This window comes from Actinopolyspora biskrensis (assembly GCF_013408175.1).
GTDB classification, from domain to species: Bacteria; Actinomycetota; Actinomycetes; order Mycobacteriales; family Pseudonocardiaceae; genus Actinopolyspora; species Actinopolyspora biskrensis.
The window spans coordinates 1-57,671 of the sequence record NZ_JACBYW010000009.1 but is presented as its reverse complement, the minus strand read 5'-3'; the positions used below and the strand labels follow the sequence as shown (position 1 = coordinate 57,671).

Here is a 57,671-nt window from a genome sequence, read left to right as displayed (position 1 = left end):
CGGTTGATCTGTACCCGGCCCTGGTCGTCCTGCCACGGAACGCGGAAGATGACCTGCCGTTCCGGTTCGCAGATACGCTCGATGATCTTTGCCTGCGCGTACTCCGGGTGCTTGCCCATCACCACGCCGATGCTTTCGAGCACTTCCCGCACCGCCTGGTGGAACTCGACCTCACCGGGGTTGCGCGCGACCACCTGGTCGTAGATGGGGTCCAATGACTCGTGCAATGCCATCCTCATTCCTCTTCCCGTTTCGAACCAAAGTACGAGGCACCGGTCTCCGCGCTGAAGGCTTCACGACGATCGGATCGATGAGATATCTCGCCTTGCGTGGAATCATGATTCCAATATTTGGAATTGTCTTCCGCTCCTCCCGAGGCGCGCGGGGAGGCCGCTCCGAGGTGCGCGGCAGCTCGTGCTCCCGGCGTCGTCACAGCCCCGCGGGGCGATCACCGCGTCTCCGGGGAGCGGCATCGCCGCACCCGGAAAGCGCCGGTCAGATCCCCAGGAAGGCCCTGGCCATCATGAAGTAGATGATGAGCCCGGTGGCGTCGACGAGGGTGGTCACCAGGGGGGTGGAGATCACGGCCGGGTCGATGTTGGCCCGCTTGGCCAGCAGCGGCATGGTCGCTCCGATCATGGCCGCCCACCCGCACACGGCGATCAGCGAAACGGCCAGCGTCGCCGCCACCCCCACGCCCACGAAAACGGTGCCGATGCCGAGACCGAGAACGGCCAGTGTGACACCGAGGGTGAGGCCCACCCGGCACTCCCGCCAAGCGACGCGGAGCACGTCGCCGGTGCGCACCTCGCCGACGGCCAGGGCGCGCACGGAGGCTGTGGCCGCCTGCGCGCCCGCGTTGCCCCCGGTTCCGATGAGCAGCGGGACGAACAGCGCCAGCGTGGTCACCTCCTCGAGGGTGGACTCGAAGAACTGCAGGACGTTGACGGTCAGCGTGGCGGCGACGATGAGCAGCAGCAGCCAGACTATGCGGGAGCGCGCCAGCTGAAGTACCGAGGCGGACATGTAGTGCCCGCTCCACGGGCTCGCCGCGGCCTGCCGCGCGATGTCCTCGCTGTCGGCGGCCTCGATGAGTTCCACGGCGTCGTCGATGGTGAGCAACCCGAGCACCCGGTCCTCGCTGTCGACGACGGGAAGGTCCAGCAGGTTGGCGTCCTGCATGAGCCGGGCGGAGTCCTCGGCGTTCTCGTCGGCCCGCACCCGCAGCGTCTCGGGGTCGGTCAGTTCGGAGACCGGCTGCTCCGTGGAGGCCAGCACCAGATCCCGGAGGGAGACGGTCCCGATGAAGTGCCGTCGATCGTCGACGACCAGCAGGGTGTAGACGGTCTCGGCGTCGGTCCCCCTGTCGTGGATCCTGGAAAGGGCCTCGGACGCGGTCAGGTCCTGGCGCAGGGTCACCGTCTCCGGTGTCATGTAGCGCCCGACCGAACCCTCCGGGTAGCCGAGCAGCGCCGCCGTGGTGGCGCGTTCCTGCGGGCTGAGCCCGATCAGCACCCTGTGCACGAACTTGGCCGGGGACTCCCCGAGCAGGCGGACGCGGTCGTCGGGGTCCATGGCCTCGACCAGGTCCCGGAACGACTGGTCGCGCAGCCCGGACAGCACCTTCTGCTGCTCGGGCGGGTCGAGTTCCTCGAACACCGTCAGCGCTTCGTCCTTGCCGAGCAGGCGGAACAGGAGCACGGCGCGCAGCTCGTCGGTTCGGCCGAGCTCGTCGGCGATCTCGTGCGGTTGGTGTTCGGCGAGCCACTGCTGCAGAGCGGCGATCTCGTTGCGATCCAGCAGGTCATGCACGGTGGCCCGTGACATGTTCTCCCTTTCCGCTCGCGGAACGACTGCGCGGCGTTCACGGGGCTCTTCGGTTCGCGGTTGCCGGGCGTGGCGCGGCGGGGAGCGGTGGTCCGCCCGGGTGGGGCGCTCTCCGCCCTCCCCCGGGGCTGCCGCCGGTGGAGTACCGCCGACCACGGTACGGGTGGCGAGGTGTTCGGCGCGCGCTGTGCGGGGGCTCCCGCGTGTGGGCTCGCTACCCGCACGAACCGCTTCGACGGCGGCGCCTCCGGAACGACCCGCAGCACGACCCCGCCTCGGCGGCACCCCGTGTTCCCCTCGACCTCCACGCGGAAAGCGCGGTCCGGCAGCGCGGGGAAGCGCGCAGGCTGCTCGGCCCCGGAGCGTTGCGGGCGGAGTGGGACCCCTCTGCCCCGAGGACGCCGATTTCGCCGTGCAGACAGGCACGGGGGCGACCGCTTCTGAGCGGCCGACGAGTCCCACCACCCCTCCGGGGGAGGGTGCGGGGAGCGGCGGTGATCGTGCCCGCCCGAAGTCGGGCACCCGCTCCCGGGAGCCGACGGGAGGACCCGCCGAGTGACCACCCGCGCGAACCGAGTCGGTGAGGACCTACTGGCCCGACCCCGGTTGCGCGTGCCGCCCCGAACCGTCGTCGGAGTCCTGATCCGTGCCCTCGGTGGGCTCGTCCGGGACCGGGGACAGGGGGGTGACCCCGTCCTCGTTGTCGCGGTGCCTGCCGCTGAGCGCCTCGTTCACGAGCAGCTCGGCGAATTCCGGCGGGGGGGACACGCGCAGATCGGACTCGCTCGGGTCCGCCAGCTCGCGGGTGAGTTCGGCGAAGATCGGGTTGTTCGTCTCGTCCGTGGCGTTGTTGGTCATCTTCTCCTCCCATCTCGGTCGAGAACCTCGACACCGTCGATTCTGACCCGCTGCCCGGCCGGTCCCGGGCAGGTGGCCTCGGCGTGTGCGCCGAACCCCTTCGGGGCCGGCGCTCCCTCGGCGGTTCCCCTCGTGCTCCCTCTGTCGCGGGGCGCGGGGAGGAGCCCGTCTCCCCGTGCGCGGACTCCTCCCACGCCCGCCCCGGTCGCCCTCCCACACATGCCGGCGAACCCGGGGCCCCGAATGCGGCATTCGGGGCGGGTGATCCCCCCGGAGTCACCCGCTGTGGACGGGACGGAGGCGGTGCTCGGGCATGACGCGGTTTCACGAAACGAGTTGATTTCTTTCGAAGGGGAATTTTCCGACGCAAGGGAAGGGTGGGCAAGCTACCGCTGCTCGACCGGCCGGCGGGACCCGGGGAGAGGGCACGTCGGGGGAACTCGCGGGACCTGGCGGCGTCCGCACCGTGCTCGCGCGACACCCGCGACCGCGGGCGCGCGGAGGCGGGACATCGGCGGACGGCGCGCTGTGCGCGCACCGGTGGTGAGGCTGCCCGTGCTCAACACGGGAGCGGGGACGGCCGCCCGGAGCGCCACGTGCGCTCGTCTCGGCCGTTGTGCCCGGCGCGTGGGCGAGCGGAAGCCCACCGACCCGCCCACGCGCCTTTCCGGCGGGGTGGCGCTACCCGGTGCCGGGGCGCCCGCTCACGAGACCGCGGGAGCTTCCGCAGGGCGAGCACCTGCGACAAGAGGATGCGACAAGGGGAGCGGAAACCTCGATCAGTGGTTCCGCGAACCCTGCTGGGACTGCACCCCGGAGACCTGTCCGTTCTCGGTGGAGGAGGACTGTTCACCCGCCCCGCTCGGTTTGAACTGGCCACCGTCGTCGATCGGGAGTTCCTCCGGCCTGCGCGACAACGCCGCCGCGGCGGCACCGGCGAGCCCGGCCAGCAGCAGCACGATCCAGGGCCACTTGCGCCGCTTGGGCTTGGCCGGGTCGATACGCCCGGCGAGCTCCTTGCGGGCGGCCTTCGTGCCCTTCGCGAGCTGTTTGCGCTGCTTCGCCGTGCGCTTGTCCCACTCCTTGCGGGCCTTCTTGCCGCGCTTGGCGAGCTCCTTGCGCGACATCCCGGTGGCTCGCTGAGCGATCCGCTCCTGCAGGTCGTCGGTGGAGATTCCGCGCGCGGCCAGCTCCTGCTCGGCCAGTGCCACCGCCTGCCTGGTCACGTCCGAACCGACGCGGCTGGCCTTGGCCGCGCCCGTCCGGGCGGTGCGGACTCCGGTGCCCATGGCCTTGCCCACGTTCTCGCCCGCGCGGGACATAGCCTTGACCTCGTCCATGCTCTCGCCTCCTAATGCTGGGCTCTTCCCGAGCCTGTAGTTCGGTGGCACCTGATCGTTCGTCCCGCCACGGTGACCGCGGCGGTCGACGGACGGTGTGGCGCGGAAACTCGTGGCGTTTCCATCTCGGGTACCGCGATGTCGATGACGATCAAACCCCATACTGCACCCTGCGGTGGTGGGTGCGCTCGCCGATGGGAGGATGTGATGGTGGCAGAAGACAATGGATCGCTTGTGGGGAAGTCGGTCACCGCGACCTTGCACACGACGCAGGGTGCTATCAGGGTGGTTCTCTTCCCGAACCAGGCTCCCAAGACGGTGTCCAATTTCGTGGGACTCGCCGAGGGCACCGCGGAGTACACGGAGCCGAACGCCCGCGGGGAACGGTCCGGTCCTTTCTACGACGGTGTGATCTTCCACCGGGTCATCGACGGCTTCATGATCCAGACCGGTGATCCGACCGGGACGGGTCGTGGTGGTCCGGGTTACGAGTTCGCCGACGAGTTCCATCCGGAGTTGCAGTTCAACCGTCCGTATCTGCTGGCGATGGCCAACGCGGGGCCGAACACCAACGGTTCGCAGTTCTTCATCTCGGTGGCGCCGACGACGTGGTTGAACTACAAGCACACCATCTTCGGTGAGGTGGCCGACCAGGAGTCGCGTGACGTGGTCGACGCGATCGCGCACACCGCGACCGGGCAGGGCGATCGCCCGGTCAACGACATCGTCATCGAGAAGGTCACCGTCGAACGTGGTGAATCCGCCTAGGCCCTTTTCGAGCAGACGCGTGAGCGTCGAGCCGACGGGCCGCGTGTGTAGTGGGGCCTGACGTGAACGTTCCGCCCGGACAGCCCGATGAGCAGCACGGAGCGCAGGCCATGCCCGGCTGCTTCCGTCACCCGGACCGACCCACCGGCCTGCGCTGCACTCGCTGCGAGCGTCCGGCTTGCCCGGACTGCCTGCGCGAGGCCAGCGTCGGCTACCACTGCGTGGACTGCGTCCGGCAGGGCCGGCGAAACACCCGTGAGCCGGTGACGATCGCCGGAGCCAGGGTGGGCGGCAAGCCGATCGTGGTTCCGGCGCTGATCGCGGTGAACGTGCTGCTGTTCGTGCTCAGCGCCGTTCAGGCCGGATCCGCCGCGGAGAACTTCCGCTCGGAGCTGTTCCTCCAGTGGCGGATGGCTCCCGCGCAGGTGGCGGCGGGCGAGTGGTGGCGCGTGGTCACCTCCGGCTTCCTGCACCAGGGGATGATCCACATGGTGGTCAACATGGTCGCCCTGTGGGTCGTCGGCCGTGACATGGAGGTGCTGCTCGGCCGGATCCGCTTCTGCGCGGTGTACCTGCTCGGGCTGCTCGGCGGAAGCATGTTCGTGTTCCTGTTCGGATCGGTGTTCCAACCCGTGGTGGGCGCTTCCGCCGCGCTGTACGGCCTGTTCGGCGGGATCGCGGTCGCGGCGTGGCGGCTGAAGCTGAACATGAGGCCGATCCTGCTGGTGATCGGCCTCAACGTGGTGCTGACCCTGACCATCCCCGGGATATCGCTGTTCGGTCACCTGGGTGGCCTGGTGCTGGGCACGGCCGCCACGGCCGCGCTGATCTACGCACCGGCGAACCGGCGCCTCGTGTGGCAGTCCGGCGCGCTGCTGGCGCTGCTCGTGGTGCTGCTCGCGGCGATGTTCACGCGGGACGCGGCGCTGGGCGACACGGTCTGCGGGATGAGTCGCGGTGAGTACAGGTGCGTCCTGCTTACTTAGGATGTCTTGCGGTATGACTTGCTCGGGTGGGTCGGCTTCCGGCACGTGAGGCCGCGCCTCGGGAAGTGTTGGAGGAGCGACCCACGCCACGTGCCCTCCCGCCTCGCGATGCATCCGACTCACGCACCGGAGCTTCTCGTCCTGCGTGGGCTCAGAGCACCTGCGCTTCGGCGTGGGCCTTCTGCCGGGAGTTCCCCCTGACGCGAGGACGGCGGGTCTTTTTGCGGGGAAGTCGTGGAAGCTTTCCGGGAGCTCTACCGGCGTCGCAGCCGTTCGAGCTGTTCGGCGACCTCGGCCGGTTCCGTCCCCAGGTCGAACCGGCCGAGCACGAGAAGTCCGCCGAGCACGTCGGCTTCGGGGACGTCCAGCTCGAGCACGGGCGTCTCGCGCCCGAGACGTCTGCTCCTGCTGATCCGGACGGAAACCCGTTCCCAGGGCCAGCTGTGCGCGCCGCCCAGCGTGCGCACCGCGATCCCCGCCGAGTCGGCCCGCAGCCGCGGACGCAGGTAGGTCAGGCAGCCGGAGGCGGCCGCGAGCAGCAGGGCCCCCGCGGTGACGAAAGCCGTGTCCACCGCGTTCCCGGTCAGCAGCGGGCTCAGGCCGAGCGCGCAGGCCAGCACCCACCCGATCCCGATGAGGGCCGGTGAGGTGCTCCAGCGGAGACTCCCGCCGGGTTCCGCGCCTCCTCCGTCGTCAGCCTGCCGCACAACAGCCCCGAGCGGAGTTGTCCACAAGGGTTGTCCACATGGGGATAGGTTACATCCGTGTGATTCGCCGGAACCCGCTTCGCATCTCGCTCACCGCCATTTCATGGTCATCAACAGCCCGATGATCATGAAACCGAACCCGACGGCGAAGTTCCACGGCCCCAGCTCGGCCATGAAGGGAATCTTCGGGCCCGCCAGGTAGTTGACGACCAGCCACAGCAGACCCAGCAGCATCATGCCGAGCATCACGCCGACATAGATCGGGTGCGAGGGCCCTGCCGACTTCGCCTTCACCGGTGTGCGGCGATCGACCGGCGGGGGTGTGGAGGTCTTCTTGCGGACCTTTGACTTGGGCATGGTGTCCTCGCCAGGTGGTTCGGCCGATCCCCGCCGCCCTGCGGCCGAGCTCGGCCTCCTCGACACGTTCCGTGCGCCGCGCGGCGAGGTGACCCGGGAGAGCCCGGAAGGGCCGACGTCGTACCGCCTCGACCGGACTCGCACCGAATCGCCCCACGGCGACCCATCTACACTCACACGTTAACGCAATCTCGGGATTTTCCGAACAACCCGTATGCTTCCCGCGAGATCCCTCGAACGAATTCGGGGAGGAGCTACACGGTGACAACCACGCGGGCCTCTCCACAGGCCCCGCCCCCGGAGCCGGGGCCGCGGCGTTCGCGTTCCGTGCTGCGCGGACTCGGAGAGCTGCTGATCACGCTCGGTCTGATCGTTCTGCTGTTCGTCTTCTACGAGATCCAGGTGACCAGCTGGTTCTCCGCGCGCGAGCAGGAAGCGGCCACCGCAGAACTGCGCCAGCGCTGGGACCGGCCTTCGGGGGACGAAGGGGAGCAGCGACTCGATCCCATACCCGGCAGCGGTTTCGCCAGGCTCCACGTACCGGCGCTGGGACCGGATTTCCCGTTCACCGTGCTGGAGGGGACCGGCCGGGAAAGCCTGGCCGCCGGGCCGGGGCACTACGCCGGTACCGCGCTGCCGGGGCAACGCGGCAATTTCGCCGTGGCAGGCCACCGCTCGGGGCGCATGGCCCCTTTCGGGGAGCTCGACGGGTTGAGCTCCTGCGATGCGCTGGTGGTCGAGACCAGGGCCGAGTGGTTCGTCTACCGGGTACTGCCGATGAGCGAGGAGGCCGAGGGGTGGAACCGCGGCGAGCAGGACCCGGACTGCTCGGGTGTGGCACCGATCGGGGGTCCTTACCAGGGGGTTCACGGCAGGACCGTGGTCGGGCCCGCACGACGCGAGGTGATCAACCCGGTTCCGGGGCGGCCGCCCGGCACGGTGCCGGAGGAGTGGCGGAGCAGGCTGATCACGCTGACCACCTGCCACCCCAAGTACTCGGCGGAGAAGCGCATGATCGTGCACGGTGTGCTGACCAAGCGCTACCCGAAGGTCGCCGAGCGGCCCGAGCTGCGGCCTCCCGAGCTGGAGGAGGGGTGATACCCGTGGAAACGGGGGCGACCGCGAGCGGCCGGGCAGCGGAGGTGACGTGAGTGTACGCGTGGATCTGGCGGCACCTGCCCGGGCCGCTGCCGATCAGGGTGCTCCAGGCGCTGTTGCTGATCGCGGCGGTCGTGGCGCTGCTGCTGTTCGTGGTCTTCCCGTGGGTCGAGCCGAGGTTGCCCTTCGGGGACCCGACGCTGGAGTGACCACCGTCTCCGGGAGCGGTTCACGAGCCGCACCGGCCCGGCGTTCCCGACAGGTCTCTCAAGCGGCGCAGGCCGCTGCTGGGGAGGGGCCCGACGCGGCAGGGCGCCGACTCACGTGCGGGCCGAGGAACCACCCGGGCAACTCGCACGGCCCTCCCCGTCAAGTCAGGTCGGCGAATCGCTCGACGTCCCGGGACCTGCCGGACACGATGAGGATGTCCCCGTGGTGCAGCACGGTCTCCTGGGTGGCGTAGGTGAACCCTTCGCCGAGGCGTTTGATGCCGACGACGGTCACCCCGTACTTGCTGCGCACCCTGGTCTCGGACAGGGGACGTTCCACCGCTGCGGCGGGGGCCCTTGTCTTGACGATCGCGTAGTCGTCCTCGAACTGGATGTAGTCGAGCATCCTGCCGGTGACCAGGTGGGCCACCCGTTCGCCCATGTCGTGCTCGGGGAGCACGACACGGTGCGCGCCGACCCGTTCCAGGATGCGGCCGTGCTGACGACTGACCGCTTTCGCCCAGATGTGGGGGATCTCGAAGTCGGCGAGCAGCGAGGTGGTCAGGATGCTGGCCTCCAGGTCGTCGCCGATGGCCACGACCGCCCTGCGGAAGTCGGGCACGTCGAGCTGGCGCAGCACCTCCGGGTCGGTGGTGTCGGCGACGGCCGCGTGGGTGACCGCGTCGGAGAACTGCTGAACCAGGTGCGGTCGGTTGTCCAGGGCGAGGACTTCGGAACCGCGTTCGACCAGTTCCACGGCGAGTGATCCGCCGAAGCGGCCCAGCCCGATCACGACCACGCGTGACGGGCGTGCTTTCTGGGTGTCCTTAGCCAACGATCGGTCGCTCCTCCGGCAAATCGTAGCGGCGTCCGCGTTCCCGCAGCGCGAGCGCCGAGGCCATGGTGATCGGCCCCAGCCTGCCCGTGAACATCAGGGCCGTGAGCACCAGCTCCCCCAGCCGGGGAAGCTGGTCCGTGATCCCGGTGGAGAGGCCGACGGTACCGAAGGCCGAGACGGACTCGAACAGCACGGCGTCCAGCCCGAAGGGCGTGAGCATCAGCAGCAGCAGGGTAGCTGTGAATACCATGCCCACGGCCACGAGAACCACGGTCAGCGCCTGCCGCTGCACGCTCGTGGGGAGTTTGCGGTGCAGCACGTGCACCTGGTACTCGCCGCGCACCTCGGTGAGGATGACGAAGGCCAGCAGCGCGAAGGTGGTGACCTTGATTCCGCCCGACGTGCCCGCGCTGCCGCCGCCGATGAACATCAGCACGTCGTTCACCAGCATCGTGGTCGAGTTGATCTCCCCGACGTCCACTGTCGTGAACCCGGCTGTCCGCGGGGTGACCCCGTGGAACACCCCGGCCATCAGTTTGCCGCCGGTTCCGAACGAGCCGAGGGTCTCCGGATTGTTCCACTCGAAGCCCAGGAACACGCACACGCCTATGAGCAGCAGTGCCGCGTAGGTGTTGAGGGTGACTTTCGCGTGGAGCGTCCAGCGCCGCCGTTTCCCGCGCAGCCTCCTGCCGATCTCGAACAGCACGGGGAACCCCAGCCCGCCGATGATCACCGCGAACAGCACCGGAAGGCAGACCAGCGGGTCGGCGGCGTAGCGCTGGAGGCTGTCCGGGTACAGCGAGAACCCGGCGTTGTTGAACGCGGAGACGGCGTGGAAGATCCCGAAGTAGGCGGCGTGCCCCAGCGGCTGCCCGTACCCGTACGCGAATCGGGCGGTGAGCGCGCAGGAGATGAGCAGTTCGATGGTGAGGCTGAGGGCGATGACCCCGGCGACCACCGAGCGGATGTCGCCGAGCCCGAGGCTTTTGGTCTCGGTCTGCGCGTTGCGGCGCATCCGCAGCCCGAGCCTGCGGACCACGAGCATCCCCAGCAGTGAGGCCAGGGTCATGATGCCGAGTCCGCCCACCTGGATGAGCCCGAGGATGACCAGCTCGCCGAAGGTGGACCAGTGCCCGGCGGTGTCGACCACGACCAGACCGGTCACGCACACCGCCGAGGTGGAGGTGAACAAGGCGGTCACCCAGCTGGTGGTGCCGTGCTGGGTCGAGATCGGAAGCATCAGCAGCACCGTCCCGACCAGCACGGCGAGCGCGAAGCCGATGACGACCATCCTGGCGGGGTGGCTGGCACGGGACAGCTTGCGCAGCGGTTGCACGACGCGATGCGGGAGGGTGAGAACGCGCCGTTCGCTGCCCGCGGGGCTCACGGCGCTACCACCGCGTTCGGAGCTGGCGACCGACTTGTGTCCACGAGATGCGCAGGCTATCGCATTTCGGGCCGTTCGGCCGCGCGACCCGGGGTGTCGTCGCAGCACAACGGGTGAATCGGATGTTTCGGCCCGCTGGTGGGGGCGGTGTTGGCCCCGACACGGGAGCGTCCGGGGTCGCTCCGCGAGGCGAGCTACCCGTAGGCTGGTGCCGTGCGGGTTCTGGTGGTCGACAACTACGACAGCTTCGTCTACAACCTGGTGCAGTACCTGGCGCAGCTCGGGGCGGAGTGCGTGGTCCGCCGCAACGACGCGGTCACGGACGCCGACGTCGAGCGGGCGGACGGTGTGCTGCTCAGCCCGGGACCGGGCACGCCGCAGCGCGCCGGGCGCTCGATGGAGCTGGTCTCGGAGTGCGCCGGAACGGGCAAGGCGCTGCTGGGGGTGTGCCTGGGACACCAGGCCGTCGGCGCGGCTCGGGGCGGAACCGTCGAGCGGGCGCCGGAGCTGCTGCACGGCAAGACCAGCGAGATAGAGCACGAGGGCGTCGGCGTCTTCACCGGCCTTCCGCGGCCGGTGGTCGCGACGCGCTACCACTCGTTGACCGTCCGTCCGGACAGCGTCCCGGAGGAGTTCGACGTCACGGCCCGCACGGCCGGCGGTGTGGTCATGGGCATGCGGCACCGCGAGCTGCCACTGGAAGGTGTCCAGTTCCACCCCGAGTCGGTGCTGACCGAGGGCGGGCATCGGATGCTGGCCAACTGGATGGAGGCCGCCGGGCACCCCGCCGACGAGGCGACGGTGGAGCAGCTGGAGCGAGGTATGCGCGAGGTGGCCGCGAACGCGCTGCGCTGACCCCGCGCGGGGTCCTCGCGGCTGCCCGGCTGCTCGCGACGAACTTCTCGAACGCGGTCAGCGCAACCTGTCCAGCGCGTTCTGCCAGGCCACCCGAAGCGGGTGGGTGTCGTAGACGAACCTGAGTTCCGAGATCAACCCGTCCGCGTCGAGAGTGATCACGTCGATGCAGTCGAAGTTCGGAGGGTTGTCGGCCGCCGCGGTCCAGTCGTAGCGGAAGCGTACGGCGGCGCGGTGCGGATCGGTGGTGGAGACGAAGACCTCCTGGGCGGTTATCTCCGCACGCTGCAGCGTCGCCGCGAGTTCGGGGTAGAACTCCCGCGCCGGGATCTTGCCCTGCATCGGGGAGGAGACCACACCCTCCTCGGCGAAGAGCCGCAGTACGCCGGGTACGTCACCGGCGTCGAGTAGCCGCACGTAGTGCTCGACGGTCTCCGAAACCTGAGTCACTTCCCCCGAAGTCATACCGCGACTCTAATAGGACTTCGTCGTCCCGGTTCGCGTGGCGGTGCGGGTGGCGGAACCTCCCGCGGGCTCTCGCCCCGCCGAGCCCCGATACCGAGCAGCCGTCCATCACGTGCCCCGCTGCTTCGCGACGCATCCGGGCCGGTGCTCCGAGCCGCTCGCTCCGCGGGCGCGCCCCGCCGGGCCGCTGACGCGACCCGGCGGGGCGGCCTGCCGGTTACGGGAACAGCCCGTCGCTGGTCTCCGTGGAACTGCTGGAGCTCGGGGTTTCCTGCTCCGTGCCGATGTAGAGGGTCACGCTCTGGCTCTTGTCGATCTCGGAGCCCGCCGACGGTGAGGTGGACACCACGGTGTCCTCCTTGGAGGAGTCCGAAACCGGCTTCTTCTCCGTGGAGACGTTGCCCTCGAAGCCGTTGTCGCGTAGCGCCTTCTTGGCCTCGGAGGCTTCCAGTCCGCTCAGGTCGGGCATCTGCATCTGCGAACCGTTCGACACCGACAGCGTGATCGTGTCACCGGGTTCGGCCTTCGCTCCTCCGGGGGGGCTCTGCTTCACCACGGTGTCGGCCTTCTCGCTCGAGTCCACCCGCTTGGTGGAGACCTCGAAATCGGAGGAGGTCAGCGTCTGCTTGGCCTGGGCGAGTTGGAAGCTGGTGACGTCCGGAACCGGCTGCTTCTGGACGGCCTCGCCGATGGTGACCCTGACGACCGTGTTCTTCGGGACCTTGCCCTCCTCGCTCTGGCCCACGATCTTGTCGACCTTGCTCGGGTCCTCGACCTGCTTCGTATCGCGCTGAACGCCCAGCTTCAGCCCCTTGTCCTCGAGCGCTCGCTGGGCCTGGGAGATGTTCATCCCGCTCAGGTCGGGCACCTGCACCTGTTCGGGACCGGTTCCCTTGACCAGGACTATCTCCCTGTCCGGCGAATAGTTGCCCTCAGCAGGCTTCTGGTCGATCACGGTGCCCTCCTCGCCGGTGGTGGAGGGCTGCGTCTGGATCCGCACGTTCTGGAACCCGGCCTCGCGAACCGAGTTCCGCGCCACGTTTATGCGCTGTCCCTCGTAAGAGCCGAGCTGGATCTTCTCGGATTGCTGGGGACCACCGCCGACCATCATCGCGGCCAGTCCGGCGACCACGGCGAAGGCGGCCACGCACGCGAAGGTGACCAGCCCGATCGTCCAGCGCTTGCGTCGCTTGCGGTCCTGCTCCTCGTAACCGTCGTCGTCGGGGGGAACCGCCGCCGCCGTCTCCGTCGGCGGAGGCTGCTCGGGGTTGACCCGCGTGGGCTCCGGCTCGCCCATCTTCTCGGTGTCCTCGTCCGCGGCCGCCGTCAGCAGCGGTGCCTTCGGCCGCTGTCCCGACAGCACCCGGACCAGGTCCGTGCGCATCTCCGCCGCCGACTGGTAGCGGTTCTCCGGGCTCTTGCTGAGCGCCTTCAGCACCACGGCGTCCAGCGCGTCCGGAACCTGGCCGTTGGAGTCGGAGGGTTTGCTCGGCTGCTCCCTGACGTGCTGGTAGGCCACGGCCACCGGGGAGTCGCCCGTGAACGGCGGCTGCCCGCAGAGCAGTTCGAACAGCACGCAGCCGGAGGCGTAGACGTCGCTGCGCGCGTCGACGGTCTCCCCCCTGGCCTGCTCGGGGGAGAGGTACTGGGCCGTTCCGATGACCGCGGCGGTCTGGGTCACCGCCGCCTGGCCGTCCGCCACGGCCCGCGCGATGCCGAAGTCCATCACCTTCACCGCGCCGGAGTCGGTGATCATGATGTTGGCCGGTTTCACGTCCCGGTGAACGATGCCGTTCCGGTGGCTGAAGTCGAGCGCGGCGGAAGCGTCCGCCATGACTTCCATCGCGCGGCGCGGGGCCAGCGGTCCCTCGCTCTTGACCACGTCACGCAGTGTCCTGCCGCTGACGTACTCCATGACGATGTACGGCAGCGGACCGTTCTCCGAGTCGGTTTCGCCCGTGTCGTACACGGCCACGATCGCAGGGTGGTTCAGCGCGGCGGCGTTCTGGGCCTCTCGGCGGAAGCGCAGCTGGAAGGTGGGGTCCCTGGCGAGGTCCGCACGCAGCACCTTCACGGCGACATCCCGGCCGAGCCGAACGTCCCGGCCACGGTGCACCTCGGACATGCCGCCGTAACCGAGGGGATCCTCGATCTCGTAACGGTTGGAGAGAAGTCGCGGTGAGCTCATCGCTGCGTCGTCCCGATCTGTGTCCACGAGCGTCCCATCAAATTGCCCCAAGAGCCTGTGACAGCCGATATGGTCCAGGTCTGGGCGCTGTGCGCGGTTCCCCCGACTTCATACGTACCGGCTTCCCGTTCCTCACCCCGTACGGCTGTGCCCGTCGCGGCGTGCGTGGTGGTCGACGAGATCGGCTGCTTCCGGTGCGGAGCGGAGCCCCGCGAGCTGATCGCCGAGGTGGGAGCGTGCGAGAGCCACCCCTCAGGATGCCGCAACGAGCTCGTGTTGAACTCCCCCGGCGAAGCGAAATCGGCCAATCTCACACGACCCGTCGTGTCCTGTCGAACACTTTCCGAAAGCGCCACTGTTCTCGTGACCTCGTCGTCGACTCCGTGGTCGGGCGGTGAGGCGTAGTGGTTGTAGGCCAACGTGGCCGCCGCGCCGCAGGCGAGCACCAGCAGCACCACTACGACGATCACCACCCAGAGAGTCGTTCCGCGCCCCGGTCCGTGTTTCTTCATCGGCGGTACGTATTGGTTTCCCCCCGCCGGAGGGTTGCCCGGCCCCGTCTGCGGCGGGATGACTCCGGGTGGGAACGTGCCCGAGGGCTGTGCCCCCGCGGGGTGCGGATGCCCGGACGGCGCACCCCCCGGTGGCGGTGCGCTTCCCGGAGCGTTCGGGAACACGTGCCTGCCCGTCTGCTGGTACCCCACACCCTGCTGCTGGTTGATGGCCGGGTGCTGCGTTCCCGTCTGGGGCTGGCCGCCGTGCTGCGGGGGCGGCGCTGCCATGGGCTGCTGTTGCTGCGGCTGGCCGTGCTGCTGCGGTGCGATCTGCTGCGGCGTGACCTGCTGGGGTCGCGCGGCTTGCGCCGGTCCGGCAGGCCCCGGGGCGGGGGGCTGCGGCGAGTTCAACGCGAGTGGCGCGGGCAGTGGTCTGCCCGCGCGCACACTGGCCACGGCGTTGGCGAACTCCCCGCCCTCGCCGTAGCGCACGCGCGGATCCTTGACCAGGGTGGCCTCGATCAGCGCACGCGTGCCGGGAGGCACGTCGGGTGGCAGCGGTGGCGCCATGTCGCGGATGTGCATCATCGCCACGGTCACGGCGTTGTCGGACAGGAACGGGCGGTGGCCCCGCAGGCATTCGTATCCGACCACGGCCAGCGAGTAAACGTCGCTGGAGGGGGTGGCCTCGCTGCCCAGCGCCTGCTCGGGGGAGATGTAGTGCGCGGTCCCCATGACCATCCCCGAGCGGGTGACGGGTGCCGCGTCGGCGGCCTTGGCGATCCCGAAGTCCGTCAGCTTGACGGTCCCGTCGGGGGTGACCAGGATGTTTCCCGGCTTCACATCGCGATGCACCAGGCCGCGCCGATGCGCGGCGTGCAGGGCGTTGCCCGCCTGCTCCAGCATCTCCAGGGTGTGCTCGGCGGCGATGCGCCCCTCCTTCGCCAGGATCGCCGCGAGCGGCTCGCCCTCGACGTGCTCCATGACCAGGTAGGCGGTGTCCTCGGGACCGTCCGGGACGGCCGCGGTCTCGCCGTAGTCGTGCACCGCCGCGATACCGGGGTGGTTCAGCGAGGCAGTGGTGCGGGCCTCGGTGCGGAACCGGTGCAGGAACTCCGCGTCCCCGCACAGTTCCGGCTTGAGTATCTTGACGGCCACCGTCCGGTCCAGCCGCACATCGACGGCCTGCCAGACTTCACCCATGCCACCGACCGCGATGCGCTGGGCGAGCCGATAGCGCTCGGCGAGCGTTTGACCGGAATTCGGCACCCGTCAGCCACCCCCCTGGAGACCGGCGCGGATCACGGCGCGCGCCACCGGAGCGGCGATCTTGCTCCCGGTCGCGTTCGCCCCGACGTTCCCGCCGTCCTCCACGACGGCGGCCACCGCGATCTTCGGGTTCTCCGCGGGAGCGAAGGCCACGTACCACCCGTGGGGGTCCTTGCCCGAGCCGTGCTGGGCGGTCCCCGTCTTGGACGCGATCTGCACCCCGCTGATCTTCCCCTCGTCGCCGGCGCGCTGTTCGGCCTTGACCATCATGTCCCGGAGGGTGTGCGCGGTGTCGCCGGGCACAGCCTGGCTCAGCTGCTCGGGCTCGGTGCGGTTGAGCACGGACATGTCGGGGGCCAGCGTCTTGTCCACCAGGTGCGGTTTCATCAGCTTGCCGTCGTTGGCGATCGCCGAGGCCACCATCGCGTTCTGCATCGGTGTCATGCGCACGTCGCGCTGACCGATCCCGGTCTGGTAGAGCGGTGCGGGACCGTTGATCTCACCGAGCGAGGAGTTGGCCACGCTCATCGGAACGTTCAGGTCCTCCCCGAAGCCGAAGCTCTGGGCGGCTTCGCGCAGCTTCTGCTCACCGACGTCACCGGCCACCTCGGCGAAGGCCGTGTTGCAGGAACGCGCCATGGCCTCCCACAGCGGTGCGGTCGGCATCGTCCCGCAGGTGTTGTTGCCGTAGTTGGGCAGCGTCGCGTTGCTCTTGGGCAAGTCGATCGAGGGGGCCGCCGTCACCTGGGTGTCGTAGTCGTACTTGCCGGACTCCAGCGCGGCGGCCGCCGTGATCAGCTTGAAGGTGGACCCCGGCGGGTACAGCGTCGAGGTGGCCCGGTTGACCATCGGGTCCCCGGGGGCGTCCTTGAGCTCGTTCCAGGCCTCCGCCTGCTTGTTGCGCGACTGGCCCGCGAACTCGTTCGGGTCGTAGGACGGGGCGTTGGCCATCGCCAGTATCGACCCGTCCTGCGGGTTCAGGGCCACCACCGAGCCGCGCACACCGTCTCCCGCGAGCTGCTGGTAGGCGGTGCGCTGCATCTCGGGGTTCAGGGTCAGCTCGACGTTGCCGCCCTTCTTCTCCTCGCCGGTGAGCATGCCCTGCAGCCTGTTGAACGCCAGCGAGTCGGCGTTGCCGTTGAGCACCTCGTTCTCGGCCCGCTCGACCCCCTTGGACCCGTAGACGAACGAGTAGAAGCCGGTTGCGGGGGCGAAGGCCGGGCCGTTCGCGTACTTGCGCTCGTACTTGAACCGTTCCTCACCGGTGGGTTCGGAGCTGGCCAGCAGCTTGCCGTCCGCGATCAGCTGTCCGCGCGGCGTGGAGTACTCCTTGTACAGCGTCCGCTGGTTCCCGGACTGCGAACGAAGTTCGTCGGCGCGGATGACCTGCACATAGGTGGCGTTGGCCAGCAGCAGCACGATCATCGCCATCATGGCCATCGCCACCCGACGCAGTGGCTTGTTCATCGTGGACGCTCCACCAACTCGGTATGTGCCTCGGCGATCGGGGGTTGCTTCGGTTGCGGTCTGCTCGGCTGCTGGGGGCGCCTCGAGGAATCGGAGATCCGCAGCAGCAGGGCCACCAGCACGTAGTTGCCGACGAGCGAGGAACCGCCCGCGGCGAGGAACGGTGTGGTCAACCCGGTCAGCGGGATCAGCCCGGTGACGCCACCGGCGACCACGAAGACCTGGAAGGAGATCGCGAAGGACAGCCCTCCGGCCAGCAGCTTGCCGAACGAGTCCCGCGCCGCCAGCGCCACCCGCAGGCCGCGCGCGGTCAGCAGCAGGTACACCATCAGGAAGACCGCCAGCCCCAGCAGTCCGAGCTCCTCGGCGGCGGTGGAGAGGATGAAGTCGCTCTTGGCGTACGGGACGATGGCCGGTCTCCCACCACCGAGCCCGGAGCCGCCGATCCCGCCTTCGGCCATGCCGAACAGCGCCTTGCGCAGCTGGTAGCCGCTGTCACTGGTCAACGGGTTCAGCCAGGCGTCCACGCGCTCCTGCAGGTGCCCGAACAGCGGGTAGGCGACCGCGCAGCCCAGGGCGAACAGCGAAAGACCGATCGCTATCCACACCGCGCGCTCGGTGGCGATGTAGATCATCACCAGCACGATGCCGAAGAACAGCAGCGAGGTCCCCAGGTCGCGTTCCAGGACCACGATCCCGATCGAGGCGGCCCAGGCGACCAGCACCGGGGCGAGGTCCCGCGCCCTGGGGAAGTCGATGCCGAGGAACCGTCGGCCCGCCGTGGTGAACAGCTCCCGCTTGGAGACGAGGAACGCGGCGAAGAAGACGAGCAGCAGTATCTTGGCGAACTCGGCGGGCTGGAAGGACAGCGAGCCGATGCTGATCCACAGCTTCGCGCCGTTCTTGGTGGGCGCGATGAAACCGGGCAGTACCGCGGGCAGCGCCAGCGCGACCAGCCCGGCCAGCCCGCAGGTGTAGGCGTACTTGGCCAGGGTGCGGTGGTCCGAGACGATCTTGATTAGCAGTACGAACAGCACCAGTCCGATGGCCGTGTAGAGCACCTGCGACGGGGCCGCGGCGTTGGCCGTTTCGCCGGCTCGTTCCGCCGCGGCGGCGTCGCCGATGTCGACGCGGTGGATCAGCACCAGCCCGAACCCGTTGAGGAAGGCCACCAGTGGCAGGATCAGCGGGTCCCCGTACGGGGCCCAGCGCCGAACGGCCAGGTGTGTCAGGCCGAACAGGGCGAGGAAGGCGAGGCCGTAGTAGAGGACCTGGGTGCCGGGCTGGGACTCCTGGTTGATGCTGATCAGGGCCAGCGCGGAGGTCACGATCACGGCGACGAAGCCGAGCATGACGAGCTCGATGCCGCGCCGGTTCGGTGTTCTGGGCGGGTTCGTCGCCTCCTGGGCGCCCGAACCCGAGGTGCTCGGGTTGTCGGGATCGGTCTCGGTGCGCGCCATCAACTCACCGTCCGGCAGTTGACGCCCGGATCCTGCTCCTCGGATTGCAGCGGTGTGCCGTCGGTTTGCGAGTCGTTCGACGTTTCCGAGGTCTCGCTCGGCCCCCGCTGGGGGTTGTTCGGACCCTCCGACTGCTCGGACTGCTCGGAGGTAGACGGGGCGTCCGACGCGTCGGGGTCGCCGCCGTTGCTTCCGTCACCGCCGGAGTTGTTGTCGTTCCCCGTGCGGTCGCCGCTGCCACCGCCGTTCTGCTCGCCGCCGTTCTGCTCGCAGGGCGGCAGCAGGGCGGTGAGCCGCAGCCGGTGGATCGTCTCGCGGGCGTCCTCCAGGCTGTTGAGCTGGGTGATCCCGTCGACGACGTTGGTGCGCTGGGCTTCCTTGAGGTCCTTCACCCCGATGGAGCTGCACCCCTCGGCGGCGCCGGGCGGGCAGGAGCCCTCGACCCGGCGGTGCAGGCTCACCCCGAGCACGCTGCCCTGCACGCCCTGAAAGATCGACACGTTCTCGGACTCGTCGGTACTGACGTAGAACTGGTTGAACACCCACCACCTCCCGGCGAAGACCATGCCTGCCAGCAGCGCGAGCACACCGCAGCTGACCAGCAGTCCGCGTAACCAACGTCTGCGCCGCGGAGGGTCCGGTGGTGATTCGGGGGCGTCCGAGACGTTGGTCTGTCGCTGCTCGGTCGGTTGCGGGCGCGTGGCGGCGGAAGCGCGGGCCGCGGCCGAGTCGGGCTGCGGCTGGGTCTCCTGCTCGCCGAAACCGGCCGCTCCCGCGACGATCGGTGCGTCGTCGCCGAAGTCGACGTCGACCACATCGGCGACGATCACGGTGACGTTGTCCGGACCGCCGCCCTTGAGGGCGAGTTCGATCAACCGGTCGGCCGACTGCTGCGGATCGTTGATCCGCAGGGCCTCGGTGATGGTCTCCTCGCTGACCACGCTGGAGAGCCCGTCGGAGCACAGCAGATAGCGGTCTCCGGCACGCGCCTCCCGCACGGCGAGGCTGGGTTCGACCTCGTGCCCGGTGAGCGCCCGCAGCAGCAGCGACCGCTGCGGGTGGTTGGCCGCCTCTTCCTCGGTGATCCTGCCCTCGTCGATCAGCGACTGCACGAACGTGTCGTCGTGGGTGATCTGGGAGAGTTCGTCGTTTCTGACCTGGTAGGCCCTGGAGTCCCCGATGTGGATGAGTCCGAGCTTGCTGCCCGCGAACAGCATCGCGGTCAGCGTCGTGCCCATCCCGTCGAGGTCCGGGTCACTGGCGACGAGTTCCGAGATGGCGTTGTTGCCGGACAGCATCGCGTCGTGCAGATGTCCGAGCAGGTCGTCACCCGGCTCGTCGTCGTCGAGCGGCGCGAGTGCCGCGATGACGACCTTGCTTGCCACCTCGCCTGCGGCATGGCCGCCCATGCCGTCCGCGAGGGCGAGAAGTCGTGGGCCGGCGTAGACCGAGTCCTGGTTGTTCGAACGGACCAGGCCGCGGTCGCTGCGGGCTGCGTAGTGAAGAACGAGGGTCATGAGCGCAGCTCGATCACCGTTTTGCCGATTCGGATCGAAGCTCCGATCGGAACCTTGGTCGGCCCCGAGACCTTCGCTCGATCAAGGTACGTTCCGTTGGTGGAGCCAAGGTCTTCCACGTGCCAGTCCTGGCCCCGCTGCGACAGTCTCGCGTGTCGCGTCGAAGCGTAGTCGTCGTCGAGGACGAGCGTGGAGTCGTCGGCGCGGCCGATCATTATGGGGCGACCTTCCAGTGTTATGCGGGTTCCCGCCAACGCCCCCTCGGTGACCACCAGCTGGCGTGGCGATTTCGACTTGGGGCGGGACTGCTTGCCGGAGGCCTTCGCCTTCTTGTCCGAGCCCTTGTTCGAGCTCTTGTTCGAGCCCGGTACGGGCATTTTCAATCCGGAGGCCGACCGCAGGTCGGAACGAACCACGCGCAACGCTGCCAGTACGAACAACCAGAGCAGGGCGAGAAACCCCACTCTGGTCAGCTGAATCACCAGCTCGGACACTTGTCGGTGACGCTCCTACCTCGTCGGTCGGCTCTCGTGATCACGCGGACCGGGTCAGCCTTGTGCCCGGAACACCAAAGACGAGTGGCCGACACGGATGACGTCGCCATCCGCCAGTTGCCAGGTTTGCACCGGGGTGCCGTTGACCGTGGTTCCGTTGGTGGAACCGAGGTCGGCCAGCATAGCGGCCTGACCGTCCCACTGGATCTCGATGTGCTTGCGCGAGACCCCGGTGTCCGGCAGCCGGAACTGACCCTCTTGCCCACGTCCGATCACGTTGCTGCCCTGCTGCAGGGTGTACGAACGGTTCGAGCCGTCGTCGAGCTGAAGAGTGGCGGTCAACTGCCTCGGCGCGGCGTCGGGGTAGCCGCCGGGACCGGGCGGCGGCGGGTAGCCGGGCTGGCCGTAGCCCTGGTCGTAACCGGGGGGCTGCTGGCCGTAGCCGGGCGGCTGCTGGCCGTAACCCTGGTCGGGGAAGCCGCCGGACTGCGGGTACGCGCCACCGGGCTGCGGCGGGTATCCGCCACCGGGCTGGCCGTAGCCGGGCGGCTGGGCGTATGCCTGCTCGTACCCCGGTGGCTGGCCGTAGCCGGGCGGCTGCTGGCCGTAACCCTGGTCGGGGAAGCCGCCGGACTGCGGGTATCCGCCACCGGGCTGGCCGTAACCCTGGTCGTAGCCGGGCTGACCGTAGGCCGGGGGAGGCGGCGGCGGGTAGCCGGGCTGGCCGTAGCCCTGGTCGTAACCGGGGGGCTGCTGGCCGTAGCCGGGCGGCTGCTGGCCGTAACCCTGGTCGGGGAAGCCACCGGACTGCGGGTACGCGCCACCGGGCTGCGGCGGGTATCCGCCACCGGGCTGGCCGTAACCCTGGTCGTAGCCGGGCTGACCGTAGGCCGGGGGAGGCGGCGGTGGATAGCCGGGCTGGCCGTAACCCTGGTCGGGGAAGCCACCGGACTGCGGGTACGCGCCACCGGGCTGGCCGTAACCCTGGTCGTAGCCGGGCTGACCGTAGCCGTAATTCGGGTCTTGCCCGTATTGGCCCTGGTCGTAGCCGTACTGCCCCTGCTGGCCGTACGGATCCCCCTGGGGATATTGGCCTGGTGGCTGGCTCATGGGTCGGTCTCCTGCGGTACGAGGTGTTGCCGGCCGTCGGCTTACGTCGGGGTCGACGGACGAACTGATTCGAAACTGTCCCGTGTGCAGCGTCTCAGAGCGCTCCAGGGAGACTACGACGTCACCATATGTGTCCCACCGCTGCTCGGTGAGATGCTCCTGAACGCAGTCGGCGAGAAGGTCGGTGACCCGATTCTCGTCCTCCATGAGTCGTTCGTGATCGGTAGGGCTCAGCTGCACCGCGTAGTGGTTGCACGCGAGCAGCCTTCCGCCCGCGAGTTCGCGAACCTGCAGCTCGGCCTCCCGCTGGAGGCTCTGGGCCACCTCCTGCGGAACGACCTTGCCGCCGAACACGCGCGCGAAACTGTTGCCGACGATGCCTTCGAGCCTGCGCTCGAAGCGCTGCACGAGGCCCAACGGCAATCCCTCCACACTCTCGACTCCTGCGACCCATCGTATACGGGGCGATGAGTCGTTACAGCTACTAGTTCGCATCCGGGGAGGACCCTGTGCGGTTCCTCCCGATCGTGCCGTGTTACTCTTGTCGAGCCGATCACGGTACGCGGTTCCAGCTCGATTGTACGGGCTCGCTTCGGCGAGGATGTCCCTTCGGGCGAAAATACCCCCCGGTTTCGGGGCCGAGTTCGGAGTGTTGTACAGTAAAACAAGCACCCACGGGCGGGTGGCGGAACAGGTAGACGCGCACGGTTCAGGTCCGTGTGTCCGAAAGGACGTGGGGGTTCAAATCCCCCCTCGCCCACAACGAGCCGACGAGTGTTCGTCCTCTCAGGAGGGACACGGTCGCGAGTCGGCCGCAGGGACGACGAGAAGCAGCCAGAAGGGCCCCACTTCGGTGGGGCCCTTCTTGTTTTCCCCACCGGTTTCGCCCCGCGTGCCGGATGTGGGTGGTCTCTCCCCGGCCGCGGGTCAGCTCCGCGCCGGTTGCAGTCGCACGTCTCACACCCCGGTCCGCCTCGGTTACGGCGCCGGACCCCACGGGCGGTCGGCGTGCGGGTGTTTTCGCCGTGAGCGGAACGATCGCCGTCGGCACCGCCCCGCGTGCCGGTCGCGTAGGTGGCGGAGAGCGGTTTCGCCGCTTGCCCGGGGGCGAGTACTCGCCCGAGCCACGCGGGCGCTTGCTCCGAATGGGGGCGGTGCCACTCCTCGCGGAGGTATCTTGCTCTCCGCGAGAACTTGTTCGGCGGGAAGAGGTCCGGGGCGATGGCTGGCAACAGCAGGGAGTCCGGTCGCACGGTGACCGGCCGCGCGTTCAGCGTGCTCGGCGCCTTCGACGCCGAGTCGCCGAGGTTGTCCCTGACCGAGATCTCCCAACGCGCCGACGTCCCGCTGGCCACGGCGCACCGGCTCGTCGGCGAACTGGAGAACTGGGGCGCGCTGCGGCGCGAGAACGACGGCAGGTACACGATCGGCCTGCGGCTGTGGGAACTCGGCCTGCTCGCCCCGGTGCACACCGGTCTGCGCAACGCGGCCATGCCCTACATGCAGCAGCTCCACGAACAGACCGGCGCCAACGTGCAGCTCGCCGTGCGGGACGGCCCGGAAGCGGTCTACGTGGAGAAGCTCAGCGGACGCCGTTCGATACCGATCCTCTCGCGCAGCGGCGGCCGTCTCCCGCTGCACCCCACGGGGGTGGGCAAGGTGTTGCTGGCGCACGCTCCGCGCGAGGTGGTGCAGGACTACTGCGCGCGTGGGCTGGTCCGGTACACGCCTTACACGGTCGCCGAACCGGGAAGGCTCGTGCGTGAGCTGGCCGGTGTGCGGCAGCGCGACTTCGCCCGCACCGCGGAGGAGATGACGTTCGGCAGCTGTTCCGTGGCCGTTCCGGTGCGCGAGGACGGTGATGTCGTGGCTTCGCTGGGGCTGGTGGTCCAGACCGCGCAGGCGGAAGTGGCCAAGTTGGTCCGGGCGTTGGCCCCCGCCGCCGAAGCGATCGGCAGGCAGTTGGACAGCTCCACCGCGTTCCGCTCCGAAGCGGACTGACAACGGCCGTCGTGGCCTCACCCGAATGGCGGTCAAGCCCGGCTGAACCTCCTTGACCGCTCATCGACCGGCCACCGACGTTTGTTGGCCGTCGGTCGCAGCGAGCTCGAAGGGACCGCGAACAAATCGCCCGTAGCTGTTCTAGTCGGGTGCACGTGCAGATTCGCCGAACAGTCCTCAGCGCCGAGTCCGCTCATCTCGGCGGCGTTGCTCGGTTCGGCCCCTATTTCGTGCAAGCACCCTTGGAGGCGGGAAAGTTGACCGCGACGCCGGGATATGCCGCAAGAGACGATCGCAGCAACGGCAGGATCAGTATCTGTCCGACGGGGGCGCACGGACTGCCCGCCTCCGTGGACGAGCTGGCCGAGTCGGCCGTCGAAGCACTGGGGTGGACCGGAAGTGTGCTCTCCGCGATGCGCCTGCTGGGCCGTCGGATAGTTCCGGTCGCCGAGCTGGTTCCGGACGCGCACGCCGAACGCGTCTGCGTCGGGAGCGAGCCCGTGCTGGACCGCACGGAGATAGCCACCTGGGTCTGGCCCGAGATGACCGACCGGGTTCCACCGGCCGCGGCGCGGGTCTCGGGGGTGTTGGCCCCGGCCCGCCACTGGCGAACAGCTTTGACCGCGGCCGTGCCGTTCGCGAGGTTCACCAGTGCCGCGATCCTGGTGCCTCGGCACGTCAGCGACCGCGAGGGCTTCGTGTCCACCTGCCTCATCAGGGCCCGCCAGTTCGGTGTGGCCGTGCTCAGCGCCGACGAGCAGGGGATCCGGACCGAGTTGGAGGGCAGGTCCTTCGAGGACGCCCCGTCCACGGAGCAGACCGCCGTTTCCCGCTGGGTCAACGAGGTGGTCTACGACCAGTTGCTGGCCAGCGAGGCGCCCGCGCCCTCGTGGGGGTGAGCCCGCGGTGGGTTCGGCGAGGGTGATCGCTCGATGTCCGCCGTTCGGGTGCGCCGGAAAGGCCCCGTGGACGCGCTCGTCCCGTGCGGGACGACCTCCTGTCACTCGCCCAGCACCCGCTCCAGGTGGGGGTTGCCGAACACCCGATCCGGGTCGAGTCGTTCGCGGACCCGCAGGAAGTCGTCGAAGCGCGGGTAGTTGTCGCGCAGTTGTGCGGCGGACAGGCCGTGCATCTTCCCCCAGTGCGGTCTTCCACCCGCCGCGCGGGCGATCCGCTCGAAGGTGTCGAACCATTCGCGGTTGGGCATCCCCCTGAACTGGTGGACCGCGACGTAGGCGGTCGGACGGTCGTGGGCGGTGGAAAGCCAGATGTCGTCGGCGGCGGCCACGCGCACCTCCACCGGGAACATCACCGGGTGTTCGAGTCGTCGCACGGCCGCGCGCAGCTCGGTCAGCACCGCGGGAAGGCTCTCGCGCGGGACGGCGTACTCGCTCTCGAGGAAGCGGACGTCTCGTCCCGTGACGAACACCCGGTGGGCCCTGTCGCTGTACGAGCGCCCGGACCAGCTCGTCGCGCAGAGGCGGTTCAGCCCCGGTACCAGGCCGGGGCGGCGACGGCCCAGCCGGCAGACCGCGCCGAACAGCTCGTTCTCCAGCACCCGGTACTCGAGCCAGGAACGCAAGGGGTGCAGCGGCCGGGTGGGTTCCCCGTCCGGCAGTCTGTTGTTGCGTTTGACCAGGGTGCGCGCGGTGTGGGGGAACCAGTAGAACTCGAAGTGGTCGTTGTCGTCGGCGTGCCGGTCGAAGTCCCGCAGGACCTCGTCGAGCGGGAGGGGGTGCTCCTCGGCCGCGAGCGCGAACGCCGGGACGCAGCGCAGGGTCACGGTGCTGATCACCCCGAGCGCTCCGAGGCCGACCCTGGCAGCGTCGAACACCTCGGGGTTCTCCTCGGGTGAGCAGCGCAGGATCGAGCCGTCGGCGCGGACGAGTTCCAGCGCCCGCACCAGTGTGGCCAGTCCGCCCAGTCGTGCGCCGGTTCCGTGGGTTCCGGTGGAGACGGCCCCGGCGATCGTCTGCCTGTCGATGTCACCCAGGTTCGGCAGGGCCAGCCCCAGTTCGTCCAGCTCGGCGTTGAGCTGGTGCAGCGGTGTGCCGCCTCGTGCGGTGACGAGTCCGCTGCCGCGGTCCACATCGGTGATTCCCGTCCAGTCCGAAAGGTCCAGCGCCACCGCGCCGGCGCGGTGGCGCGGTGGTCGCGGGGTGGCGATGTCGCTGAACGAGTGGCCCGACCCGAGTGGTCGCACGCTGCGGCCCTCCGCCCGGGCGTCGGTGATGGTACGGGCGATTTCGCGTGGATCGCGCGGTCGCTTCGTGCGCTGACCGGCGGCGGTGCTCGTCGCCGCCCAGTTGGACCACTTGTCGAGTGTCATGGCCAGACCGTCCTTGGAACTCGTAACAGCACTTTGCGCGGTTGGTCGGGTAGCCGTCACGTGAGTCGGCGCCTTGCCGTAGATGCTCGGGGGACTCCGGTCGGTTCGGCGACGCCGATTGGCGGAAAATATGTGAAAGCAACTCGCGTAACAAGAGGTGCGGGCTTACCTTGATGGCGTGAACTCCTCCGCAGCACCATCCGCGGCCGTTTCGGCGGCCCGGCTGGACGCAGCCACGTCCGAGCTCGACCCGCCCTTCGGAGTGGCCGACCTGGACGCCTTCGACCGCAACGCGTCCGGGCTCGTGGCTCGTGCCAGGGGCAAGCCGATACGGGTGGCCACCAAGTCCCTGCGCTGCCCCGAACTGATCAGTCGGGCCACGAGAAGCCCCGGGTTCTCCGGGCTGATGTGCTACAGCCTCGCGGAGGCGCTGTGGCTGTACCGGACCGGGGTGGGCGACGACCTGCTCGTCGCCTACCCGACGGTGGACCGCCGATCACTGGCCGAACTGGCCTCCGATCCGGGGGCAGCCTCGGCCGTGACCATCACCGTCGACTCCGCCGAACAGCTGGACCTGGCCGAACGGGTCGGTGGCCGTTCCGCGGCGCGGATCCGGGTGTGCCTGGAGATCGACGCCGCCTGGCGGCCCCTGGAGGACTCCGCGCTGCGCCGGATCCCGTACCTGGGGCGTGGAGCGGCCGCCGGTGTCCACATCGGGCCGATGCGTTCCCCGGTGCGCTCTCCGGGCCAGGCCCGCGAACTGGCGCACGAGGTGTCGCGGCGGAAGGCCTTTCGGCTGGTCGGCCTGCTCGTCTACGAAGGACAGATCGCCGGGGTGGGGGACGCCCCGCCGGGGCAGCCGCTGCGGGCGGCTGCCGTGCGCTGGGTGCAGCGACGTTCGGCCGCGGAACTCGCCCGTCGTCGTGCTGCTGTGGTCGAGGCGGTCGGCGGGGTGGCCGAGTTGGAGTTCGTCAACGGGGGAGGCACCGGAAGCCTGGAAACCACCGCGGCGGAGCGGGCCGTCACCGAAGTGACGGCGGGGTCGGGGCTGATCGGTCCCACCCTGTTCGACGCGTACCACGACTTCAGGCCGTTTCCCTCCGTGCTGTTCGCCCTGCCGGTGGTTCGCCGCCCCGGAAGACGGTGCGCGACCCTGTTCGGCGGAGGGTATCCGGCTTCGGGCGCGGCGGGCCGGGACCGGCTGCCCAGCCCGTATCTGCCGAGTGGGCTGCGCCTGACCGGGACCGAGGCAGTGGGAGAGGTGCAGACCCCGGTGGTGGGCAGGGGAGCCGGTGCGCTTCGTCCCGGTGATCGGGTGTGGTTCCGGCACGCCAAAGCAGGGGAACTCGCCGAGAGATTCGACGAATATCACCTGATCGAGTGGCACGATTCGACTCGCTGTCGGAGGGTCGGATCCGCGCGGACCTATCGGGGAGCCGGCAAGTCCTTCGGCTGATCCTCCGAGATGCGACTCGACAGGTACCCGCGGACCAGTTCCCGCGCCTCGTTCACCAGCGTCGGATCCCCCATGGGGGCCCGCCGGAAAGCCAGGTGCAGTACCGCGTCGGCTGCTTCGACCGCGACCGAGAGGGGCAGCTCCAGCTCGGTGGGGCTCATTCCGAACCGCTCCGAGATGAGGCTGGTGAGCTTCTCCGCGATCACCGCGTTGTTGTCCTTGTTCTCGTGCAGCAGCCGCAGGTCCACGACATCCCCGAAGTGGAGCTTGCTGAACGCGGGGATCTCCCGGTGCATGCCCAGGTACACGTCGAAGACGGTGTCCACGGCGTCCCACCAGTGAGCGAGTTCCATCCGGTCCAGTCGTTCGGAGACGGTCTGGACGAACCTCTCCAGGTTGCGCAGGGTGAGCTCCTGCACCACCGCGCGCTTGTCCGGAAAGAACTGGTACAGCGAGCCGACGGCCACGCCGGCCCTCTCGGCGATCAACGTGGTGGTCAGGCCGTCGTATCCCACCTCGTCGATGAGCTGGGCGCAGGCCTCCAGCATCCGTTCCACGCGTTGGGCGCTGCGCTGTTGGACTGGTTTGCGGCGCAACGGGGCTACTTCGGTGGGCAAGGTTTCTCCTTGGTCTTGTACGAGCTCTGAGCGTTCTCCGGACTCGGTCCGAGACGCGCCGCCGGGAACCTGCTGCCCGGCAAGCGGTACGGCCTGCCCAGTCTCGCGTTCCTGCGGCGATCATGCTTTCTGAGCGGCCCTTCAGAGTGTCAGTCGATAGGGTGAGTCGAGGCCGGTTATTCCCCGGAAAGTGGATCTCTCCTCGCCGCTGGGACTCCACCCGGTGCCTCGCCGTCACCTCCGCGCGCACGGAACACGTGTCCCGCGATTATGCACTCCATCACATTGCCGCCGGAAAAGATCGCTTATTAGCGTGATCGGAGTGCGCGTGATCACGGCCGGACACGCGGAGCACGGTCGCCCGCCGGTTCACTCTCGTAATTCCGGGGGCTCTCGTGGTGTCCTCACTGATGCTTTCCTGTCGTGCTGGCGACCGGTGTGGTGTTTTCGGCGTGGCAGCGCCGAAACGACCACCCGAGCGACTCGTACCGCCGCGGGACCTCCCCCGTTGTGCTCCCGCGAGGACGGCTCGACGTGGTGTGGAGGGCCGCTCGACGCCGGTGCGTCCACTCACGGGAGAGCGGGAGGTTCCGCCGAGCGGGCAGCTGAGCCAACCTGAACAGAAAAATTCGGTCCGGCCGTGGACATCGCTGTTCGAATTCCCGGCACGTCCCCCCTCGGACCGGCGTGTGTCCGTGCGACCGGGACGAGAGCGATGTACTCATCGGCACGACACCCGCACGAGCGGTTCGTGAACGCGCTTCCTCGCCCGGGGATCCCCGCGCCGGGCGGTTCATTCGCGGAGCTCGTGAGTCTCCGCGCTCTGTCGGAGGAAGAACAAGGAGATACCCGTTGGACGGTCGGCCCCGGCTTGGCCCCGAGAAGAGCACGGCTACCGTACGGCCGTTCGGGACGTGGCCACTCGAAGCGGAAGAAGCGAACTCCATACTGGCCGGTGGCGATTACGGGTTGCGCGTGGTGTGGCGCGACCACCTGGCCTGGTTGGTGGGGGAACGCGCGGGCAGCGGAATCCCGCTGGGCACGGCTCCCACCTGGACACGGCTCTACCGGGTGCTGATCCGGCTGCGCAGCACCCGCAAGCGCCGCGACCCCGACTGGCTGGCGCTGCTCACCGGAGCGCTGGACCCGTACGCCCCGCCGGAGCGGCGACGTCGTCCCGACGACGACTGGTGGAACCTGGTCGAAATGGTCGACAGCGATCCTATGCTGCGGATGCACTGCGCCACTTCCGGCTCGAGACCGGAGCACACCGCGGTGCCGGGCGCCCCCTCGCCGGCACACCCCGAGTTCCCCGGCGGGACGATCCCGGTCACCGTCCCCGCGCTGCTCGGCCCCTGCTCCGCGCTGCCCCGCACCCTGCTCGGCGAGGTCGTGGCCAACCGTTTCGAACGCGACGAGACCGCGCTGCACTACTTCCTGGAGTACTTCATCCGCCCTCCGCTGCGCGCTTTCCGGCTGGTGCTGGAGAACTCCCGGGCCCTGCTGCTGACCCCGCGCGTGGGTGCCCTGGCCGTGGAACTGTCCCCGGAGCTGCAGGCGACCGGCAGGGTGGTGATCACCTCCGCCGCCGGGGTGTGCGACGCGAGCAGGGTCACCTCGACCGAGGTGCGCGAAGGGGTGCGTGCGCTGGCGCGCACGCTGGACACGCTGGCCGGGGGGTTCGAGAGCTTCGAGTTCGGCGAGCGCGGCGCCCGTTCGCGGCGGACCCGCTCGGCCGTGCAACACGTGATCGCGGCCGAGCTGCGGGACCTGGAAGCCGACAGCGCCGACGTGCTCTCCGGGCAGCACCCGTTGCGGGGGTTCGTGCACACGGTCCCGGCCGAACAGGACGCGCTGCTGCGGCGAGTGCTGCACACCGTGCAGGAGCGCACCAGGCTGCGCCGTTGGGACCGACGGGTTCCGCAACCGATGGTGGTGGTCGACCTCGATTCGTGCGGCCTCGTCACTTCCGGGGGAAGACCGCCCCAGCGCCTCGGTGATCCGGAAGCACGGGACCCGTCCGTCCCGCTGTGCCGAGGAAGCCACCCCTCCGCGGAACCGGAGGACCGTCCCAGGGGGGCGGGCAGGGGGACGTCGGCCCGCACCCGGGCGGGGGAGCCCGCCAAGGGGTGCACGGCCGAGAGGGGAGCGCCCCAGTGGAGCACCGGGACCCCGCTCTGGGCCGGGGCGGTGCACAGCGGTCTTCCCCGCTTCGTGTGGGACGTCCGGGACGCGGGGGGACGGGTGGTCTTCTGCTTCTCCGGCGACCGGGACGGCGAGTACGTGCGAAAGGCGCTGGACGAGACCGGGGTGCCGGAGGCGGACCTGATCCACGTTCCGGAGGAGAGCACCGAGTCGGTCGCCGAGTGGACGGTGCGGCGCCTGCGTGAACTCGGCCAGGCGGAGGTCGTCGCGGTGTTCGACGACAAGATGGCCCGGGACCTCGGCACGCCCGTCGACGCGCACGGAACCTTCGTCGTCTCGCTCTCCGCCGGGGAGGTGATGCCCCGCCAGCGCGAGGGCGGTTCCGCCGGCGGAACCGCGGAACCGCCCACCGGTGCCGGAGCGGCCTCGGTGATCGACAGCTTCGAAACCTCCCCGCGGAAGCGGCTGGGGCGCCGCAGCCCGGTGCTGTCCAACACGCACTCGCTGGAGGAGCTGCACGTGGCGGCTCTGCGCGAGAACCGCTCTGCCCAGCGCTGGGCGGTGCGGCTCAGCGGGTCCGAGACCGAGTCCATCGTGGCCAACGTCATCGACGACGCGGACAGGGCCGCCGAGAGAACGGCCTGTGGAGCTCTGGCCAAGTTCCCCGGCAGCGGCCAGGCCGGACGCCGGCGGGACGACCGGGAGCGCGTGGGAGCGGTCGTCGGTGCCCTGCACCACGTGTTCACCCGCAAGCAGTTCCTCAAGGGATCCCGCTCCAACTACGTCGTGGCCGACATGCAGCGCGACGTGGGCGGCTGCGTGGCACGGGGCGAACCGATCGAGGTGGTGCTGCTCGGCTTTCCCGTCAAGCAGTCCCTGAACCGGTTGAAGGCCTACGGCCCGCTGCCGGACATCGCCGAGTTCGGGGGGCTCGTCCGCCTGCGCGAGCTGCAGCAGGCCGTGCGGCGCGTGTACCCGCCGGGGCTGCGCATCAACGTGCTCACCGACGGCAGGCACTTCCGTCCGCGCCCGTCCTCGATGACCCGCGCCTACACCCGCAAGCTCCACGAGTACGCGAGCATGGCCGGCGTCGACGGGTACGTGTCGATCAGGGAGATCGACACCGTGGCCGCGGAACGGCTGGGGCCGAAGGTCGTGTCCCGCCGGCCGGACATGTTCCACTCCTTCCGCGGTTGCCTGGAACGGGTCGTGGCGGATTTCGACATCACCGACAACCCGCTCCGAACGCTCGACCAGGTGCAGGAGCGCGCGGAGAAGTGGAACGGGGCGGAGGGGGTGACGGGGCGTTCGCTGCACCTGTTCCGGGAGATGGTCATGTCGATGGTCTACTCCGTGCCGGTGCCGGTTCCGGCCGGTGTGGACCGGCTCGACTGGGCCCGGACGGTCTACGCGGACGTGTACAACCTGAGCGACACGCACATCTCGCCCGAGGTGCGCCAGGCGCGCGTGGCCGTGTTGCGCAGGGCCTGGCACAACGCGATCCGCTACCTGTCCACCATGCGGGTGGACGAGGAACTGGGATACGAGGAGCTGTTCAGCCCCCGGGTCCGGTTGACGGTCAGCGCCGTGACCCGGGGACGCTGCGGGTTCACCTATCTCGGCGGCTCCGGGTTGCTGCCCTGGCAGGGCACGGGCGTGCTGGACGCTCGGGGCTACATCGCCGTCGACTTCGCCGTTTCGCTGCTCGACCAGGGGTTCGTTCCCGCGTACTCCACACTGCTCGGCAGGCGTCAACCGTTGATGATGGTGCCCGCCCAGTACACCGAACTACCGCTGCGCGGAACGTGTTCGGAGGGGACGCGGTTGGACGGGGAGCTGCGTTCCAGAGCTCGGTTGCGCCGCAAGTGACGGCGGGGTTGACCGGGCTCAACAGTCACCGAGCTCTCAGCAGGAACTCCAGACCAGGACGTCAATCCAGCGAAAGCGCTTTGAGCCTGGGTAACTCGACCGACCGCGAGAGGCTCCGCCAAGCGACCAGCTACGACAACCGAGTCCCCGAAGAATCCGTTGATATGCCGGAATCCCGGCACTCGCCAGGGGGAAACGAGTGCCGGGATCCCGGAACTACTCCGCCGCCGACGGGGTGTCGGGCAGACGATTCACCGGTGGCGGAGTGGTGGGATCCGCAAGCCGGTACCGGTGCGGGGGAGGGGAGTAACGTCGGTACCGGCTCGCGGAAATCTGTGAAATCACCCGGTCGGCGGGAACTCGGCACCCGTCCACCGGTCCGTGATTCCCACGGCGCGTGGTCGTACGGCATTGTGGAGTTGGCGACGGCACTGTGGAGCTCTGTCACGGTGCCGTTCGTTCCCCGCCGTGCACGGCCGCGGGAGGCGGACGGGAAGACCGGTGATCGGCATGGCCGTGGTCGGGGGGCACGTCATGCCGATCACCGGTTCTCGGCGGGCATCGGCTCCGAAACCGGTTCGGGGGTGTGGTGTTCGGAAACCGGGCCCGCCGGGTTTTACGGCACCGGCGCTGCTCGGCGCAGTTCCCGCGCCGGTCGCAGGTGCCGTGCGGGACGGGGGGCGAGGCCGCCGGCGACGAGGTGCTCGTAGGCGGAGCGCCACACCGCGCAGGGTGCCTTGCGCGGGCGCAGCCAGCTCGAGCACTCGGGGCAGTTGCCTCGTTCGTCCGGTTCGTGTGCGGTCAGCAGCGTCCGCCATCCCGCGGTCAGCCGCGGGAGCTCGGAACGCGCCACGGACAGCAGGGACGACGCATCCGCGCGGTTGGTCAGCTCGGAAAGCACATCGAGCCGCTCCCAGACCGCGTTGCGCAGAACCTGTCCCAGAATCGCGTCCACCGTACGTCACCGTCACTTTCTCGCCTGATCAGCGGCGAACCGCAGCGCGGAACTCAACTGGCCGACCCTTTCGGCCGACAGCGCCGCGGTTGCACCGGGCGGTCCGGCGAGAACCACCCTGTCCCGGTTGACGAGCACCTCGAGGGCCCTCGGCGTGTGGTTCACGTCGAGGCATCGCACCTGTCCGTGGTTCCGTCCGACGACCTCTCCGGAATCGTCCCGGCGGTTTTCCGATCGGGGGGCGGAGTCCGCCGAATCCTCGGATTCGGAGTGTTCGAAGGAAACCACTTGGCGGATGTCCTCTCGGTGCTGCGTTGCTTGCTGATGACTAGATTGGAACGTGTGGCGGCCGGCTGGCTAGATGATGGGCGACGACCGGACGTACCGCGCGATGAGCGGTCAGCGGATGTTCGGCCCTGCCGATCACCGCTTCTTGTGGTTGCTTCACCGTCTTTTGCGCGGAGCCTTAATCTGCGACCGACGCCCGAGAAGCGTAGAGGGGTCTTCAAATGAACACCATCGGTTCGAGCGGTTCTCTCGTCGCACCAGAGGTCTGGGACGGACGGGAGATGCGGGAAGCTCTGGCCAGCCGGAACATCAGCGACATCTACAAGTTGCTGCGCAAGCACGGTGTTTCGCAGCGCCAGATCGCGGCCGCCACCGGACAGTCGCAATCCGAGGTTTCGGAGATCCTCAAGGGCAGGCAGGTCATCGCATACGACGTGCTGGCCCGAATCGCGGATGGTCTCGGCGTCCCGAGGGGGTATATGGGCCTCGCCTATGACGGGGCGACGGCAGTGAGAGTCGCCGATTCGGACAGCGGCGACTCCCCGGCTGAGGAGGACGAGACGGTGAAGCGTCGGAAGTTTCTGTCCCATGCCGCGGCGGTTGCTATGGGGGCTTCCGTCTTCGGCGCGGAGGAGAGTGGCTGGGCCGCTGCCAGTGCCCAGACCCCTGCGCCGTCGCGTATCGGCATGGCCGACGTTCAGCAGATTCAGGCGGCGACCAAAGCGTTGCGTGACCTGGACTATCGTTACGGTGGGGGGACTTGCCGTGACGCCGTCGTCGCCCAGTTGCACTGGGCGAAACAGCTGCTGCACGCCAGTTGCACGGACCAGGTTCAACAACGGTTGTTCACTTCGCTCGCCGACATGCACAGCCTGGCGGGATGGACGTCGTTCGACATGGGGCTGATGGACCCGGCCCGAAGTCATTTCGGCCAGGCGCTCCAGTTCGCCAAACAGGCCAACGACGACAGCCTGGTCGCGAACGTGCTGTACAGGATGGGGCGGGTCTACCTGCACTATCACCAGCCCAACGAGGCCTTGAAGCTGTTCCAGCTCGGACAGATAGCGGCCCAGGACTCCGGTTCCTCGCTCACGGTCGCGGTCATGTGCGCCAACGAGGGTTGGGCGTACGGGATGCTCAACCTCCCGGACCAGGTCTCGAAGATGCTGGGCAGGACCAGGGACGAGTTCGCGCGGGCCAGGCTGAACGAGGCTCCGGACTGGGTCCGGTTCTTCGACGAGAACGACCTGCACGCGGTAACGGGCTCGGTGCACGATGCGCTGGCCGAGTTCGATCCGGAGCGCTACGCGCCGATGGCCGTCGCCGAGACGATCAAGTGCAACGAGTCCTATGACGTGGACATGCAGCGCAGCCATGTTTTCGGGCTGGGCATGCAGGCCACGAACCACATAAGGGCCGGTGACGTCCAGGAGGGGATCAAGGTCGGCAGGCAGGCCCTCGAAATCGGGGCCCAGGTCAAGTCGGCCCGGGTGCCGGACCGGCTGCGACCGCTGCAGCTGGAAGCGGCCAAGCACACCACGAACTCGGACGCCCGCGACTTCTCCGAGCAGGTCCGCAAGTTCAGGGAGAGTCGTTCGATTTGATCGGCTCGTGCGGGAGTGCCCCGTGGGCGTCGGCGGCGCGCTTACCCCGGAAGACATAGCATGACATCGGCAAACATGACTTTTTCGCCGAATTCCGCACGGGAGTCCGACATCCCGCAGGAACTGGAATCCGCGCTGGCCGAGGTCTGCGCCGCCGCGGGGTTGGACCCCAGTGGGGCGCGACTGCTGCGCTTCGTCAACAACGGGGTGTTTCTGCTGCGCACGGCACCTGTGGTCGTGCGCATCGTGCTCACGTCCTCGTTGGCCTACCGGGCCGACAACGTGGTCGAGGCCGCGCGCTGGCTCGCCGAGCAGGGGGTGCCCTCCGTTCGGTTGCTCCCCGGCGTGCGGCAGCCCGTTCGGGCGGGCGAACACGTGGCGACGCTCTGGGAGGAGATCCCCGACTCCGGTGCCGAACCGACCGGCTACGACCTGGGCGGGCTGCTTCGATCGCTGCACTCCTCGGGGATTCCCCCCTCGGTCGGGGAGTGGCGTCCGGTCGCGGACGCCAGGAGGCGTCTCGCGGAGGGGGAGCACGAGCTCGACCGCGTGGACCGGGATTTCCTGAAGCGGCATTGCGACGCGGTCGAACAGCGTCTCGACGAGCTGGAGTTCGCCCTGCCCCGCAGCATCGCGCACGGGGACGCTCACCTGGGAAACGTCATCATGGGGCCGCAGGGGCCGGTGCTGTGCGATTTCGACTCGCTGTGCGCCGGTCCGCCGGAGTGGGACCTCACCCCCATGGCTGTGGGCTACCTGCGGCTCGGGCGCTCTCCCGAGGCCTACCGGCAGCTGGTGGCCGCGTACGGCTTCGACGTCGTCGCCTGGGAGGGGTTCCCGGTGCTGCGCGATCTGCGTGAGCTCAAGATCACGGTGAGCGTCCTGCCGAACCTGCGCAGCAACCCGTCGGTCGCGGGTGAGCTCCACAGGAGACTGCGTTCCATGCGGGAGCGCGACTTCACCGTGCGGTGGTCTCCGTACCGCTGATCCGGATGCGACCCCCCGGAGCCGGTTCCGGCGGGGTTCCCGCGGCGTTGCTGTGCCGTGCGGGGAGCACGGTCGCGGAACTCCGGGGCGGAACACGTCGGGCGGGGCACGCCTTCGGGGCGAGGGTCGGTTCCGGAGCGGATTTTCGCCGGTACGGCGCGTGATTCGAAATGTGATCGGCTGAGCCGAACTCGTGCTGCTCACCGACGCGAACAGACCGTTCAACGAGGCGGTCGGTTTTCCGCATCGTGAAACCACGTCCCGTTCGGAGGCGCGGACTTCGGCGCGGGCGAAGTCCGCGCCGGCGTGCTCGCTCCGCGCGGCGGGGCGAGCACGACCGCACCACTCGTGCCGGTGGGCCGCAGGGGCGAACCGGGCCGTGGGAATCAGTGGAGATCCCGAAGGCCACGGTCCCGGCACACTTCCCGCCGGTTCGATCGTTCGAGGGAGGGAAAACGTTACATCGACTTTCCGGTCGTTCCGGAGAGCGAGAAACAGGAGGCTCCGCCCGCGGCGGCGCACACCGCTGATGTTCTCCGGCCGAGCTGTTGACCGGCCCGGGGCTTTCCTCGGCGCTGCCTGCGCCGGAACACCACCCCGCCCGTCAACACCACTCCGCCCGTCGGCGCCGCCGGGCAACCACCCGCGACGGCCCGAACGGGAACTCCCACTCAAGTGCGTGCGCCGAAGCGCCGCAGCAGGTCGTCCTCGATGCGCCCCAGCTCCCCGTCCACCGCCCGGTGGGCAGCCCGTCTCCTGCCCGCGGGCATCCGCTCGGCGGCGCGCACCGCGCTGGACATCTCCCGGAGTCTGCGCTGAGCCGAGTCCACGAAGCGGGTCACGGACTCGTCCGCCTCGTCACCGCCCTGCCGCAGCTCCTCCAACGCGTTCGCGTCGCCGGCGATGCGGGCGTGCAGCGCGGCGCCGCGACCGGAGAAGCGGGAAACGTCCTCCACGGCGACCCCGAGCCTGCGCGCCCGGAAGCGTTCGTAGGCCTCCCGGGCGCCGGTGGCGGCCTGCGCGGCGTAGGGGACCAGTACCGGTCCGAGGATCTTGGCCACTCCCACGGCCTTCTTGGCGTTGCCGGGGGTGATGCGCCCGTGCTCGCCCTTCTTCACGGCCTTGGCCGCTCTCTTGTCCGCCTTGGCCGCTCTCTTGTCCGCCTTGGCCGCTCTCTTGTCCGCCTTCTTGTCCGCCCTGCGAGCCTTCCGCTCCGAACGACGCTGCTCCCCGGCGTCGTCCGTGACCTTGCCGGGCTTTTGGCGAGCCCGGGCCGACGCCCGTCGCGTTCGCTTGTGACCTGCCATTGCGGCGAACACCTCCGGCCCGGATGGGCGTACGGCTGCTGTGCCGATCAGTCTAGGCAGTACCTCCCACCGCTGCTACAGCGACACGACGGGACGAGCACTTTGTGTGCGGAGGAAATCGCGGGGTCCGGGACCCGCCCGGGTGTTGCGGGGGCGGGGAGAGGGCGGTGCGTCCTTCGTGCCCCGGGCGGCGAGGTGCTCTCCCCCGCACGTTGGTGGTGATAAAAGTCGCAGGTCACAGGGTTCCGTGCGGGGCGGGGGAAGTTGGTTGGCGTATCTCTCACCGGGGTGAGGGGCCCGCACGGGGGGTGAGGACATACCCTGCAGGCGTGGATTCAGAGGTGCTGCTGGACGGCGGTGTGGTGACACGCTGTCGCCGCCGCGTGCATCTCGACAACGACCCGAGCATGATCGACGCCGTGCAGGCTCCTCCCGACCCGGGAGTGGAGCAGCGCATCGCCGATGCCACCGAGTACCGCAGGCAGCTGGCGTGCCGGCTCGGTCGCACGCTCGGCTCCGAGTGGACGGAGATCCCCCGCGACGTGGGCGAGCGGGCCGGGGAGGAGGCCACTCTCGCGGCGATGCGGCAGGGGACGGCCTACATCTCCGGTGCCCGGCTTCCCAGGGACGGTCGGGGAGGCAGGCAGGGCGCCGTGGAACTGCTGGTACGCAGCGGTGCGGGCTACGTCCCGGTGCTCGTGGTGCGGCACAAGGTCGCGGATTCGGGCAAGGGGGCGCGCACCTCCCCGGTCGCCGAGCCCCGACCCGAGTCGGCCGGCTACGACCCGAAGCGCAAACCGCGGCCGCACTCGCGGGACCAGCTCAGGCTGGCCCACGCCGTGCGGCTGCTGCAGGCCTGCGGGATGCAGTCCGGTGGACGCTTACTGGGCGGGACGATCGGTTCCGACGGTGAGGTCGTGGTCTGGCACGACCTCGAGTCCCGCACCTGGTCCGGCGAGCGCAGCGTGCTGGAGGAGTACGACGAGCGGTTCGCGGACCGGCTGGCCGTGGCCGAGGCGGCCGCCACGGGCGGGCGGGCGCTGGCCCAGCCGACGCGAATCATGGAGTGCAAGGGCTGCCCCTGGTGGCCGGTGTGCGAGAGCCAGCTCCGCTCCGCGCACGACGTGAGTCTCGTGGTGCGCGGCGACGACGCGGTGCGGCTGCGCCGGGTGGGCGTTTCGAAGGTGGACGATCTGGCCGCGTTGAACGTCGAGGAGTTCGCGGACCCGCCGCTGCCCGCCAAACGCTTGAGCGAGGCCGTGCTGCTGGCGCGCGCGTGGCTGCGCGGGCTCTCCCTCGTACGCCGTGTCCCGCGGGTGGACATCTCCAGGGGAGATGTGGAAGTCGACGTGGACATGGAGAGCTACTCGGACTCGGGTGCCTACCTCTGGGGGGCACTGCTCTCCTATCCCGAGGAGGGGACCGCCGGGACGCGGGGCACGGCCGAGGTGCTGGGGACGGAGTCCGGCTATCGGGGATTCGTGACCTGGGACCCGCTGCCCTCGGACGACGAGGCGCGTTCGTTCGCCGAGTTCTGGGCCTGGTTCTCCGCGCTGCGCCGCGCCACGCACGAGCGCGGGCTCGTCTTCCGGGCCTACTGCTACAACGAGCTCGCCGAGAACCGTTGGATGTTGAGCTCGGCGGAGCGGTTCGCGGGTAAGCCGGGCGTTCCTCCCGTCGAGGAGGTGCGCGAGTTCGTGAACTCCGCGGACTGGGTGGACGTGTTCGCGGTGGTGCGGGACCAGTTCGTCTGCCCGAACGGCAAGGGGTTGAAGGTGATCGCGCCCAACGCGGGGTTCTCCTGGCGTGACTCCGAGGCGGGCGGGGAGAACTCGATGCGCTGGTACCGGGACGCGGTCGGCTTCGACGGCGGTGAGCCGGACCTCGTGCAGCGGGAACGGCTGTTGGAGTACAACGAGGACGACGTCCGGGCCACTCTGGCCATCCGGCGGTGGATGAGTTCGGAGGCGGTGCTGGAGGTCCCCTGCGTCGAGGACGTGTAGCGGCTTCTGACTGGGAGTCCTTGCAGGGTGATTTGCTCGGGTGGTGCCGTGGCGGAACCTCTCGCGGGCTCTCGCTGCGGGTGCCCCGACATCGGGTAGCGGCCTGCACGACGTCGGGGCCGTCCTCGCGAGACCCGAGACTGAGAACCCCCGGCGGTGCCGGTCGCTCGGGTGGTGAGAAGCGACTGGCGTCGCTTGCCCATCGAGCGAGCGCTCGCCCGATCCGCGCGGGCACTGCGAATGGGGGTTTCCCGCCGTCACGGGGAATCCGGAACCTCCGGGCCTCACGGCACGATCACGGCCCGTCCGGGGATCTCCCCCCGGTGGAACCGCTCGTAGACCCGCGGGGTCTCGTCCAGCGGGAACGAGTCCACGTGCACCCGGACCGAGCCGTTCCTGGCCAGTTCCAGCAGTTCCACCAGCTCGCCCCTGGTCCCCCAGTAGGGAGCGGAGACCGAGGCCTCGAAGGGCAGCGTGCCGAAACCGACCGGGACCGTGCCCTCGCCGACTCCCACGATCGTGAGGTCGCCCTCGGTGGTGACGCAGCGGGCCGCGGTGCGGGTGGTGGCCGTGCTGCCGACGAAGTCGAACACCGCCTCCGCTCCCCGCCCGTCGGTGAGCTCGGCCGTCTCGTTCGGCGCGGAGTCGTCGGAACGAATCGCGCGGTGCGCACCGACCCGCCGGGCCAGCTCCATCTTCTGGTCGTTGATGTCCATGGCCACGACCTGAGCGGGGGTCAGCGTCCGCAGCAGCTGGATGCCCACGTGACCGAGACCGCCCGCCCCGATCACCACGGCGGTGCTGCCGGGGACCAGTTTCGGAAGCGACTTCTTGATCGCGTGGTAAGGGGTCAGGCCGGCGTCGGTCAGCGGGGCCGCCTCCACCGGATCGAGCTCGCCCAGCGGGACCAGGTGGCGCTCGTCGTCCACCAGCAGGTACTCGGCCATCGCGCCGGGGGCGCCCAGCCCGGGCGGGTGGATGCCCATCCGGCCCGCGTAGCGGCAGTAGTTCTCCTCGCCGTAGGAGCACGTGCGGCACAGCCCGCAGCCCCACGGCCCGTACACCGCGACCCGCTCGCCCTCGGAGTACCTGTGCCGGCCGGGGCCGAACGCGCTGATGGTGCCGGCTCCCTCGTGACCCAGCGTCAACGGCAACCGGTACGGGAACTCCTCCTCGGGCCAGTCCATCACGGCCAGGTCCGAGTGGCACATCCCCGCTGCGTCCACTTTGAGCAGTACCTGTCCCGGTCCGGGCTCGGGAACGTCCACATCGACCACTTCCGGGCTGCCGCCCACCCGGCGGTACTGCACGGCCTTCATCGTTCGCGTCATCGCCCACCTCGCACGCTCTCGGGGTCGGAGAGCATCCTGCAACAGGAACGGGCGGGCCGCAGTGCTCGTGCCCGGCGGGGAACCGCCCGTGCGGAGGCGGCCGCCCCGCCCCGCCGGGGCGGGGCGGGGACGGTGGTGGCGTCTGCTCGGTGTCCGGCGAAACGGTCGGCCTCGATCACGGCCACGAACGTCGACCACCGGACGCCGGGTAGGGCAGGGGGCCGGGTGGGTCAGGGGGTCTCGACGATGACGATGGCTCCGTGCTCGCCGGGAGCGCCCTTGGTTCCGGCGGTGCCGGGTGAGCCGGATCGTCCGTTGTCGCCCTGACGGTCGGAGGAGCACCCGCGCTGGGAGAAGCTCTCGTTGCCGCCACCGCCGTTGCCGCCGCGGCCACCGTCGCCACCAGCGCCACCGTTACCGCCGTCGCCACCAGCGCCATAGCTGTAGGTAGTGGACCCGATGGTGTGACTGATCGCGGCTCCGCCGTGACCGCCCTGGCCGCCGCGGCCCCCGCTGCCCGCGGCACTGCCGGGGGCGTGAGTGAGCCCGTTGGTATCGCAGGCGGCTTCTCCCCGAGCCCCGTCGCTGGTGATCGTGCCCCGCGTGCCCGCGGTTCCGGTGGCACCGGGATTGCCTTTCTGCTGCTGGACCGTGGTCGTTTCCAGTCCGTAGCAGTTCGAGGGGGAGGACGAGTCTTGGTCGGAAGTGCCCTGGCCGCCCTGGCCGCCGGGCCCGCCCGGCTGACCGGCTTGCCCACCGCCTTCCGCGCCGGTGCCTCCGGCGCCCCTGCTGCTGAAGGAGCTGCCGCTGGTACCTCCCCCGCCGGGTGCGCCACCGTGACCCCATTCACCGGGGTTGTCGCTGTTGTGCCCACTGGAAGCGTTGGCGTAGAGGAATCCCTGACCGGACTTCGTGGGCAGGAAGGTGATGTAGGTGTCACGCTGGGTGCCGACGCTGCCGTAGGCCCCCTTGCCGTCCCCTCCCCGGGAACCGCTGGTACCGCTGCCACCCAGGGTGGCACCACCCCTGCCCGCCGAGCCGGCGGGATTCGGGTTACTGGTCCTGCCGCCCGGGGATCCCGTGGAGACGAAGTACTTGGCGGTCCTGGGGGTCTTGGGAGTCACTGTGAAGGTGCACACGGTGAACGCCCCGGAACCGCCGCCGCTGCCGCCGGCACCGCCGCCGCCACCTTGGCCGCCCGCGCCACCGCCACCACCGGTGCTGCCGAGGAGGTTGCCATTGCCGCCTCCTCCGCCACCGCCGCCGGAACCGCCGGCGGCGCCACCGGCGCCACCGCCACCACTGCCCCACACGTACATGGTGACGGTGTCGGTGTCCGGTGCCAGCTTGAACTTGCCGCTACCAGGCTTGTCGAGCACCGTCGCCTTCGGCGCGGCCTCGGACGATTGAGCCTGCGCGACCGGAACGGTGAACGTGGCCGGAACCAGCACAGCGGTCCCTACCGCGGCCAGTGCGGCTCGACTGTGACGCACGCTATGTCTCTCCTCATCCTCGTTGTCTCGATATCTCGGTTCGGGAGGACCGATCGAGATCACTTCATGTCGCAACACGGCGAACAAGATCGAACACAGCGAGTAGTCGCACACTCCACAGGGGACCAGAACGAGCGATGACGGGTCCCGCCGCATCACACTCCCCGGACTTCGTTCTCCGGCGGCGCCCAGCGACCGTATTGCGACACCCCGCGAATCCGCCAGGACGCTGCCGCGGTGGTGGCGGGACAACCACGGGAAGTCCTCCGGCGAGAGGTCGTTCGGATCGAGCGTTCACCGACGCTTTCCCGCCGCGTCGGAGATCGACGTGGTGCTTCGGTGCCGGGACACCGAAGCTTCCACCTGAGCGATCGGCACCGTCGCGGGAGGTCTTCCGCCACCCGTACCGCTACGCGAACCGAGCCGACCAAGTCCAGACGTTACTTGGGGGCCATCCGCAGCGCCCCGTCCATCCGGATGACCTCGCCGTTCAGGTAGTCGTGCTCGATGATGTCCAGGGCGAGCCGCGCGTAGTCGTCCGGGGTGCCGAGACGCTTGGGGAACGGTACGCCCGCGGCCAGCCCCTCCCGGATCTCCTCGCCGACCGTGGCCAGCATCGGGGTGTCCACGATTCCGGGGGCGATCGTCATCACCCGGATGCCGGAGGAGGCCAGGTCCCGCGCGGCCGGGAGGGTGAGGCTGGCGACGCCCCCCTTGGACGCCGCGTAGGCGGCCTGCCCGATCTGGCCGTCGTAGGCCGCGATCGAGGCGGTGTTGACGACGACCCCGCGCTGGCCCTGCTCGTCGGCCGGGGTCTTGCCGATGGCCTCGGCGGCCAGGCGCAGCATGTTGAACGTTCCGACCAGGTTGACCTCGACGACCTTGCGGAACGCGTCCAGGTCGTGCGGTCCCTTGCGGCCGGCTATCCGCGCGGAGGGACCGATGCCGGCGCAGTTCACGACCACGCGCAGCGGCACGTCCGCTGAGCCGGCCCGGTCCACGGCCGCCCGCACCTGTTCGGCGTCGGTGACGTCGGCGGACGTGTAGGTGACTCCTTCGACCTCGGGGGCCGCCGCTACGGCGTCCGGCAGGTCCACGGCGAACACGCGCGCGCCTTTCGAGGCGAGGGTGCGTGCGGTGGCGGCTCCCAGCCCGGAAGCTCCGCCGGTGACGATCGCGGCTGTCTCCGTGGGCAGCATGTGACCTCCTCGTGCTCGTTGCGAACCAACGCGAAGCCTACTGTCCGTTCGGTTGGTTCGGGAGAGTTCCGCGGGAGCGGATTCACGGGACGGTGCGGCTTCGCGTGCTGTCGCCGTGTTCGCGCCCGGTTTCGAGGCGGTCGCGGGAGGGGCGGTGCGCTCGATCAGGTCAGCGCGGGTGGGCTGATCGAGTCGAGCTCGTCGAGGTCCTCCCCGGTCGGGGACCACTGTCCGGCCACGGCGTTGGACTCGACCTGTTCCGGCGAGGTGGCCCCACTGATCACCGAACCCACGGTGGGCTGGGCCGCCAGCCACCCGAGAGCCGTCGCGATCATGGAGATGCCGCGCTGCTCGGCGAAGGCGCGGAGACGCTCTATCCGTTCCCACGGCGCGTCGGCCAGCAGCCGTTGTCTGCCGGAGAGCCTGCTGCCCTCCGGTGGTTCCTGCCCCTGGTGGTACTTGCCGGTCAGCAGCCCGTTCGCCAGCGGGAAGTACGGGATCAGGCCGACCCCGAACTTCTCGCAGGCCGGCACGACCTCGCGTTCCGCCTCGCGTTCCAGCAGCGAGTAGTGGGTCTGCGCCGAGATCGGCCCGACGAGCCCCGCGCTGGAGGCGCTCCAGGCCGCGTCGACGGTCTGCCACCCGGCCAGGTTGCAGTGCCCGACGTAGCGGATCTTGCCCTCCCGCACGAGGTCGTCCAGTACGGACAGTGTTTCGCCGAGCGGGGTGAACGGGTCGGGGCGGTGTAACTGGTACAGGTCGATCCACTCGGTGTCGAGCCTGCGCAGTGAGGCCTCCACCGCCCGTCGCACGTAGCGGCGCGAGCCCCGGGCGGCGAAGTCGGGGCCGTTGGACCCCTGCATGTCCATGCCGAACTTCGTCGCGATCACGGCGTGCTCGCGACGTCCGTTGAGCGCCTGGCCGAGCAGCTCCTCGCTGCGTCCGCGCGGGGCGCCGTACACATCGGCCACGTCGAAGAACGTGATCCCCGATTCCAGTGCGCGGTCCACCACGGCCTGCGCCCCTCGGGGCGACTCGGTCGCCGTCCCCGGTCTGCCCAGGTTGTTGCAACCGAGTCCGACGGCGCTGACCACGAGACCGGACTTCCCCAGACGTCGCTGTTCCACGCCGACCGAGCGTAGTCGGCCGCGCTGCGTCCCGTCACGGCTCCGGACGCGTTACCCCCGGACGTGGGAGAGGGCAGTGGAGGTGACCGCGGGAGGCGATCAGCGCCGGTCCCCGACCGCTATGCCCGAGGCCGCGAACAGCGCCGTGGACACGTCCACCAGCTGGTCCGGTGCGATCGTCGCGCCGCGCAGATCGCCCGCCCCCTTGATGTCGTGCAGCCGGGAACCGTGCAGCCGGAGACCGCGCGAGTCGGCTCCGGAGAAGTCGGCCCCGGACAGGTCGCTGTCGTGGATACCGGTCCGTTTCAGCGCCGCCTCGTGGAAGTCGGCCCGCCCGAGCTCGCTGTCCAGGAACTCCAGCCGGTCCCCCGCGATCATGCGCGGATTGGCGGTGTCGAGTTTGCACCGGAGGAACAGCACGTCCTCCATGCGCGTGCCGGCCAGGACCGTGCCGCTCATGCGGCACTCGCGGAACTCCACCCTCCGCAGCCCGCTGTTCTCGAGGACCACACCGGACAGATCGCAGTTGGCGAAGACGACGTCCACGCACCGCAGTCTCCGGAAACGCCGACCGGTGAGCCTGCCGCTGCTCCACCGGCTCGCGGTCAGCCCGACATCGGCCACCACCCGCTCGTCCTCCGGGTCAGGTGGGGGCCCGGTGAGCAGGGCTCCGTCCAGTTCGGTGTCCCCGGTGACGAGTTCCCCTCCGGGGTCGAGGTGTTCCGGCAACTTCGCCCGCCGCCGCGCGTTCTTCCCCGTGCTCCCGGTGGCGTCGCTGCGCTGGGTGGGCATGGCGGCAGCGTAGTCGAGAGGACCGACACCCTAACCTGAGGTGGATGGTCACCACTCGCCCCGAACTGGCCGGCACGCACGGGATGGTCGCCTCGACCCACTGGCTCGCCTCCTCGGCGGGCATGGCGGTCCTGGAGGAAGGGGGCAACGCCTTCGACGCGGCCGCGGCGGCCGGTTTCGTCCTGCAGGTGGTCGAACCCCACCTGAACGGCCCGGCGGGGGAACTGCCCGCCCTCTTCGCGGCGGCGGGGCGGCGTCCCCGCGCCCTGTCCGGACAGGGCCCCGCCCCCGAGGGGGCCACCGTCGAACGGTTCGCCGGCGAGCTCGGACTGGGCCTGGTCCCCGGCACCGGACTGCTGCCGGCCACGGTCCCGGGCGCCTGGGACGGCTGGCTGCTGTTGCTGCGCGACCACGGGACCATGGAGCTCGACCGGGTGCTGCGCTTCGCCATCGGCTACGCCGCGGACGGCTTCCCCGTGGTGGAGCGGTTGGCGAACACCATAGCCACCGTCGGCGAGCTGTTCACCGCGCACTGGCCGTCCTCCGCCCGGCTGTGGATGCCTTCGGGCCGGGCGCCGCGCACCGGATCGGTACTGCGCAACCCCCGGCTGGCCCGCACCTGGCAGCGGCTGGTCGCGGAGGGCGAGCGCGCCGGAGGGGACCGCGAGGCGCGCATCGACGCGGCCCGCCGGGCCTGGTCGCAGGGGTTCGTGGCCGAGGCGGTGGACCGTTTCGCGCGCACGCCCGTTCGCGACAGCACGGGGCGAGAGCACGCCGGGGTGCTGACCGGTGAGGACATGGCCCGCTTCAGCGCGCACTACGAGGAGCCCGCCTCGGTGGAGCTGCCGGGCGGCTGGAGCCTGTCGAAGTTCGGTCCCTGGTGCCAGGGGCCGGTGCTGCTCCAGCAGTTGCGGATGCTCGAGGGGATGCCCGTCGAGTACCGGGAGGGTGTGGCCGAGCCGGACACCGTGCACAACGCCGTGGAGGCGGCGAAGCTGGCTTTCGCCGACCGCGAGGCCCACTACGGCGACTCCGCACGCGAGGGGGTGCTGCCGGAGCTGCTGTCGGACGAGTACTCGGCCGCCCGGCGCGCGCTGATCGGCGGGACCGCCTCCGGACGGCTGCGCCCGGGGCGGCCGGGCGGCTTCGAGCCCTGGCTGCCGGACTACGTGGCCCACGGCAGGGGGGCCGCGCTGCCACCCGATCCGAGCGGGGTCGGTCTGGGGGAGCCCACGGTCTCGCGCAGCGGGGAGAGCCGCGGGGACACCGTGCACGTGGACGTGGTGGACCGCTGGGGGAACATGATCTCGGCGACTCCCTCGGGCGGCTGGTTGCAGTCCTGCCCGACGATCGAGGAGCTGGGCTTCTGCCTCGGCAGCAGGGGGCAGATGTTCTGGCTGGAGGAGGGGTTGCCCAACTCGCTGGCCCCGGGCAAGCGGCCGCGGAGCACGCTGAGCCCCTCGCTGGCCTCGCGCGGGGGCGAGCCGGTGCTGGCCTTCGGGACTCCGGGCGGGGATCAGCAGGACCAGTGGCAGCTGTGCTTCTGGCTGGCCCACGTCCACGGCGGGCTCGACCTCCAGGCGGCCATCGACGCGCCTGCCTGGCACACCACGGCTTTTCCCGCCTCCTTCTATCCGCGTGGTTGGCAGCCGCGCCGGGTGATGGCCGAGTCGCGACTCGGCGCCGAGCGGCTGGACGAGCTGCGCCGGCGCGGTCACGAGGTGGTCGACGCCGGGGAGTGGGCGCTGGGCAGGTTGTCCGCCGTGGCGCGGGACCCCGGGACCGGGCTGCTGCACGGCGCGGCCAACGCCAGGGGCGCGCAGGGTTACGCGGTGGGGCGGTAGCCCTGAAGAGTGCACGGATCGGCTTGCTTGGGTGCTTCCGTGGCGGAACCTCTCGCGGGCTCTCGCCGCGGGATCCCCGACATCGGGTAGCGGCTACGCAACGTCGGGGTCGTCCTGGCGAGAGCACCACGGGAGACCCCGCGGCGGCGCCGGTGGGCAATGTGGTGCTTCGGCGCCGCGGGCGCCGAAGCACCACACCAGCCATCACTACGACAGGAAAACATCAGTGAGTCGTCGCCGGCAGCGGTGCGGTCCTGGAAGTGCCCGCGAATTCGCGGGCCCGCGCCGCGGCGGAGAAATCGTTCGACGGGTCGAGCGCCACGGCAGTACGGTCGCCTCCACATTCCTCCGGGTTTTCCGGATCCGGAACGGCTCCGGGACATTGCCCGCGCAGGGGTGTTCCGGCGGACGGGTGAGCGTTTTCGCCGTTCTCGCCGCGGGAATCCGTTTCGTCCGCGGGATTTTTTCGGACAGCGTTCTCGAGGAGTCAGTCGTGGCACACTATCCGGTCGCCCTGTCCGGTGCGGAGGCTTCCACGCTCATGTGGGCCCCGGAGGACGAGATCGAACCGGCCGCGCTGGAGCAGCTGCGCAACATCTCCGCGCTGCCCTGGGTGCACGGGGTGCGGGTCATGCCCGATGTCCACCTGGGCAAGGGCGCCACCGTCGGTTCCGTCATCGCCATGCCCCACGCGGTCTCGCCCGCCGCGGTCGGGGTGGACATCGGCTGCGGAATGGCCGGGGTGCGGACCACGCTGCGTTCCGCGGACCTGCCGGGTGACCTGCGCGGGATCCGCAGCCGCGTCGAGCGGGCCGTTCCGGTCGGGTTCAACGCGCACGAGGAGCCCGTGGACCCGGCCCGCGTGGAAGTGCCCACCGGGAGGTGGCGGCAGCTCTGGGAGGACTTCGACGAGCTGTACGCCGGAGTGCACGACCGCAGGACCAAGGCGGGGTGCCAGCTCGGCACGCTCGGCGGTGGCAACCACTTCATCGAGCTCTGCCTGGACGACGAGGACGCCGTCTGGATCATGCTGCACAGCGGGTCGCGCAACATCGGCAAGGAACTGGCCGAGCGGCACATGGCCAGGGCGCGGGAGCTTCCGCACAACCGCGACCTGCCCGACCGCGACCTGGGCGTGTTCATCTCCGGAACTCCCCAGATGGCCGCCTACCAGCACGACCTCTTCTGGGCGCAGGAGTACGCGAGGCTGAACCGCTGGATCATGCTGGGACTGGTGAAGAACACGCTGCGCGACTCCTTCCGGGGCAGGAGGATCGGTTTCGAGGAGCCGATCTCCTGCCACCACAACTACGTCTCCGAGGAGACGATCGACGGTCGGACGATGCTGGTCACCAGGAAGGGGGCCATCCGCGCGGGAAGCGGGGACCCGGGGCTCGTGCCGGGGTCCATGGGGACCGGTTCCTACGTGGTGCGCGGGCTCGGTTCGGAGGAGTCCTTCTTCTCGGCCGCTCACGGGGCCGGCCGCAGGATGAGCAGGAACAGGGCCAGGAAGACCTTCGGTTCGCAGGACCTGCGCAGCCAGACCCGGGGTGTCGAGTGCCGCAAGGACACCGGGGTGCTCGACGAGATACCGGGTGCGTACAAGGACATCGACGCGGTCATCGAGGCGCAGTCCGCGCTCGTGGAGGTGCGGGCCCGGCTGCGTCAGATCGTCTGCGTCAAGGGGTGAGGCGGGGCCGCGGAGCTCGTGCGTGCTCGAGAACAGCTCATGTGGATAACTCGCAGTTATAGGCAAAATTGGGCTCCCCTCGCGGGGGCGGCCCACCCCGGTTTGGGCAGAATTGACGGTCCCGTGCCCGCGGGGGCACCGGTGCGGGGCAGAATCGTGGTGGGCCGGTGCTCGGCGACTCGAAGGGGGCAGCATGGCTGAGGACAGTGCTCGGGTGACGCGACACCCGGGACGGCTGATCGAGTGGACCGGTGAACGGTGCGTCCCGTGGGCCGACGACGCGCAGGTCGTCTACGAGCACTACCACCGCTACGCGATCGCCGCGCGGTTGGCCCGTGGCAAGCGGGTGCTCGACCTGGCCAGCGGTGAGGGGTTCGGCGCGGCCCTGCTGGCCGAACAGGCCTCCGAAGTGGTCGGCGTCGACATCGACGAGGAGACCGTGCAGCACGCGACGCTCAACTACGAGTCGTCGAACCTCTCCTTCCGGACCGGGTCCATGACCGACGCGGAACTGCTGGCCGAGGCCAAGCCGTTCGACCTGATCGTGTGCTTCGAGGCGATCGAGCACGTCTCCGACCACGACGCGGTGCTGCGCCTGATGCGCGCGCGTTTGACGCAGGGCGGAATCGTGCTGGTCAGCACGCCGGACACCGCCGTTTACCACGAGGAGCACGGCAACGAGAACCCCTTCCACGTCAGGGAGCTGGCGGCTCCGCAGTTCGAGGAGCTGCTCGAGGACTCCTTCCGGCACTCCGCGATGCTCAAGCAGAACGTCGCGGTCGGTTCGCTGGTCACCCCCTCCGAGCCGGGGGATCCGGACATCGCGGCCGACGGGGTCCGGCTGCAGACGCTGCGGCAGCGGGAGTCCGGTGCCTGGCAGGTGCGGCAGGGGGTGGATCACACCTACCTGCTGGGGATCGCCTCGGATCGGCAGCTTCCCCAGTTGCCCGCGGCGGCCGTGCTGCTCGACGCCGACCTCAGACTGGCCCGTGATCGGGACACCGGTCTGGACGAGGTGATCGAACAGCGCGACGCCGCGGTGGCCGATGTGGCCAGGCTGAACGAGCTCTGCCGCGAGAACCGCGCGGAGGCGGCCGAGCTCAAGAACAAGATCGCCGAGCTGGAGTCGAGCCGCGTTTCCGCGGAGAGCCGGGGCGACGAGGCGGAGCGGGAACGCGACCGGCTGCTGGGCGAGCTGCACGAAGCAGAGCTGGAACGTCAGCGGGAGTCGGCCAGGATCGAGTGGTTGCGGGAAACCGTGACCTCCCTGGAGTCCGAACTGGACTCGGTGCGGCGGCGGGCCGCCGAGCTGGAGGAGCAGAACTCGGCGCTCGTGCAGCGCGCGGTCACCAGATACCGGCGCGCGGTCGAGCGGGTCGCCCCGCGCGGCACCACGCGCCGGGATGTCTACGAACTCGCCATGGGCAGGGGTGCTTCGGCCGCGCGGGAGGAGGAGCCCGGCGATCCGGTCGCGGTTCCGCACAGCGACGAGCCGGTCGTCAGCGTCGTGATCCCGGTGCACGGCAAGTGGAACTACACCAGGAGGTGTCTGCTCAGCATCGCCGGGCACCGGGCCTGCGTCCCGTTCGAGGTGATCGTCGTGGACGACGCCTCCCCGGACGACAGCGCCGAGCACCTCGCGCGGTGCCCCGGTGTCCGACTGGTGCGCGCCGAGCGCAACCTCGGTTTCGTGGGGGCCTGCAACCTGGGGGCCGAACACGCCAGGGGGAGACAGCTGCTCTTCCTCAACAACGACACCGAGGTGACGGGGTCGTGGCTGGACGAACTGCTGGACACGCTCGAGTCCGACGAGGGGATCGGCCTGGTGGGGGCCAAGCTGCTCTACCCGGACGGGCGGCTGCAGGAGTGCGGCAGCGTCGTCTGGTCGGACGGCAGCGGCTGGAACCTCGGGCGGCTGGGTGATCCCGCCGCCGCCGAGCACAACGTGGCGCGCGATGTGGACTACTGCTCGGGGGCCGCGATCCTCGTGCGGGGTGAGCTGTTCGAGTCGTTGGGCGGTTTCGACACGCGGTACTGCCCCGCCTACTACGAGGACACCGACCTCGCGTTCGCGGTGCGGGACGCGGGCTACCGCACGCTCGTGCAGCCCAGGGCCGAGGTGGTGCACCACGAGGGGGTGTCCAACGGCACGGACGTGGGCTCCGGGCTGAAGAGGCACCAGGAGCTGAACCGGCGGGTCTTCGTGGAGAAGTGGTCGGAGACGCTGCACTCCCGGCACCTGCCCGAGTCGAGCACCCGCAACCTGTGGCTGGCGCGCCAGCGGGGGACGTACGGGCATTTCGGCCCGCTGGTGCTGGTCAAGGACCACCAGGTCCCCCGGCCGAACTACGACTCCGGTTCGGTGCGGATGTGGCGGCTGCTGGAACAGCTCGCCTCCCTCGGGGCGCGGGTGGTGTTCCTCCCGAACAACCACGCGGCGCTGGAGCCCTACACCACCGATCTGCAGCGCCGGGGCATCACGGTGCTGGCCGACGAGCGGTTGCAGCAGGCCTTCCTCGACGAGGCCGGTTCGGAGATCACCCTGGCGTTGCTGTCCCGGCCGCAGGTGGCGTGGAGCGTGCTGGAGCAACTCCGGCTGAACGCTCCGCAGGCCGTGATCGCCTACGACACCGTGGACATGCACTTTCTGCGGTTGCAGCGGCAGGCGGAACTGGCCGAGTCCGAAGCGGAGCACGAGCGGGGCAGCGCGCTGCGGCGCAAGGCCTTCGCCTCGCGGCAGATGGAACTCGGCCTGGTGCGCAGCTGCGATGTCACCTTCGTCGTCTCGGAGACGGAGCAGCGGCTGTTGAGCGAGACGGTCGAGGACGCCGACGTGCGTGTGCTGTCCAACGTGCACGATGTTCGCGGGAGCGTCGAGGGGCCGGAATCCAGGCGTGACGTGCTGTTCGTCGGCGGTTTCGACCACCCGCCCAACATCGACGCCGCTCGCTGGGCGGCTGAGGTGATCATGCCGCTGGTCCGCGAGCGCTGCCCCGGGGCCCGGCTGCACATCGTCGGGAGCAACCCGACCGAGGAGATCACCCGGCTGCAGGGGGACGGGGTGGAGGTCCACGGCTGGGTCGACGACCTGTCCGCCGTCTACGACGCGGCCAGGGTGAGCCTCGCCCCGCTGCGGTTCGGAGCGGGCGTCAAGGGCAAGGTGGGCGAGAGCCTCGCGGTGGGAGTGCCCGTGGTCGCCACGGAACTGGCCATGGAGGGCATCCGGCTGAAGCCGACGCGGGACGTGCTGGTGGCCGACGACGCGCCCGGCCTGGCCGAGGGGGTCGTGCGGCTGCTCACCGACGACGCGGAATGGCGCCGGTTGTCCGAGGCGGGACGTTCCGGGGTGCAGGCCCAGTTCGGCCCCGAGGTCGCCCTCGCGGAGCTGGAGCACCTGGTGAACAGCTGACTCCGCGGATCCGGCCGGAGACCGTCCCGCCCCGAACCGGTGGCGGGACGGTCCACCGCTGGACCTCCCGGGTCACTCGCGCACGGTCGGCGGTGTCTTCGCCAGCTGCTTGCTCAGCAGGTCCTCGAACAGCGAACGCGCCTCGCCTGCCGGCTTGTCGCCGGCCCTGACCTCGACCACGACCATCCAGTCGTGGCTGGTGTAGGCGGCGCGCAGGATGTCGCCCGAGGAGTGGACGGGCACGCCCTGGTAGGACAGGTCGTCGAGGACGGTGAGGGCTTCCTGCTGGTCCCGGTACTTCCGGGTGAGTTCCTCGGCCGTGGCCTCGTCCGGCATCCGCACCGCGATCAGGCTCGTGCCGAGCGGGTTCTGCGTCCCGTTGAACCAGCCGTCGGAGACGCCGTTGGCCAGCGCGAAATCGCGTACCGGCGGGAACAGCACCCCGGACTTCGCGCCTTCCAGCGCGGGCGGCTTCACGGGTTCGTTGTTGAAGGGGTGCTCCTTGCCTCCCGGCGGGGGGATGAGCACGTTGTCGGCGTTCTGCGGAGCGGGTTTGGCCTCGGGGGGTTCCGGAAGCGGCGGTTCGGTGGAGGTCGGGGTCTGCGTGGTGCTCGACGTCTCCGGGCCCGCGGCCCTTTGCTGCGATCCGTCCTCCCCGGACAGGAAGAAGAACACTCCGGCCACGATCACGCCGACCAGCAGCGCGCCGCCGACCGCGAAGCCGGCGATCTTGCCCTTGCCCGATTTGCCCGCTGTTTCGAAGACCTCGGGGCCCTGCCGCATCCAGCTGGTGTCCCCGGGCTCCGGAGGCAGGTCCGAGTTGCCCCACGGGGTGCCCGGAGAGTCCGCGGCGGGCCACTGCTGTCCCCAGGCCGCCTGTTCAGCCCCGGTCTGCTGCGGGAACTGGCCGGAGCCCGGCCAGCCTCCCGGCGGGACGGGGGGTTGCTGGCCCTGCTGGGGAAACCCCGGCTGGCCCTGCTGGGGCGCCGCGCCCGGGGGCTGGTTGACGTTGACGACCTGGGTGCTGTCCCCACCGGTCTGCTGCGGGGGTTGCTGAACGCCCTGGGGCCCGGAATGTCCCTGGTCACCGTACTGTTGCCAGCTGAAGGCAGGTGGGAACGGGTTCTGCTGCTGCCCGAAACCACCCGACTGCGGGTCGGCCGCGCCGTGCTGCTGCGGCCACGCGGGCTGTTGAGCCGGGAATCCCCCGGAAGGGGAGCCCGACTGCCCTGCCTGCTCCGCGTGGGCACGGCCGAGCACGGAGTCGCGCCGTTGTCGGTACTCGTCGGCGGATATGCGTCCAGCCGCGAGTTCCGCGTCCAGTTGCTGCAGCTCGTCTTCCCAGGTCACCGCTTGAGCCCTTTCCGGATTCCCGGCCGCACCCCAATGCGACCACCCCTCATTTTCGCATTTCTCCCCGCTGCGCGGGCCCACTACCCGGATAACGATCCGTCGAACTGTAGGGAGCGGCCCCGCCCGCTCCACGATCGGAGTTAGGCTACGTCGCGCTGTTGTCGACTGGTCGAGTTGTCGGATGAGGTCACAGGGGATGGGCGACCGCGCGCCACGCGTCGATCACGCGCATCCCGAGCACTTCGCGAACCCGAACCACGGTTTCGCCTGGATCCGGATGATCGGCGCGGTCCTGGTGATCTACGGGCACAGCTACCCCCTGGTCAGTGGGAACGATCTCTTTCCTCCAGAATGGCCCGTGCAACCGGATGACGGCGTGCTCATGGGATTCTTCGCCATGAGCGGTTTCCAGATCACCGAGAGCTGGATGCGCGACCCGCACCCGGCGCGGTTCGCCGTCAAGCGAGTGCTGCGGCTGTGGCCTCCCATGCTGACCGTATCGTTGATCTCCGCCCTGCTGATCGGGCCGTTGGTCACGAGCCTGGTCCCGGGGGAGTACTTCACCGCGCACGGGACCTGGGCCTACGTGGTCAACAACACCGGGCTCGTGACCCTGGAACACCGGCTTCCCGGGGTTTTCGAGGAGAACCCCTGGGAAGGGGCGGTCAACGGGTCGCTCTGGACGCTGCCGATGGAGCTGCTCGCCTACGCGGGGCTGTTCGTGCTGCTGCTGCTCGGGGCGGGGCTGCGCCGGAGCCGCTGGCTCGCCGTGGTGGCCCTGGTGGTGGTGGCCGTCGTCGACCGCAGGCTGGAGCAGGACCCGGGGGCCAACAGCGCGGGTTCACTGCTCAGCGTTCCGGTGGAACCGCTGATCGCCTTCCTCGTGGCCTTCGCGCTCGGGGTGGTGCTGAACCTGTACCGGATCCCGCTCTCGCCGCTGGCCTCCCTGGCGGGACTGGCCGCCCTGGCCGCGATGCCCATGAACACGGCGACCTCGTTCTGGATGACCCTCGCGGTCAGCTACTCCGTCGTCGTCGCCGGTCACTTCTGGCCCGCGCGGCTGCGGGTCCCCAATCTCTGGGTCAACGGCAGCTACGGCGTCTACGTGTGGGGCTTTCCCATTCAGCAGCTGCTCGTGTTCGCCGGGCTGCGCGACCAGTGGCTCTTGATGCTGTGCGCCGTACCGCTCGCCTACGCGATGGGAACCCTGTCGTGGCGGTTCGTCGAGGAACCGACCATGAATCTGCGCCACTACATCGTCCCCGACCGGTCCTCCCGAGCCGGGCGTTCCGGCGCGGAGCGGCTGGCCGCTCCGGCGCGGGAGCGGGAGTCGGTTGCGCGGTCTTCCGCGGGGGCACATCGCCGGGAGGGGGGCGAACCGGCGGCCTCCGCGGCGACCGGCGCTTCCGTGGACGACCGCCCCACCGAGCCGGTGGGGACCACACCGCTGGTTCCGGTCGAGGGGGACGCGGAGCGGACCACTCCCCTGCGGCCGCGCGTCCCGGAAGGTGATCAGCGGCCCACGGGAGACTGACGGGTGGCCCGTCTTCCGGCCTTCCGGGGCGGGGTGCGGCGTAGTCTGGGGACATGGCGCTGTTCGGCAACAAGACTCGAATGATCGAACCGGCTGAGGCCCTCCCCGGGCGTTCCACCCCCCTGGACGTGCCGGAGCGGCACGTCGTCCACCCGGAGCGGAGCATCGTCGGCCCCTTCCCCGAGGGAACCGAGCGCGCGGTGCTCGGGATGGGCTGCTTCTGGGGAGCCGAGCGAACCTTCTGGCGGACCGAAGGAGTGTGGATCACCGCCGTGGGCTACGCGGGCGGTTACACCCCCAACCCGACCTACGAGGAGGTGTGCACCGGGACGACCGGGCACGCCGAGGTCGTGCTGGTGGTGTTCGACCCCGCGGTCATCGACTACGCGGGCGTGCTCAAGGTGTTCTGGGAGAACCACGACCCGACCCAGGGGATGCGCCAGGGCAACGACGTCGGTTCGCAGTACCGCTCCGCGATCCTGGTCGAGAACGAGCGGCAGCGCGAGGTGGCCGAGGCGAGCCGGGACGGTTTCCAGCGGGCGCTGACCTATGCCGGGCACGGCACGATCACCACCGAGATCTCCCGGCTCGGTGAGTTCTACTACGCGGAGGGTTACCACCAGCAGTACCTCTCCGAGAGCAAGAACCCCAACGGCTACTGCGGGATCAGCGGGACCGGAGTCTCCTGCCCCACCGGACTCGCGGTGTGACGGGAGCCGCGAGCGGTGGTGGGCCGCGCTCGTGGATGAGGCTGCACGCGGGCACCGCCGGGCGGACGCGGTGACCGTTCGGGCGTGACCCGTGGCGAGGCCACCGTGACCAGCGAACCGAACGATGACGTGCCCCGGACGTCCGGGTGCCAATCGTGGAAGCGCAGGTACTCCGCGGAACGAAAACGGCGCCCCCGGGAGGGTCCCCGGGGGCGCCGTTCGTGTGCCTGGCTCACTCGAAGCGGTCGGTCTTCACCGCGTCGAGGAACGCTTGCCACTGCTGCCGGTCGGCGGTGAAGTAGCCGAGGCCGCGGTCCTTGGTGTCGCGCACCGCCGCGCCGTCGCCGATGCGGCCGACCTCGACGCAGTTGGTTTCCTGGCTGCTGTAGCTGCTCTTACGCCACGCGCTCGCCTTGTGCGATAGAGTCACGTTGTCTCCAATCGTTCGGTTGCGTCGGCGATGAGTTCTCTCGTCTCCTGTGCGCTCATCGCCAACCGATCGATATCTTCTCGTGCCTCGATGAACGCTGAAACGTCCCCCTCATCACGCAAAAAAGCGCTTGACCTGTGGTGCTCTAGATGCACCACCGGGGATGCGCGTTCGAACTCCAACAGCATAAACGGTCCCGCGTGTGCGGGTGTCCAACCGAGTCGTTGCGGTATGACGCGCACCTCGATGTTGTCCCGCTGTCCCATCTCGATGAGGTGCCACAGCTGTTCGTTCATCACCTCGTTGTCACCAACGGGCTGGTGCAGCACCGATTCCAAAATGAACGCCGTGTAGTTGACCGGTGCTCGACGTCGAGTGATGACGTCTCGACGACCGAGGCGAAGCGTTACGCGCTCGTCTACGTTCGGAACGCCCGTGCCCATGATCGCCTGTGCGTAGTCGCCGGTTTGCAGCAATCCGGGCATGAGCAGCGGTGATACGTCGGTGATCGTGGTAGCGGTGCGCTCGAACTCCAAGAGTGCGGTCAACTGGTCGCCCTCGCCTGTAGCACCAACCGAGACCGAGTTGACTGGTTCCGCTGCCGCTTCTCGTGTGAGGTCGAGTAGCCGCTCTCTTTGGTGACTGGGCAGTTCCAATACCGCGCACAGAGCCGAGACCGATTCGGTGGATGGCACTCGCCCACCGCGCTCCCAACGGACAACGACCGAGTGCGACACGTCGAGTTGCGTAGCCATCTTCCGGAGCGTGAATCCTGCTTGTTGGCGGGCTTTTCGCAGTTCAGATCCGAGAATGTAGGCGCGTGGTGCAAGGTTCGTGGTCCCGGTCATGCACCACACCGTAAATCAGAGCGCGACTCGTAGAGATCGCCTGAATGGGCGATTGTTCCCGTGGTATCGGTACCGTCACAGTGGTCTCACACCACGCAGAGACCACTACTTCGAGTAAGCGGGAGTCTACGACATGACGACGAGACGCAGATCACTGGAAGGCCCCGGCGAGCTGGTGCCGTGCGACTCCGAGGGCGGGGCGGTGTCACTCCGGGTGTCGCAGGTGGACGGACAGATTCGGATCACCACGCCGACGATCTGGAACCGCACCACGTGGACGGTCGAGCAGGCGCGACAGTTGCGGGACGTGCTCGACGAGGCGCTCAGGGGGCAGGCATGAGCAACCACGGCCCGCACTCGCGCTTGTCGTACCTGATGATCCGCGGCGAAGAGCTACTCGGCGACGCCGCCCGTGACGTCGGGTGTCGGCGCGCTACGCCCCAGCAGTGCCGCGACGTGGCCGAGTCGCTCGAACAGCTCGCGGGAGCTCTGCGGGAGCACGCCGCGACGTTGCCGGTGGGTGAGCTCGACGCGTCCGAGTCGACCGTGATCGAGGGGGCTGTCGATGACTAGCCCGCCGCCGGAGGCGCCCGTGCGGGCGGACGCGGCGCTGACGGAGATCATGCCCGCGATCGGGCGAGGCAGGCGGTCGCACT

Annotated in this window: 48 protein-coding genes and 1 tRNA gene (1 of these 49 running past the window's edge); 20 read left to right on the top strand and 29 right to left on the bottom strand. The window is 69.6% G+C overall.

Going from position 1 to position 57,671, the window contains the following annotated elements; genetic code table 11:
- The 4 genes from gdhA to FHR84_RS20040 form a co-directional block, all read right to left on the bottom strand.
- Window positions 1-233 carry the 5' end (the start) of an NADP-specific glutamate dehydrogenase gene (gene gdhA, locus FHR84_RS20055; protein ID WP_179537090.1) on the bottom strand. 1,111 nt of this gene lie to the left of the window's left edge, so the window shows 233 of its 1,344 coding nt (coding positions 1-233); it begins with the start codon at window positions 231-233; the stop codon falls past the left edge of the window.
- A 262-nt stretch (window positions 234-495) separates the two neighbouring features.
- Entirely contained in the window at window positions 496-1,827 is a 1,332-nt protein-coding gene (gene mgtE / locus FHR84_RS20050; protein ID WP_179537089.1) for a magnesium transporter, read from the bottom strand.
- A 588-nt stretch (window positions 1,828-2,415) separates the two neighbouring features.
- Entirely contained in the window at window positions 2,416-2,685 is a 270-nt protein-coding gene (locus FHR84_RS20045) for a hypothetical protein (RefSeq protein WP_179537088.1), read from the bottom strand.
- Between the two features lie 779 nt (window positions 2,686-3,464).
- Complete coding sequence (locus FHR84_RS20040; protein WP_179537087.1) at window positions 3,465-4,025, bottom strand: hypothetical protein; 561 nt, start codon at window positions 4,023-4,025, stop codon at window positions 3,465-3,467.
- Window positions 4,026-4,232: 207 nt separating this feature from the next.
- Here FHR84_RS20040 and FHR84_RS20035 point away from each other — a divergent pair, with 207 nt between their 5' ends.
- Window positions 4,233-4,793 (top strand): peptidylprolyl isomerase, encoded by a 561-nt coding sequence (locus tag FHR84_RS20035; RefSeq protein WP_179537086.1) that lies wholly within the window; start codon window positions 4,233-4,235, stop codon window positions 4,791-4,793.
- Between the two features lie 62 nt (window positions 4,794-4,855).
- The gene (locus FHR84_RS20030) at window positions 4,856-5,779 is read left to right on the top strand and encodes a rhomboid family intramembrane serine protease (RefSeq protein WP_179537085.1); all 924 of its coding nucleotides are present in this window, start codon (window positions 4,856-4,858) and stop codon (window positions 5,777-5,779) included.
- Window positions 5,780-6,033: 254 nt separating this feature from the next.
- Here the strand turns inward: FHR84_RS20030 and FHR84_RS20025 are convergent, their stop codons facing one another.
- Both FHR84_RS20025 and crgA read right to left on the bottom strand, forming a co-directional pair.
- Window positions 6,034-6,486: a PH domain-containing protein gene (locus tag FHR84_RS20025; protein ID WP_218863499.1), complete on the bottom strand. Its 453-nt coding sequence runs from the start codon at window positions 6,484-6,486 to the stop codon at window positions 6,034-6,036.
- A gap of 90 nt (window positions 6,487-6,576) precedes the next feature.
- A complete protein-coding gene (crgA, locus tag FHR84_RS20020; RefSeq protein WP_092525046.1) occupies window positions 6,577-6,843 on the bottom strand; it encodes a cell division protein CrgA in 267 nt (88 codons plus the stop codon).
- 261 nt (window positions 6,844-7,104) lie between these two features.
- Here crgA and FHR84_RS20015 point away from each other — a divergent pair, with 261 nt between their 5' ends.
- Both FHR84_RS20015 and FHR84_RS20010 read left to right on the top strand, forming a co-directional pair.
- A complete protein-coding gene (locus FHR84_RS20015; protein WP_343075352.1) occupies window positions 7,105-7,941 on the top strand; it encodes a class E sortase in 837 nt (278 codons plus the stop codon).
- A 53-nt stretch (window positions 7,942-7,994) separates the two neighbouring features.
- Window positions 7,995-8,150 (top strand): hypothetical protein, encoded by a 156-nt coding sequence (locus tag FHR84_RS20010; protein ID WP_179537084.1) that lies wholly within the window; start codon window positions 7,995-7,997, stop codon window positions 8,148-8,150.
- 160 nt (window positions 8,151-8,310) lie between these two features.
- Here the strand turns inward: FHR84_RS20010 and FHR84_RS20005 are convergent, their stop codons facing one another.
- Together FHR84_RS20005 and FHR84_RS20000 are read right to left on the bottom strand one after the other, a co-directional pair.
- On the bottom strand, window positions 8,311-8,949 hold the full coding sequence (locus tag FHR84_RS20005) for an NAD-binding protein (protein WP_017972671.1): 639 nt from the start codon (window positions 8,947-8,949) through the stop codon (window positions 8,311-8,313).
- A gap of 28 nt (window positions 8,950-8,977) precedes the next feature.
- On the bottom strand, window positions 8,978-10,375 hold the full coding sequence (locus tag FHR84_RS20000; RefSeq protein ID WP_343075351.1) for a TrkH family potassium uptake protein: 1,398 nt from the start codon (window positions 10,373-10,375) through the stop codon (window positions 8,978-8,980).
- Between the two features lie 213 nt (window positions 10,376-10,588).
- Between FHR84_RS20000 and FHR84_RS19995 the strand changes: the two genes are divergently transcribed.
- Window positions 10,589-11,230: an aminodeoxychorismate/anthranilate synthase component II gene (locus tag FHR84_RS19995; protein WP_179537083.1), complete on the top strand. Its 642-nt coding sequence runs from the start codon at window positions 10,589-10,591 to the stop codon at window positions 11,228-11,230.
- A 57-nt stretch (window positions 11,231-11,287) separates the two neighbouring features.
- Here FHR84_RS19995 and FHR84_RS19990 read toward each other — a convergent pair whose 3' ends face one another.
- The 8 genes from FHR84_RS19990 to FHR84_RS19955 form a co-directional block, all read right to left on the bottom strand.
- Window positions 11,288-11,695 carry a nuclear transport factor 2 family protein gene (locus FHR84_RS19990; RefSeq protein WP_179537082.1) on the bottom strand — a complete coding sequence of 136 codons (408 nt, stop codon included), beginning with the start codon at window positions 11,693-11,695 and terminating at the stop codon, window positions 11,288-11,290.
- Window positions 11,696-11,912: 217 nt separating this feature from the next.
- Window positions 11,913-13,883, bottom strand: coding sequence for a Stk1 family PASTA domain-containing Ser/Thr kinase (pknB, locus tag FHR84_RS19985; RefSeq protein WP_179537081.1), 1,971 nt, complete (start codon window positions 13,881-13,883; stop codon window positions 11,913-11,915).
- Entirely contained in the window at window positions 13,880-15,646 is a 1,767-nt protein-coding gene (locus FHR84_RS23555) for a protein kinase domain-containing protein (protein ID WP_425489969.1), read from the bottom strand. Before FHR84_RS23555 ends, pknB begins: the two co-directional genes overlap by 4 nt.
- Window positions 15,647-15,649: 3 nt before the next feature.
- Window positions 15,650-17,113 (bottom strand): peptidoglycan D,D-transpeptidase FtsI family protein, encoded by a 1,464-nt coding sequence (locus FHR84_RS19975; RefSeq protein ID WP_179537080.1) that lies wholly within the window; start codon window positions 17,111-17,113, stop codon window positions 15,650-15,652.
- Window positions 17,110-18,573 (bottom strand): FtsW/RodA/SpoVE family cell cycle protein, encoded by a 1,464-nt coding sequence (locus tag FHR84_RS19970; RefSeq protein WP_179537079.1) that lies wholly within the window; start codon window positions 18,571-18,573, stop codon window positions 17,110-17,112. The genes FHR84_RS19975 and FHR84_RS19970 overlap by 4 nt, the downstream gene beginning before the upstream one ends.
- On the bottom strand, window positions 18,573-20,090 hold the full coding sequence (locus FHR84_RS19965) for a PP2C family protein-serine/threonine phosphatase (protein WP_179537078.1): 1,518 nt from the start codon (window positions 20,088-20,090) through the stop codon (window positions 18,573-18,575). Before FHR84_RS19965 ends, FHR84_RS19970 begins: the two co-directional genes overlap by 1 nt.
- Window positions 20,087-20,584, bottom strand: coding sequence for an FHA domain-containing protein FhaB/FipA (locus tag FHR84_RS19960; protein WP_179537077.1), 498 nt, complete (start codon window positions 20,582-20,584; stop codon window positions 20,087-20,089). Before FHR84_RS19960 ends, FHR84_RS19965 begins: the two co-directional genes overlap by 4 nt.
- 54 nt (window positions 20,585-20,638) lie before the next feature.
- A complete protein-coding gene (locus tag FHR84_RS19955; RefSeq protein WP_179537174.1) occupies window positions 20,639-22,111 on the bottom strand; it encodes an FhaA domain-containing protein in 1,473 nt (490 codons plus the stop codon).
- A gap of 259 nt (window positions 22,112-22,370) precedes the next feature.
- Between FHR84_RS19955 and FHR84_RS19950 the strand changes: the two genes are divergently transcribed.
- The 3 genes from FHR84_RS19950 (at window position 22,371) to FHR84_RS19940 (ending at window position 24,594) form a co-directional block, all read left to right on the top strand.
- Window positions 22,371-22,454: transfer RNA gene (locus FHR84_RS19950), tRNA-Leu, on the top strand.
- Between the two features lie 461 nt (window positions 22,455-22,915).
- A complete protein-coding gene (locus FHR84_RS19945; RefSeq protein WP_179537076.1) occupies window positions 22,916-23,695 on the top strand; it encodes an IclR family transcriptional regulator in 780 nt (259 codons plus the stop codon).
- A gap of 257 nt (window positions 23,696-23,952) precedes the next feature.
- Window positions 23,953-24,594, top strand: a complete 642-nt coding sequence (locus tag FHR84_RS19940; protein WP_246300836.1) for a hypothetical protein — start codon at window positions 23,953-23,955, stop codon at window positions 24,592-24,594.
- Between the two features lie 101 nt (window positions 24,595-24,695).
- Here the strand turns inward: FHR84_RS19940 and FHR84_RS19935 are convergent, their stop codons facing one another.
- Complete coding sequence (locus FHR84_RS19935) at window positions 24,696-26,024, bottom strand: D-arabinono-1,4-lactone oxidase (RefSeq protein WP_179537075.1); 1,329 nt, start codon at window positions 26,022-26,024, stop codon at window positions 24,696-24,698.
- A 178-nt stretch (window positions 26,025-26,202) separates the two neighbouring features.
- Between FHR84_RS19935 and FHR84_RS19930 the strand changes: the two genes are divergently transcribed.
- Window positions 26,203-27,480, top strand: a complete 1,278-nt coding sequence (locus FHR84_RS19930) for an alanine racemase (RefSeq protein ID WP_179537074.1) — start codon at window positions 26,203-26,205, stop codon at window positions 27,478-27,480.
- Here FHR84_RS19930 and FHR84_RS19925 read toward each other — a convergent pair.
- The gene (locus FHR84_RS19925; protein WP_179537073.1) at window positions 27,450-28,097 is read right to left on the bottom strand and encodes a TetR/AcrR family transcriptional regulator; all 648 of its coding nucleotides are present in this window, start codon (window positions 28,095-28,097) and stop codon (window positions 27,450-27,452) included. The two genes, FHR84_RS19930 and FHR84_RS19925, sit on opposite strands and share 31 nt — an antisense overlap.
- 852 nt (window positions 28,098-28,949) lie before the next feature.
- Here FHR84_RS19925 and FHR84_RS19920 point away from each other — a divergent pair.
- On the top strand, window positions 28,950-32,111 hold the full coding sequence (locus tag FHR84_RS19920; protein WP_246300835.1) for an L-tyrosine/L-tryptophan isonitrile synthase family protein: 3,162 nt from the start codon (window positions 28,950-28,952) through the stop codon (window positions 32,109-32,111).
- Window positions 32,112-32,727: 616 nt separating this feature from the next.
- Here the strand turns inward: FHR84_RS19920 and FHR84_RS19915 are convergent.
- Both FHR84_RS19915 and FHR84_RS22625 read right to left on the bottom strand, forming a co-directional pair.
- Window positions 32,728-33,066 (bottom strand): hypothetical protein, encoded by a 339-nt coding sequence (locus tag FHR84_RS19915; RefSeq protein WP_179537072.1) that lies wholly within the window; start codon window positions 33,064-33,066, stop codon window positions 32,728-32,730.
- A gap of 12 nt (window positions 33,067-33,078) precedes the next feature.
- The gene (locus FHR84_RS22625) at window positions 33,079-33,231 is read right to left on the bottom strand and encodes a hypothetical protein (RefSeq protein ID WP_242687611.1); all 153 of its coding nucleotides are present in this window, start codon (window positions 33,229-33,231) and stop codon (window positions 33,079-33,081) included.
- Between the two features lie 344 nt (window positions 33,232-33,575).
- On the opposite strand from FHR84_RS22625, the gene FHR84_RS19905 reads away from it, so the two are divergent.
- Window positions 33,576-34,958 carry a helix-turn-helix domain-containing protein gene (locus tag FHR84_RS19905; protein ID WP_179537070.1) on the top strand — a complete coding sequence of 461 codons (1,383 nt, stop codon included), beginning with the start codon at window positions 33,576-33,578 and terminating at the stop codon, window positions 34,956-34,958.
- Between the two features lie 75 nt (window positions 34,959-35,033).
- On the top strand, window positions 35,034-35,945 hold the full coding sequence (locus tag FHR84_RS19900; RefSeq protein ID WP_179537069.1) for a phosphotransferase enzyme family protein: 912 nt from the start codon (window positions 35,034-35,036) through the stop codon (window positions 35,943-35,945).
- 671 nt (window positions 35,946-36,616) lie between these two features.
- Here FHR84_RS19900 and FHR84_RS19895 read toward each other — a convergent pair.
- On the bottom strand, window positions 36,617-37,252 hold the full coding sequence (locus FHR84_RS19895; RefSeq protein ID WP_179537068.1) for a DUF6474 family protein: 636 nt from the start codon (window positions 37,250-37,252) through the stop codon (window positions 36,617-36,619).
- A gap of 329 nt (window positions 37,253-37,581) precedes the next feature.
- Between FHR84_RS19895 and FHR84_RS19890 the strand changes: the two genes are divergently transcribed.
- Window positions 37,582-39,255, top strand: a complete 1,674-nt coding sequence (locus FHR84_RS19890) for a TM0106 family RecB-like putative nuclease (RefSeq protein WP_179537067.1) — start codon at window positions 37,582-37,584, stop codon at window positions 39,253-39,255.
- 284 nt (window positions 39,256-39,539) lie between these two features.
- On the opposite strand, the gene FHR84_RS19885 is transcribed toward FHR84_RS19890, so the two are convergent.
- From FHR84_RS19885 to FHR84_RS19865, 5 genes are all read right to left on the bottom strand, one after another.
- Entirely contained in the window at window positions 39,540-40,574 is a 1,035-nt protein-coding gene (locus FHR84_RS19885) for an alcohol dehydrogenase catalytic domain-containing protein (RefSeq protein WP_179537171.1), read from the bottom strand.
- 242 nt (window positions 40,575-40,816) lie between these two features.
- Entirely contained in the window at window positions 40,817-42,079 is a 1,263-nt protein-coding gene (locus tag FHR84_RS19880) for a hypothetical protein (protein ID WP_179537066.1), read from the bottom strand.
- A 440-nt stretch (window positions 42,080-42,519) separates the two neighbouring features.
- On the bottom strand, window positions 42,520-43,278 hold the full coding sequence (locus FHR84_RS19875; protein WP_179537065.1) for an SDR family NAD(P)-dependent oxidoreductase: 759 nt from the start codon (window positions 43,276-43,278) through the stop codon (window positions 42,520-42,522).
- 164 nt (window positions 43,279-43,442) lie between these two features.
- Window positions 43,443-44,405, bottom strand: a complete 963-nt coding sequence (locus FHR84_RS19870; RefSeq protein ID WP_179537064.1) for an aldo/keto reductase — start codon at window positions 44,403-44,405, stop codon at window positions 43,443-43,445.
- Between the two features lie 99 nt (window positions 44,406-44,504).
- On the bottom strand, window positions 44,505-45,197 hold the full coding sequence (locus tag FHR84_RS19865) for a pentapeptide repeat-containing protein (RefSeq protein WP_179537063.1): 693 nt from the start codon (window positions 45,195-45,197) through the stop codon (window positions 44,505-44,507).
- Window positions 45,198-45,241: 44 nt separating this feature from the next.
- Here FHR84_RS19865 and FHR84_RS19860 point away from each other — a divergent pair, with 44 nt between their 5' ends.
- The 3 genes from FHR84_RS19860 (at window position 45,242) to FHR84_RS19850 (ending at window position 52,140) form a co-directional block, all read left to right on the top strand.
- Window positions 45,242-47,041 (top strand): gamma-glutamyltransferase family protein, encoded by a 1,800-nt coding sequence (locus FHR84_RS19860; RefSeq protein WP_179537062.1) that lies wholly within the window; start codon window positions 45,242-45,244, stop codon window positions 47,039-47,041.
- 541 nt (window positions 47,042-47,582) lie between these two features.
- Window positions 47,583-48,731, top strand: coding sequence for an RtcB family protein (locus FHR84_RS19855; protein ID WP_179537170.1), 1,149 nt, complete (start codon window positions 47,583-47,585; stop codon window positions 48,729-48,731).
- A gap of 193 nt (window positions 48,732-48,924) precedes the next feature.
- Window positions 48,925-52,140, top strand: a complete 3,216-nt coding sequence (locus FHR84_RS19850) for a glycosyltransferase (RefSeq protein ID WP_179537061.1) — start codon at window positions 48,925-48,927, stop codon at window positions 52,138-52,140.
- Between the two features lie 72 nt (window positions 52,141-52,212).
- On the opposite strand, the gene FHR84_RS19845 is transcribed toward FHR84_RS19850, so the two are convergent.
- Window positions 52,213-53,490 carry a hypothetical protein gene (locus FHR84_RS19845; RefSeq protein WP_179537060.1) on the bottom strand — a complete coding sequence of 426 codons (1,278 nt, stop codon included), beginning with the start codon at window positions 53,488-53,490 and terminating at the stop codon, window positions 52,213-52,215.
- Between the two features lie 184 nt (window positions 53,491-53,674).
- On the opposite strand from FHR84_RS19845, the gene FHR84_RS19840 reads away from it, so the two are divergent.
- Together FHR84_RS19840 and msrA are read left to right on the top strand one after the other, a co-directional pair.
- A complete protein-coding gene (locus FHR84_RS19840) occupies window positions 53,675-55,027 on the top strand; it encodes an acyltransferase family protein (protein ID WP_246300834.1) in 1,353 nt (450 codons plus the stop codon).
- Window positions 55,028-55,080: 53 nt separating this feature from the next.
- A complete protein-coding gene (gene msrA / locus FHR84_RS19835) occupies window positions 55,081-55,737 on the top strand; it encodes a peptide-methionine (S)-S-oxide reductase MsrA (RefSeq protein ID WP_179537059.1) in 657 nt (218 codons plus the stop codon).
- 232 nt (window positions 55,738-55,969) lie between these two features.
- Here msrA and FHR84_RS19830 read toward each other — a convergent pair whose 3' ends face one another.
- Both FHR84_RS19830 and FHR84_RS19825 read right to left on the bottom strand, forming a co-directional pair.
- Window positions 55,970-56,167, bottom strand: a complete 198-nt coding sequence (locus tag FHR84_RS19830; RefSeq protein WP_179537058.1) for a DUF397 domain-containing protein — start codon at window positions 56,165-56,167, stop codon at window positions 55,970-55,972.
- Window positions 56,164-57,015, bottom strand: a complete 852-nt coding sequence (locus FHR84_RS19825) for a helix-turn-helix domain-containing protein (RefSeq protein WP_179537057.1) — start codon at window positions 57,013-57,015, stop codon at window positions 56,164-56,166. Before FHR84_RS19825 ends, FHR84_RS19830 begins: the two co-directional genes overlap by 4 nt.
- 133 nt (window positions 57,016-57,148) lie before the next feature.
- Here FHR84_RS19825 and FHR84_RS19820 point away from each other — a divergent pair, with 133 nt between their 5' ends.
- Together FHR84_RS19820 and FHR84_RS19815 are read left to right on the top strand one after the other, a co-directional pair.
- The gene (locus FHR84_RS19820; RefSeq protein ID WP_179537056.1) at window positions 57,149-57,355 is read left to right on the top strand and encodes a hypothetical protein; all 207 of its coding nucleotides are present in this window, start codon (window positions 57,149-57,151) and stop codon (window positions 57,353-57,355) included.
- Entirely contained in the window at window positions 57,352-57,588 is a 237-nt protein-coding gene (locus tag FHR84_RS19815; protein ID WP_179537055.1) for a hypothetical protein, read from the top strand. Before FHR84_RS19820 ends, FHR84_RS19815 begins: the two co-directional genes overlap by 4 nt.
- The last annotated feature ends 83 nt before the right edge of the window (window positions 57,589-57,671 follow it).

Excerpts from the sequence above, each read along its gene's own strand:
- FHR84_RS19875 (WP_179537065.1), bottom strand. The coding sequence starts at position 43,278 with ATGCTGCCCACGGAGACAGCCGCGATCGTCACCGGCGGAGCTTCCGGG.
- FHR84_RS19840 (WP_246300834.1), top strand. The coding sequence starts at position 53,675 with ATGAGGTCACAGGGGATGGGCGACCGCGCGCCACGCGTCGATCACGCG.
- FHR84_RS19905 (WP_179537070.1), top strand. The coding sequence starts at position 33,576 with ATGAACACCATCGGTTCGAGCGGTTCTCTCGTCGCACCAGAGGTCTGG.
- FHR84_RS19820 (WP_179537056.1), top strand. The coding sequence starts at position 57,149 with ATGACGACGAGACGCAGATCACTGGAAGGCCCCGGCGAGCTGGTGCCG.
- FHR84_RS19945 (WP_179537076.1), top strand. The coding sequence starts at position 22,916 with ATGGCTGGCAACAGCAGGGAGTCCGGTCGCACGGTGACCGGCCGCGCG.
- FHR84_RS19970 (WP_179537079.1), bottom strand. The coding sequence starts at position 18,573 with ATGGCGCGCACCGAGACCGATCCCGACAACCCGAGCACCTCGGGTTCG.
- FHR84_RS19865 (WP_179537063.1), bottom strand. The coding sequence starts at position 45,197 with ATGCCCACCCAGCGCAGCGACGCCACCGGGAGCACGGGGAAGAACGCG.
- FHR84_RS19975 (WP_179537080.1), bottom strand. The coding sequence starts at position 17,113 with ATGAACAAGCCACTGCGTCGGGTGGCGATGGCCATGATGGCGATGATC.
- FHR84_RS19860 (WP_179537062.1), top strand. The coding sequence starts at position 45,242 with ATGGTCACCACTCGCCCCGAACTGGCCGGCACGCACGGGATGGTCGCC.
- FHR84_RS19990 (WP_179537082.1), bottom strand. The coding sequence starts at position 11,695 with ATGACTTCGGGGGAAGTGACTCAGGTTTCGGAGACCGTCGAGCACTAC.
- mgtE (WP_179537089.1), bottom strand. The coding sequence starts at position 1,827 with ATGTCACGGGCCACCGTGCATGACCTGCTGGATCGCAACGAGATCGCC.
- FHR84_RS19885 (WP_179537171.1), bottom strand. The coding sequence starts at position 40,574 with ATGAAGGCCGTGCAGTACCGCCGGGTGGGCGGCAGCCCGGAAGTGGTC.
- FHR84_RS19815 (WP_179537055.1), top strand. The coding sequence starts at position 57,352 with ATGAGCAACCACGGCCCGCACTCGCGCTTGTCGTACCTGATGATCCGC.
- FHR84_RS19900 (WP_179537069.1), top strand. The coding sequence starts at position 35,034 with ATGACTTTTTCGCCGAATTCCGCACGGGAGTCCGACATCCCGCAGGAA.
- FHR84_RS20040 (WP_179537087.1), bottom strand. The coding sequence starts at position 4,025 with ATGGACGAGGTCAAGGCTATGTCCCGCGCGGGCGAGAACGTGGGCAAG.
- pknB (WP_179537081.1), bottom strand. The coding sequence starts at position 13,883 with ATGAGCTCACCGCGACTTCTCTCCAACCGTTACGAGATCGAGGATCCC.
- crgA (WP_092525046.1), bottom strand. The coding sequence starts at position 6,843 with ATGCCCAAGTCAAAGGTCCGCAAGAAGACCTCCACACCCCCGCCGGTC.
- FHR84_RS20045 (WP_179537088.1), bottom strand. The coding sequence starts at position 2,685 with ATGACCAACAACGCCACGGACGAGACGAACAACCCGATCTTCGCCGAA.
- FHR84_RS19895 (WP_179537068.1), bottom strand. The coding sequence starts at position 37,252 with ATGGCAGGTCACAAGCGAACGCGACGGGCGTCGGCCCGGGCTCGCCAA.
- FHR84_RS19855 (WP_179537170.1), top strand. The coding sequence starts at position 47,583 with ATGTGGGCCCCGGAGGACGAGATCGAACCGGCCGCGCTGGAGCAGCTG.
- FHR84_RS19965 (WP_179537078.1), bottom strand. The coding sequence starts at position 20,090 with ATGACCCTCGTTCTTCACTACGCAGCCCGCAGCGACCGCGGCCTGGTC.
- FHR84_RS19825 (WP_179537057.1), bottom strand. The coding sequence starts at position 57,015 with ATGACCGGGACCACGAACCTTGCACCACGCGCCTACATTCTCGGATCT.
- FHR84_RS20035 (WP_179537086.1), top strand. The coding sequence starts at position 4,233 with ATGGTGGCAGAAGACAATGGATCGCTTGTGGGGAAGTCGGTCACCGCG.
- msrA (WP_179537059.1), top strand. The coding sequence starts at position 55,081 with ATGGCGCTGTTCGGCAACAAGACTCGAATGATCGAACCGGCTGAGGCC.
- FHR84_RS19850 (WP_179537061.1), top strand. The coding sequence starts at position 48,925 with ATGGCTGAGGACAGTGCTCGGGTGACGCGACACCCGGGACGGCTGATC.
- FHR84_RS19935 (WP_179537075.1), bottom strand. The coding sequence starts at position 26,024 with ATGACACTCGACAAGTGGTCCAACTGGGCGGCGACGAGCACCGCCGCC.